The organism is Pseudomonas sp. SDO5532_S415 (genome assembly GCF_054071155.1).
The window spans coordinates 1-46,500 of record NZ_JBSVWS010000026.1; the positions used below are offsets into that span (position 1 = coordinate 1).

Consider the following 46,500-nt stretch of genomic DNA (forward strand, 5'->3'; position numbering starts at 1 on the left):
GGCCAGCGTTCACTGAAGATCAAATGTGGGAGCGAGCCTGCTCGCGAAGGGGCCCTCCCAGACATAAAAAAACCCGCCGATGATCACTCATCGGCGGGTTTCTTTTTACTGGCCAGCGCTTAGATCGCGCCGCGTTTACGCAACAGTTCCAGCACCTGCTTGACGCCCTCTTCCAGCGACACGGACTGGGTGTCGATCACCAGATCGGCATCCAGCGGCACGTCGTACGGGAAGGATTCGCCCGGGATGTTATCCCCGGCTGCCGCGTACAAACCTTGCGGGTCACGCTCGGCACAGACCGTCGGCGAAGCCTGGACGTAGACCGTCAGCAGACGCTCCTTGCCGATCAGCTCCCGAGCCTGCTCACGCCCTTCGGCACTCGGCGCAACGAACGCCGCCAGGGTCAGCAAACCGGCTTCGTTGAACTGACGCGCCACGTGCGCGGCACGACGCCAGTTCTCGGTACGCCCGGCGCGATCCTGTGGCAGACCTTTGTTCAGGTCGTGACGCAGGTTCTGGCCATCGAGCACAAACACTGCACGGCCCAGGTCGAACAACTTGCGCTCAACGGCGTAGGCAAGGGTGCTTTTGCCCGCGCCCGACAAGCCGCTGAACAACACGGTGGCCGGTTGCTGGCCGAAGCGCTGAGCGCGTTCTTCGGTGGCAACGTGAGCCAGTTTGCCGTGGTGCGTGCTGGTGCCATGCGCCACCGGTTGCGCGACGATCATGCCGGCGCCGACGGTGCCGTTGGTCAGGCGATCGATGATGATGAACGCGCCGGTGGTGCGGTTGCTGTCGTAACCGTCGAGGGCAATCGGCGCATCGAGCGCGATCTTGACCTTGCCGATTTCGTTCAGCTGCAACGCGCTGGCCGGGCCTTCTTCCAGGGTGTTCACGTCGACCTTGTTGACGATGCTGGCGATGGAGCCCGGCACGTAACTGGTGGCGCGCTTGATGTCGTATTTCTTGCCCGGCAGCATCGGCTCTTCAGCCATCCACACCAGCATCGCTTCGAAACTGTCGGTGACGGGCGGGACGTTGTCGGCATGGACCAGCAGGTCGCCACGGGAGATGTCGATTTCGTCTTCCATGGTCAGCGTTACTGCCTGACCCGGACCGGCATGTTCCAGTTCACCTTCAAAGGTGACGATGGATTTCACGCGGCTACTCTTGCCCGACGGCAGCACCACGACTTCGTCGCCCTTCTTGACGATGCCGCTGGCCAGGGTGCCGGCGAAACCACGGAAGTTCAGGTTCGGACGGTTGACGTATTGCACCGGGAAACGCAGGTCGGTGAAGTTGCGGTCTCCCGCCACTTCCACGGTCTCCAGAATTTCCATCAGCGACTGGCCGGTGTACCACGGCGAACGCTCGGACTTGTTCACCACGTTGTCACCCTTGAGGGCTGACATCGGCACGAAGTGCATGCTGGTCGGCTTCATCTTCAAGCCTTCGGCGAACTTCAGGTAGTCGGCCTTGATCGACTCGAACACGCCTTGGTCGAAGTCCTTGAGGTCCATCTTGTTGATGGCGACGACGATGTGCTTGATGCCCAGCAAGGAGGCGATGAAGCTGTGGCGACGGGTCTGGGTCTGCACGCCGTAACGGGCGTCGACCAGGATGATCGCCAGGTCACAGGTGGACGCACCGGTGGCCATGTTGCGGGTGTACTGCTCATGGCCGGGAGTGTCGGCGATGATGAATTTGCGCTTGGCGGTGGAGAAATAGCGGTAGGCGACATCGATGGTGATGCCTTGCTCACGCTCGGCCTGCAGGCCGTCGACCAGCAATGCCAGGTCGATGTCTTCGCCGGTGGTGCCGACTTTTTTCGAGTCGCGGGTGATCGCTTCCAGGTGATCTTCGTAGATCATCTTGGAGTCGTGCAGCAGACGCCCGATCAGGGTGCTCTTGCCGTCGTCGACGTTACCGCAGGTCAAAAAGCGCAGCAGCTCTTTACGTTCGTGCTGGCCCAGGTAGGCGAGGATGTCCTCGCTGATCAAATCAGATTGATGCGACATGACAGCCCCTTAGAAATAACCTTGACGTTTTTTGTCTTCCATCGAGCCTGCGCCATCGTGGTCGATGACACGGCCCTGGCGCTCGGAAGTTCGCGTCAGGAGCATTTCCTGAATGATGTCCGTGAGGCTTTCGGCCTCGGACTCCACCGCGCCCGTCAACGGGTAGCAGCCAAGGGTACGGAAACGCACTTTCTTTTTGACGATGCGGGCTTTGTCTTCATCGCTCAGGTGTTCGAGGATGCGCTCGTCGTCGATCATGATCAGCGTGCCGTTCTTCTCGATGACATCGCGTTCGGCGGCAAAATACAGCGGCACGATCGGGATGCCTTCAAGGTAGATGTACTGCCAGATGTCCAGCTCGGTCCAGTTCGACAGCGGGAAGACGCGGATAGACTCGCCCTTGTTGACCTTGCCGTTGTAGACGTTCCACAGCTCGGGACGCTGGTTTTTCGGGTCCCAGCGGTGCTTGCTGTCGCGGAACGAGTACACGCGCTCCTTGGCGCGGGACTTCTCTTCATCGCGACGGGCACCGCCGAAGGCCGCGTCGAAACCATGCTTGTCCAATGCCTGTTTCAGGCCTTCGGTCTTCATGATGTCGGTGTGCTTGGCACTGCCGTGGGTGAACGGGTTGATGCCCTGCGCAACGCCTTCCGGGTTGACGTGGGTGATCAGGTCCAGGCCCAGCTCGGCGACCATCTTGTCGCGGAAGCTGTACATCTCCTGGAATTTCCACTGGGTGTCGACGTGCATCACCGGAAACGGCAGCTTGCCGGGGAAGAATGCCTTGCGTGCCAGGTGCAGCATCACGGCGGAGTCTTTACCGATGGAGTACAGCATCACCGGGTTGTCGAACTCGGCGGCCACCTCGCGGATGATGTGGATGCTTTCCGCCTCCAGCTGTTTCAGATGCGTCAGTTTGTCGACCATGGCTACTCACGAAATCTTTCTTATGAACGGCCAGCGGGCCGTGTTCGAGCGGGGAATCCTAGCACAGCGACCGCTTCTAATCAGGGCACCGACTAGATCGAAAGGGTATATGAATATGCCTGCCCGTTTGGCCGCCCTGCCCCTGTGGGAGCGAGCCTGCTCGCGAAGACGGCGTGTCAGACACATCAATGGTGAATGTGATGCAGCCTTCGCGAGCCGGCTCGCTCCCACAGGGGATAGGGGGTGGATTCAAATCGGATTCGGGCAATCGATGAAGATGTGCTCAAGGGCAAACCGCCGCGCCAGGTAATCGCCCAGCGCCTGCACGCCATAGCGCTCGGTGGCATGGTGGCCGGCGGCGATGAAGCTGATGTCGTTTTCCCGGGCGCTGTGGAAGGTTTGTTCGGAGGCTTCGCCGCTGAGGTACAAATCGACACCCGCCAGGATCGCCTGATCGATGTAGCCCTGGCCGCCACCGGTGCACCAACCGACTCGGCGAATCATCGCGCTGCCTTCGACCAGCAATGGCTCGCGGCCCATGACCTCTTGCACGCGACGGGCGAAGTCCCGGGGCGTCATCGGGTCGTTCAACGAGCCGACCAGGCCGACGATTTTCAGATTGTCAGGATCGAGCGGGCCTTCGACAGTGATGTCGAGCTGACGCGCCAGTTGCACGTTGTTGCCGACATCCGGGTGCAGATCCAGCGGCAAGTGATAGGACAACAGGCTGATGTCGTGCTTGAGCAAGGTCTTCAGGCGACGTTGCTTCATGCCGGTGATGCACGGATTTTCGCCCTTCCAGAAGTAGCCGTGATGCACCAGCACCAGATCGGCGCTGGCTTCAACCGCGGCATCGAGCAAGGCCTGGCTGGCCGTGACGCCACTGACAATGCGCATCACTTGCGGCCGGCCTTCGACCTGCAGGCCGTTGGGGCAATAATCGGCAATCCTGGCGCTGTTCAGGTAACGGTCGGCTTCTTCGACGAGTGTGCTCAGGGCGACGGCCATAAAAGACTCCTAAATATCCCGTTCAGAGGCGCGCGCGGCCTCGTATAATGCGCGACATTATGGGCGGTCTCTAACCGCCTGCAACCTTTCAGGACGTGCTTAATGCTCAAGGCGCTGCGTTTTTCCGGCTGGCCGTTGTTGGCCGGCGTGCTTGTCGCTCTGTTAATCATCCAGCGTTACCCGCAGTGGGTCGGGCTTCCTAGCCTAGACGTCAACCTGCAACAAGCCCCGCAAACCACCAGCATGCAGCAGGGCCCGGTGTCCTATTCCGACGCAGTGACCACCGCCGCGCCGTCGGTGGTGAACCTGTACACCACCAAAGTCATCAACAAACCCAACCATCCACTGTTTGAAGATCCGCAGTTCCGCCGCTTCTTCGGTGACAACTCACCCAAGCAGAAACGCATGGAATCGAGCCTGGGCTCCGGCGTGATCATGAGCCCGGAAGGCTACATTCTGACCAACAACCACGTGACCAGCGGTGCCGACCAGATCGTGGTGGCCCTCAAGGACGGCCGTGAAACCCTGGCCCGGGTGATTGGCAGCGACCCGGAAACCGACCTCGCGGTGTTGAAGATCGACTTGAAGAATCTTCCTGCGATCACTGTCGGCCGCTCCGACAATATCCGCATCGGCGACGTGACGCTGGCCATCGGCAACCCCTTCGGCGTCGGCCAGACCGTGACCATGGGCATCATCAGCGCCACCGGGCGCAATCAGCTGGGCTTGAACAACTACGAAGACTTCATTCAGACCGACGCTGCCATCAACCCCGGCAACTCCGGCGGCGCGCTGGTGGACGCCAACGGCAACCTGACCGGCATCAACACCGCGATTTTCTCCAAGTCCGGCGGCTCCCAGGGCATCGGTTTCGCGATTCCGGTCAAACTGGCGATGGAGGTGATGAAGTCGATCATCGAACACGGACAGGTGATTCGCGGCTGGTTGGGCATTGAAGTGCAGCCATTGTCCCAGGAACTGGCGGAATCCTTTGGTCTGTCGGGACGTCCGGGTATCGTCGTCGCCGGGATTTTCCGCGACGGCCCGGCACAGAAGGCCGGTCTGCAATTGGGCGATGTGATCCTCTCCATCGATGGCGAACCGGCCGGCGATGGTCGCCGTTCGATGAACCAGGTCGCACGGATCAAGCCGACCGATAAGGTCACGGTGCTGGTGATGCGCAACGGCAAGGAACTCAAGCTCACGGCAGAAATCGGCCTGCGCCCACCACCCGCGCCGGTCAAGGAAAAAGAAGAGAACTGAACCTGGCCCGAGAATCTCGGGCTATTGGAAGACATTCTCATTAGACATGTTATATTGTTTCAATTACTGCAATTGGAACAACATAACATGTCGTCTCGAACAAAGGCTTCCCTCGTCGGATTCGCCTTCGGCCTGCTGGGAAATCCGCTCCTGGCCGAAGAGTCCCGAACCCTCGAACTGGACGCCATCAGCGTCACTTCCGATTACGAATCCCCCACCGGGCCGGTCCATGGCTATCGCGCCACCCGCTCTTCCAGCGCGACAAAGACCGACACGGCCATCCGCGACATCCCGCAATCGATCAGCGTGATCCCTGCCAGCGTGCTCAAGGATCTGGGCAGCACCAGCGTCGAACGCGCACTGGATTTTGCGGGTGGCGTTTCGAAGCAGAACAATTTTGGCGGCCTGACGCTTTACGAATACAGCGTGCGCGGCTTCACCACGTCGGAGTTTTACAAGGACGGCTTCAGCGCCAACCGCGGCTATCCGAGCACGCCGGACGTGGCCAACATCGAACGCATCGAGGTCCTCAAAGGGCCGGCGGCCAGCCTCTATGGGCGGGGCGATCCTGGTGGCACGGTGAACATTGTCACCAAGAAGCCACAGGCCGACGCCTTCGCTACGCTGCAAACCAGCGCCGGCAGTTGGGATCGCTACCGAACCGCGCTGGACGTCAACACGCCGTTGGACGAAAACGGCAATGTGTTGTCACGGGTCAATCTGGCCGTCGAGGACAACCACAGCTTCCGCGATCACGTCGACAGCCAGCGAGTGTTCGTGGCGCCCTCTTTCAGTTGGCAACTGAATCCCGATACCAGCCTGTTGGTGGAAAGCGAATTCGTCCGGCACAGCTCCACCTTCGACCGTGGCATCGTCGCGCCGAACAACACGTGGAGCGGCGTTTCCCGTTCGACCTTCCTCGGCGAGCCCAACGACGGTGACATCGACAACCACAACAATCTGCTACAGGCCGCGCTTGAACATCAGCTCAACGACACCTGGAAGCTGCGCCTGGCCAGTCATTACAAGGAGGGGAAACTCTGGGGGTTCGCCTCCGAGTCGCGCCCGCTGAATGCTGACGGCCACACCGTCAACCGTCGCTACCGCGAGCGTGACAACAACTGGCACGACAGCATCACCCAGCTCGAACTGCGCGGCCTGTTCGACCTCGGTGACTGGCAGCACGAACTGCTGATCGGCAGTGAGTATGAGAACTATCGCAAGAACGAGCGGGTCACGACCATCGCTGGCAGCCCCTATGCCATCGACATCTACAACCCGATCTACGGCCAGCCGAAACCCAACGGCACACGTTCCGGCACGGACTTCTTCGAACACGTCGAAAGCCGAGCGCTGAACCTGCAGGATCAGATCATCTTCACCGACAAGCTGCGGGGCATGCTTGGCGCGCGCTTCGAACAGTTCGAGCAGCGCATCGACGACCACTCCCGCAGCGCCACCAGCCGCCAGCGTCACGATGCCCTGACCCAACGGGCCGGCCTGCTCTATCAGCTGACACCTGAAGTGGGCCTGTTCGCCAATGCTTCCACTTCGTTCAAACCCAATAACGGTCTGGACGCCGCCGGCAAATCCTTCGACCCGGAAGAAGGTGTGGGCTATGAAATCGGCATCAAGAGCGAGCTGTTCGACCAGCGCTTGAGCAGCACCCTCGCCGCTTTCCATATCGAGAAGGAAAACGTTCTTGCCCTTGATCCAGGCACTGACACCAGCCGCGCCATGGGCAAGGCGCGCAGCCGCGGTTTCGATTGGCAAGTCGCCGGGCAAGTCACCGATGCGGTACGGGTGATCGGCGCCTTCGCCTACATCGACGCTGAAGTCACCCAGGGCGACAAAGTCATTCCCACGGGCAGCCGAATTCTCGGCGTGGCCAAGCGCAGCGGCAGCCTGTTGGGCGTTTACGAATTTCAGGACGGCCACTTGCGCGGTTCGGACGTCGGCGCAGCCTTCACTTATGTCGGCGACCGCTCGGGCGAAGCCGGTAGCGACTTCGAGCTGCCGGCCTACCACACCGTCGACCTGCTCGCCCATTACAAGGCCAGCGAAAACGTCACGGTGGGGCTGAACCTGAACAATGTTTTCGACGAGAAATACTTCGAGCGCTCGTACAGCAACTACTGGGTCAACCCCGGTGAGCCGCGCAATTTCACCGTCAGCCTGACACTCACTCTGTAAAAGGACGTCCCCATGCACCCTCTCAAACCCCTGGCGCTACTCGGCTTGCTGTTCGCCACTCAGGTCTCGGCCCATGGTCTTTGGACCGAACAACGCCGCGGTAACATCGAAGTGATCTACGGCCATGGCGCCGAGGACAATGCGTTCAAGGCCCAGAAAATCAGCGGCGCCTGGGCCTACGACGGCAATGGAAAAATGATTCCGGTCACGGTGCAGCGCCTGGCCGATCACGCACGCCTGCAACCGCTGAAACCACCCGCCGTCATCGCGGTGGCGCTGAACAACGGCATGTGGTCGCAAACCGCTGACAAAAAATGGATCAACGAGGGACGCAGCAAAGTGCCCGGCGCCATCGAATCCACGGAAACATTCAAGTACAGCCTGGCGATCTATCAGCCGGGGGCAAAGCTGCCGAAACTTGATCAGATCAAGTTGCTGATCCAGCCGGAGGTCGATCCGCTGACCGTTGGACCGGGCAACTCGCTGCCGGTCCGGGTGCTACTGGATGGCAAACCGGCGGCAGGCGTGAAGCTGGTTGGCGACTATCGGAACGCGCCGAACACCCTGACCACCGAAACCGACAAGGACGGTCGGGCGCAGGTGCTGGTACGTAATGAAGGGTTGAATGTGATTTCGGCGCAGGTCGAAGTGCCGGTGAAGGACAGCGCAGATGTGAATAGCCGAGGGTTGTTCAGTTCGCTGACGTTCCTGGGCGAGCCGCATCACGAGTAAAAGCCATTACAAAAAAACTGTGGGAGCGAGCCTGCTCGCGAAAGCGGTTTAACCGTCAACGATGATGTTGAAGGTTATGGCCTCTTCGCGAGCAGGCTCGCTCCCACAGGTCCTGTACTGGATTAAAGCTCGCCCAGGCCGTCGATCAGCGCCTGATTCTGCTCCGGCGTACCAATCGAGATCCGCAGGAACTGGGCAATCCGCTGCTGCTTGAAGTGCCGCACGATCACGCCCTGCTCGCGCAGCTTCGCCGCCAGTCCCGCTGCATCATGCTGCGGGTGCCGGGCAAAAATGAAGTTCGCCGCCGACGGCAGCACTTCAAAGCCCTTGGCCTGTAATTGCGCGACCACCCATTCACGGTGCTCGATCACCAGGCGACAGGTCTTGTCGAAATACTCACGGTCCTCGAAAGCCGCTGCCGCGCCGACATTCGCCATGCGATCCAAAGGATAGGAGTTGAAGCTGTTCTTGATCCGCTCCAGCGCCTCGATCAGGTCCGGATGCCCCACCGCCAGGCCGACACGCAGACCGGCCAGCGAACGGGACTTGGACAAGGTCTGTGTCACCAGCAGGTTTGGATAACGGTCGACCAGACTGATCGCCGTTTCCCCGCCGAAGTCGATGTAAGCCTCGTCCACCACGACCACCGAGTCCGGGCTGGCCTTGAGGATCTGTTCGACAGCGTCCAGCGCCAGGAGGCAACCGGTCGGTGCGTTCGGGTTGGGGAAGATGATCCCGCCGTTCGGTTTGGCGTAGTCCGCCGGGTTGATCTGGAATTGCTCATCCAGCGGCACCGCGTCGAACTGGATACCGTACAAACCGCAGTAAACCGGATAGAAGCTGTAGCTGATGTCCGGGAACAACAGCGGCTGATCGTGCTGCAGCAAGCCGTGGAAGATGTGCGCCAGCACTTCGTCGGAACCGTTGCCGAGGAACACCTGATTGGTCTGCACGCCGTAGTACCTGGCAACTGCGTTTTTCAGCACGTCACTGTTCGGGTCCGGGTACAGACGCAGGTTGTCATTCAGTTCGGTTTGCATCGCCGCCAACGCTTTCGGCGATGGACCGTACGGGTTTTCGTTGGTGTTGAGCTTCACCAGTTTCGCCAGTTTCGGCTGCTCGCCCGGTACGTAAGGCACCAGATTCTTGACGAACGGGCTCCAGAATTTACTCATGCTCAGTTCCCCTGCTTGTCGTCAATGATGCGGTACTCGGCGCTACGCGCATGAGCACTCAGCGATTCGCCACGGGCCAGCACCGAGGCGGTCTTGCCCAGCTCGGAAGCACCGGATTCGGAGCAGAAGATGATCGACGAACGCTTTTGGAAATCGTACACACCCAGCGGCGACGAGAACCGCGCCGTACCGGAAGTCGGCAATACGTGGTTGGGACCTGCGCAGTAGTCGCCCAGGGCTTCGGAGGTGTGGCGGCCCATGAAGATCGCGCCGGCGTGGCGGATCTGCGGCAACCAGGCCTGCGGATCGGCAACCGACAACTCAAGGTGCTCTGGCGCAATGCGGTTGGCCACTTCCATGGCCTGTTCCATGTCACGCACCTGAATCAGCGCACCACGGCCATTGATCGAGGTTTCGATGATCGCGGCGCGCTCCATGGTCGGCAGCAGTTTGGCAATGCTGGCGGCGACCTGGTCGAGGAATGCGGCATCCGGGCTGACCAGAATCGCCTGGGCGTCTTCGTCGTGTTCGGCCTGGGAGAACAGGTCCATGGCGATCCAGTCCGGATCGGTCTTGCCGTCGCATACCACGAGGATCTCCGACGGGCCTGCAATCATGTCGATACCGACCTGGCCAAACACATGACGCTTGGCGGTGGCGACATAGATATTGCCCGGCCCCACCACCTTGTCGACCTTCGGCACGCTTTCGGTACCGTAGGCCAATGCGGCGACCGCTTGCGCGCCACCGATGGTGAACACGCGGTCCACACCGGCGATGCAGGCAGCGGCCAGCACCAGTTCGTTGATTTCACCGCGCGGGGTCGGCACCACCATGACCACTTCGGTCACTCCGGCAACCTTGGCCGGAATCGCGTTCATCAGTACCGACGACGGGTACGACGCCTTGCCGCCCGGAACGTACAAGCCGGCGCGGTCCAGCGGCGTGACCTTCTGGCCCAGCACGGTGCCGTCGGCTTCGGTGTAGCTCCAGGAGTCCTGTTTCTGCTTTTCGTGATAGCTGCGCACGCGGGCCGCGGCTTTCTCCAGGGCCTCGCGCTGCTCCACGGTAATGCGCGTAAGCGCCAGTTCCAGGCGTTCGCGCGGCAGAATCAGGTCGGCCATGGTTTTCACGTCCAGGCCATCGAACTGGCGGGTGAAATCCACCAGCGCCGCATCGCCACGCTCGCGCACGGCTTTGATGATGTCCAGCACGCGCTGATTGACCGAGTCGTCAGACACACTTTCCCAGCTCAGCAGATGATCCAGATGATGTGCGAAATCCGGGTCAGCAGCATTGAGTCGGCGAATTGCAGTCGGTGCGGTCATAGCGAGAGCCTCATAGAATTGGCAAAAACTCAGGCGCCCTAACTTAGCAGTCGTTTCCGCTTGGGCACCTGAGAATTCTGGCTATGTGGCGGATAGACGGGCACGCCTTGCGGGCGCGCAGGTGAATCAGCCGCGGTGTCGAGACTCCACTGCTTTGCGCAGGGTGTCGATCAACGCCTGGATACGGGCGTGCTGCATTTTCATCGAAGCTTTATTGACGATCAGCCGGGAGCTGATGGCGGCAATGAAATCCTGTGGCTCCAGGCCGTTGGCCCGCAGCGTGTTGCCGGTGTCGACGACGTCGATGATCTTGTCGGCCAGACCGATCAGCGGTGCCAGTTCCATCGAGCCGTACAGCTTGATGATGTCGACCTGACGACCCTGTTCGGCGTAGTAGCGCTTGGCAACGTTGACGAACTTGGTGGCGATACGCAGGCGGCCCTTGGGTTCGATTGCGCCGACCTTGCCGGCGGTCATCAGTTTGCACTGGGCAATCTGCAGATCCAGCGGCTCGTACAGACCCTGGCCACCGTATTCCATCAGCACGTCTTTACCGGCGACGCCCAGGTCGGCGGCACCATGCTCGACATACGTCGGCACGTCGGTGGCACGCACGATCAGCAGGCGTACATCTTCCTGGGTCGTGGGGATGATCAGCTTGCGGCTCTTGTCCGGATTCTCGGTCGGCACAATGCCCGCTTCAGCCAGAAGCGGCAGGGTGTCGTCAAGGATGCGGCCCTTGGACAGTGCGATGGTCAACATGGGAAACGTCAGTCCTTATCAGGCTACTGATGCCCGGTCGCAAATGGCGCCGGACACACATCGAGGCTGTTGCCAGCTTCGACTTGAAACAAAACCGGCGGGCACATCCGTATGCCCATGAAACAGAAACTAGCCCGGAACGCGACGGATCTTGGCGCCCAGCATCTGCAGTTTCTCTTCGATGCACTCGTAACCACGGTCGATGTGGTAGATGCGGTCGATCAGGGTGTCGCCTTCGGCGATGAGCGCCGAGATCACCAGGCTGGCCGAGGCACGCAGGTCGGTGGCCATGACTGGCGCGCCCTTGAGCTTTTCGGTGCCGGTGACGATGGCGGTGTTGCCTTCGACCTGGATCTTGGCGCCCATGCGGTGCAGTTCGTAAACGTGCATGAAGCGGTTTTCGAAGATCGTCTCGATCACAGCGCCGGTGCCTTCGGCAATGGCGTTGAGGGAGATGAACTGCGCCTGCATGTCGGTCGGGAACGCCGGGTACGGAGCGGTTCGCACGTTGACGGCTTTAGGCCGCTTGCCGTGCATGTTCAGTTCGATCCAGTCGTCACCGCAGGTGATTTCTGCGCCCGACTCACGAAGTTTTTCCAGAACGGCTTCGAGGATGGTCGGATCGGTGTCCTTGACCTTCACACGACCGCCGGTCACGGCAGCGGCAACCAGGTAGGTGCCGGTTTCGATACGGTCAGGCATCACTTTGTAAGTGGTGGTGTGCAGACGCTCGACGCCATCGATGGTGATGGTGTCGGTGCCCGCGCCGGAAACCTTGGCGCCCATGGCGTTCAGGAAGTTCGCCAGGTCGACCACTTCAGGTTCGCGCGCGGCGTTTGCCAGTACGCTGCGACCCTTGGCCAGCGCAGCAGCCATCATGATGTTTTCGGTACCGGTCACACTGACGGTGTCGAAGAAGAAGTGCGCACCGCGCAGGCCGCCTTCAGGGGCCTTGGCCTTGATGTAGCCGCCTTCGACGTCGATGATCGCGCCCATGGCTTCCAGGCCGCGGATGTGCAGGTCAACCGGACGCGAACCGATGGCGCAACCGCCAGGCAACGCCACTTCGGCTTCACCGAAACGGGCAACCATCGGGCCCAGTACCAGGATCGACGCACGCATGGTTTTAACCAGTTCGTACGGAGCGATCAGGGTCTTGATGGTGCGTGGGTCGATTTCGACGGCCAGTTTCTCGTCGATCACCGGCTCGATCCCCATGCGACCGAACAGTTCGATCATGGTGGTGATGTCGTGCAGGTGCGGCAGGTTGGCAACGGTCACCGGACCATCGCACAGCAGCGTGGCAGCCAGGATCGGCAGGGCAGAGTTCTTTGCCCCGGAGATGCGGATTTCGCCGTCAAGACGAGCACCGCCAGTAATAATCAATTTATCCATAAGAATCTCGACGCCCTTGGGCTCAGGTGCGCTCGGCCCAGGCCGCGCTGCTGAAAAATTTCATAGTGACCGCATGGATGCTGCCATCGGTGATCCATGGGTTCAAATGGGCATAGATCTGCTGCTGACGCTTGACCGGGCTCAACGCCGCCAGTTCATCGCTAATCACGTTCAGCTGGAAATTGCAGCCTTCGCCTTCAACTTCCACCTTTGTATTAGGCAGCTTTCCTTCAAGGAAGCTCTTCACTTCTACGGCCTGCATGCTCAACCTCAATCGGCGCCCTGTGCGCGCGGGTCGGACATCATACAAAAAAGCCCCTCGCCTGCGAACCCCGCGAAGCAGGACTCTGACGGGGGGCTTCTTTATCGATGCGGGTTAGGAATGCGCCAACAGCTCGGTCAGTTCACTGACCTGAGCGATTTCGCGCATGTCTTCTGGCATCGCGCGGATGCTCAGCGACTTGCCGGTCGCCTGAGCATCGCGCATGAAACACAGCAACAAGGATAGACCGACGCTGCTGGACTTGGTCACCGCTGAACAATCGACCACCAGTGCCGCGGCCTTGCTCGCCTTGATCAACGCCTGCCCCTGCTCTCGCAAGCCTGGACCGGTGCGGTAATCCAGCACGCCGCTGAGCCGAAGCTCGCCGGCTTCGTCCATCAGGACTGCCGACTCACTCATTGGGTTTGTTTCTCGGTGGATTGTTCAGCGGTTTCCTTGGCCTTGGCGACTTCCCCGGCCCATCCGTTGATGGTCTTGTCCAAGTCATTGCCATTGCGCTGCATCGCATCGGCGAACTGATCGCGGAACAGCTTGCCGATGTTGATGCCGTTGATGATGACGTTACGCAGCTTCCACTCGCCACCGACCTTTTCAAGGGTGTAGGACACCGGATAGACCGCGCCATTGCTGCCTTTGACGGTCATGCCGACGCTGGTGCGCTCGCCCGACTCGTCCTTGGCAGGATCAACGGTGATGCCCTGGTTGTTGTATTCGAGCAAGGCATTGCCATAGAACTGAAACAGACCCTTTTTGAAGTTTTCTTCAAAGGTCTTCATTTGCTCAGGCGTGGCCTTGCGCGAGTATTTGACGGTCATGATGCTCTTGGAAATACCCTCGGCATCCACGACAGGCCCGACAATGCTGTTGAGCGCCGCATAAAAATCCTGCGGATCCTGCTTGTACTTTTCCCTGTTGGCTGCCAGATCGGCCAGCAAACGGTTGGTGGTGTCCTGTACCAGTTCGTGCGCGGAAGGCGCCGCCACGGCGTTAGCCATCAACGGCAAGGCCGCGAGTAATACCAACAGGCCACGTCGCAAGGTAGAGATCATTTAAACATTCCTCATTTGGCGTCTTTGCTAACGGTATTGAGAAGGAACTTGCCGATCAGGTCCTCGAGTACCAGCGACGACTGGGTATCGTGGATGGTCCCGCCATCCTTGAGCAGGGCTTCTTCCCCGCCCACGCTGATACCAATGTACTTCTCGCCCAGCAGGCCAGCGGTCAGGATAGATGCAGTGGAGTCGGCAGGCAGGTTATCTACGCGCTTTTCCAGTTGCATGGTCACTCGACCGGTGAAGCTGTCGCGGTCCAGATCGATTGCCGTGACCTTGCCGATGGTCACACCGGCCATGGTCACTTTAGCTCTGACAGTCAAACCGGCGATATTGTCGAAATACGCATAAAGTTTATAGGTTTCGGTGCTCGGGCTCGGGGACAGGCCGCTGACCCGCAGCGCCAGCAACAGCAAAGCCAGGATGCCAGCCAGCAAGAAAAGGCCGACACCGATTTCCAGGGTGCGGTTTTGCATCAGAAATCTCCAAACATCAAGGCGGTCAAAATAAAGTCCAGGCCGAGGATTGCCAGAGAGGCATACACCACGGTCTTGGTAGTGGCACGACTGATCCCCTCGGAAGTGGGTTCGCAGTCATAGCCTTGGAATACGGCAATCCAGGTCACGACGAAGGCAAACACCATGCTTTTGATGATGCCGTTGAGCACATCGTCAGCAAAGGTCACGCTGTTTTGCATGTTCGACCAGTAGGAGCCTTCATAAACGCCCAGCCAGTCGACGGCCACCCATGAACCGCCCCAGATGCCCACCACGCTGAAAATCATCGCCAGCACCGGCAGGGAAATGAAGCCGGCCCACAGGCGTGGGGCAATGATGTACTTGAGCGGGTCGACCCCGATCATTTCCAGGCTGGATAATTGTTCGGTGGACTTCATGTTGCCGATCTCGGCGGTCAGCGCCGAACCGGCACGCCCGGCAAACAGCAAGGCCGTCACCACCGGACCCAATTCGCGCAACAGGGTCAGCGCAACCATCTGCCCTACCGCCTGCTCCGAACCGTAGCTGGACAGGATATTGAAGCCCTGCAGCGCCAGCACCATACCGATGAAAATCCCGGAGACCACGATGATCACCAGCGACATCACGCCGACGGAATGAAGCTGCTTGACCAGCAGGCCGAAACCACCGCCGATGCCGCCACGGCCGAGCAATGCGTGAAACAGGAACAGGGTCGAGCGACCGAACACCGCAACGGTGTCGATTCCGGCCAGACCGAACCGACGTACGCGTTCTATTAATGAAATTCTGCGCATCAGCGGCGCTTCCCCAGGAGATCTGCGCGGTAATCCGGCGCTGGAAAGTGGTACGGAACCGGGCCATCGGGTTCGCCAGTCATGAACTGACGGATGCGCGGGTCGTCCGATTTCATCAGTTCATCAGGCGTGCCCTGCCCCAACACCTGCCCATCGCCCACCACATAGATGTAATCGGCAATGCTCGCGGTCTCGGCCAGGTCGTGGGAAACCACGATACTGGTGATCCCCAGCGCATCGTTGAGCAGGCGGATCAGGCGCACCAGCACCCCCATGGCGATAGGGTCCTGGCCGACGAAGGGCTCGTCATACATGAGAATCTGCGGATCAAGCGCAATCGCCCGCGCCAGCGCGACACGACGCTTCATGCCGCCGGACAGTTCGTCGGGCATCAGCTCGATGGCGCCACGCAAGCCAACGGCCTGCAATTTGAGCAGGACGATATCGCGGATCATCTCTTCCGGCAGCTGGGTATGAACGCGCAGCGGAAAGGCCACGTTCTCGAACACATCGAGATCGGTAAACAGCGCACCACTCTGAAACAGCACGCCCATGTGCTTGCGGGCATCGAACAGATCGCTGCGCGAGAGCTTCGGCAGGTTCTGACCGTTGACCCAGACTTCGCCCTTGGTAGGTCGCAACTGCGCGCCCATCAACCGCAACAGCGTAGTCTTGCCACACCCGGAAGGCCCCATGATGCCGGTGACCTTGCCGCGGGGAATACGGATATCGACGTTATTGAAAATGCTGCGCGCACCGCGCTTGAAGGTCAGTCCCTTCAGCTCGACCGCGTAGGCGTTATCGGCACTCATCTAAACTCCTTGCGATGCAGCCTCTCACTCGGACGCCTGGCTTCCTGACGAAAGCACATACTCCCGGGCGGGCCGAACTGGCGGCGAACTATATCACTGCAAGCGCCATGCGCCCAAGGTCATTGCCGGACCAAGTTCAGCAATATGACCAGCCAAAAGCTTCATTTAGAGGGATTAAGTAACAAGGAATGACAATGCGCGACGAACTTGCGTGAGGGTTTTGATCATAACCGCTATAATCGCCGCCTTTTCATCAGGCTAAACGATTTCCGACATGAGCCAATCCAGCGACCTGATTCAATCCGCCCAACGTACCATCCGCCTCGAAGTGGAAGCCGTACAAGGCTTGCTGCCGCACATCGACGCAGATTTCGTACGCGCTTGCGAAATGATTCTGGCCAGCAAAGGCCGCGTAGTCGTGGTCGGCATGGGCAAGTCCGGGCATATCGGCAGCAAGATCGCTGCAACCCTGGCCAGCACCGGCACCACGGCATTTTTCGTCCACCCGGCGGAAGCCAGCCACGGTGACATGGGCATGATCACCCGCGACGACATCATCCTCGCGCTGTCGAACTCCGGCTCCACCAATGAAATCATCACCCTGCTGCCACTGATAAAGCGCTTGGGCATCCAGCTGATCAGCGTGACAGGCAATCCCGATTCGCCGTTGGCCAAGGCCGCCGAGGTCAACCTCAATGTGCATGTCGAACATGAGGCCTGCCCGCTGAACCTGGCGCCCACCTCTTCGACCACCGCCGCGCTGGTCATGGGCGATGCCCTGGCCGTGGCCCTGCTGGAAGCCCGTGGGTTTACTGCCGAAGACTTCGCCTTTTCCCATCCCGGCGGTGCATTGGGCCGACGCCTGCTGCTGAAAGTGGAAAATGTCATGCACGCCGGGCAAGAGCTGCCACAGGTCCAGCGCGGCACCCTGCTCAAGGATGCGCTGATGGAAATGACCCGCAAGGGACTGGGCATGACCGTAATCCTTGAAGCCGACGGCAAATTGGCCGGGATCTTCACTGACGGTGATTTGCGCCGCACCCTGGATCGCACAATCGATATCCACAGCGTCACCATCGATCAGGTCATGACCGCCCACGGCAAGACCGCCCGCGCCGAAATGCTCGCCGCCGAGGCCCTGAAAATCATGGAAGACCATAAAATCAACGCGCTGGTGGTGGTCGATGGCGAAGACCGCCCGGTCGGTGCCTTGAACATGCACGACTTGCTGCGTGCGGGAGTAATGTAATGAGCACGGACCTGCTGAAGCGCGGCCAACAGATCAAACTGGCGGTATTCGATGTCGACGGCGTTCTCACCGACGGACGCCTGTACTTCCTCGAAGACGGCAGCGAATTCAAGACGTTCAACACCCTCGACGGCCAGGGCATCAAGATGCTGATGGCCGCCGGCGTGCAGACTGCCATCATCAGCGGCCGCAAGACCCCGGTGGTCGAGCGGCGAGCGAAGAACCTCGGCATTCCACACCTGTACCAGGGACGCGAAGACAAACTGGTGGTGCTTGACGAGCTTCTTGGCCAACTCAACCTAAGCTATGAACAGGTTGCCTACCTTGGTGACGACCTGCCTGATCTGCCGGTGATTCGTCGCGTAGGCTTGGGAATGGCAGTCGCCAATGCCGCCAGTTTCGTGCGCGAACACGCCCACGGCATCACCCAGGCCCGCGGCGGCGAAGGTGCCGCCCGCGAATTCTGCGAATTGATCCTGCGCGCCCAGGGCCGCCTCGATGCGGCCAATGCCGCGTACCTGTGAGCCAGACATGCTGAGCAAAAAGATTCGCAACATCCTGGTATTCGGTTGCATCGCGGCGATTTTCGCCGCGGTCGGCTACTGGAACATCAGCCCGGAACGTTTCCTCGACAAGCCTGTTGTGCAAGTCGACAACAGCGCAATCGACTATTACGCCATCAACGCCCACAGCGTGCAGTTCCTGCCGGACGGCAAACTGCAATACGAAATGACGTCGGACAAGGTCGAACACCTCAAAGCCACCGAAGTGACCTTGCTGACCAATCCCGACCTGAACATGTTCCGCGGCACCGAGTTCCCGTGGCACGTCCAGAGCGAAAAGGGTGAAGTCAATCCCGACGGCACACAGGTCGAGCTGATCGATTCGGTACGTATCACGCGTTTCGACGAGAAAAACCGCAGGACCCTGATCACCACCACTCGCATGACAGTGTTCCCGCAGAAGCAATATGCGCAGACCGAGCAACCCGTTAGAATCGACGGCGCTGGCGGCGTATCGACAGGCAACGGAATGAAAGCGTACTTGAAAGAAAGCAGGATACACCTGCTCTCGAACGTAAGAGGACAGTATGAGGCTCGTTAAAACCCTCCCTATTTTGCTCAGTCTGAGCGCAGCACTGGGAAGCGTGAGCGCCTGGGCCCTGCCGGATGATCAACAGCAGCCTATCCGCATTCAGGCCGACGACGCCCAGCTGGACGACAAGAACGGTATCGCCACCTACACGGGCGATGTGATCATCACCCAAGGCTCGATGAAGGTCACCGGCAACAAAGTGACCATGACCCGTGCACCTAACGGTGATATCGATGTGGTGACGTCCGTGGGCAACCTCGCCTACTTCGAACAAGTGCAAACCGCGGGCGATGCCAAGCCGGTTCAAGGCTGGGGCGTGACCATCCAGTATCACGCAACGCAAAACCGCGTCGTGCTGATCGATCGCGCCAAAGTCGTCGACAAGGACAACAACGTCACCCAGGGCGAAAAAATCGTCTACGACACCGTTAAAAAGCTGGCCAGCGCCGGTCGCGCCACAGGCAGCAAAGTCACCGAAGCGCGCCCACGCATCGACATGGTGATCCAGCCGAAAAAGAAAACCGACGAGCAAAAGGCCCAGTAATGGCAACTCTGAAAGCTCAGCACCTGGCCAAGAGCTACAAGAGCCGCCAGGTCGTGCGTGACGTCAGCCTGTCCATCGACAGCGGTCAGATCGTCGGCCTGCTTGGCCCCAACGGCGCCGGCAAGACCACCTGCTTCTACATGATCGTTGGCCTGGTACGGGCCGATCAGGGCCGCGTCCTGATCGACGACCTGGACGTCAGCCACCAGCCAATGCACGGTCGTGCGAAGGCCGGTATCGGTTATCTGCCGCAAGAAGCGTCGATCTTCCGCAAACTGTCGGTGGCCGACAACATCATGGCCATCCTCGAGACCCGCAAGGAACTCGACAAGGCCGATCGTCGCCAGGAGCTGGAAAGCCTGCTGCAGGAGTTCCACATCAGCCACATCCGCGACAACCTCGGCATGAGCCTGTCCGGTGGCGAACGCCGCCGCGTGGAAATCGCCCGCGCACTGGCCACCAACCCGAAATTCATCCTGCTCGACGAACCCTTCGCCGGCGTGGACCCGATTTCGGTGGGCGACATCAAACAGATCATCCACCACCTCAAGGCCAAGGGCATTGGCGTACTGATCACTGACCACAACGTCCGTGAAACCCTGGATATCTGCGAAACAGCCTACATCGTCAACGATGGCCAACTGATCGCCGAAGGCGACTCCGACACCATCCTGGCCAACGACCTGGTCAAGGAAGTGTACCTGGGCCATGAGTTCCGCCTGTAAGCACTGAAGTGCTGGCTAGTCGACCGAGCGCTTGTCTCGATAAAAATCAATACTTTTTTATTGTTACAGCGCTCTAGGCAAACACCGCAACTTCGGGCATATAATTTGCTTATGTTTGGCGCTCCGGCGCCCCTGTAGTGGATGGCGCATGTGCGCCGGCGAATAAGGTGTTAAGCCCCTGCCATGAAACCATCGCTAGTCTTGAGAATGGGCCAGCAGCTGACGATGACACCGCAGCTGCAACAGGCCATCCGCCTGCTCCAATTGTCGACCCTGGACCTGCAGCAGGAAATCCAGGAGGCCCTGGAGTCCAATCCGATGCTCGAGCGCCAGGAAGAAGGCGACGACTTCGACAACACCGACCCCTTGGCCGACAACGCCGAACAGAAGCCCAACACCGACATCCAGGAACCGTCCTACCAGGAAAGCGCGCCGACGGTTGATAACCTCGACGAAGGTGACTGGAACGAACGCATTCCCAACGAGCTTCCCGTCGATACGGCATGGGAAGACGTCTACCAGACCAGCGCCAGCAGCCTTCCCAGCAACGATGACGACGAGTGGGACTTCACCACCCGCACATCAGCCGGCGAAAGCCTGCAAAGCCACCTGCTCTGGCAATTGAACCTGGCCCCGATGTCCGACACCGACCGGCTGATTGCCGTGACCCTGATCGACTGCATCAACAATCAGGGCTATCTGGACGAAACGCTCGAGGAAATCCTCGAAGCCTTCGATCCGGAACTGGACATCGAACTGGACGAAATCGAAGCCGTCCTGCACCGCATCCAGCAATTCGAACCCGCCGGCATCGGCGCCCGTAACCTGGGTGAATGCCTGCTGCTGCAATTGCGCCAGCTGCCTGCCAAAACACCCTGGCTGGCCGAGGCCAAACGCCTGGTCACCGATTACATCGACTTGCTCGGCAGCCGTGACTACAGCCAGCTGATGCGCCGCATGAAACTCAAGGAAGACGAACTGCGCCAGGTCATCGAACTGGTCCAGAGCCTCAATCCGCGCCCTGGCTCGCAGATCGAGTCCACCGAAGCCGAATATGTGGTCCCGGACGTGATCGTGCGCAAGGACAACGAGCGCTGGCTGGTAGAGCTCAACCAGGAGTCGGTGCCACGGCTGCGGGTCAATGCCCAGTACGCCGGCTTCGTGCGCCGCGCCGATACCAGTGCCGACAACACCTTCATGCGCAATCAGCTGCAGGAAGCCCGCTGGTTCATCAAGAGCCTGCAAAGCCGCAACGAAACCCTGATGAAAGTAGCCACCCAGATCGTCGAGCATCAGCGCGGCTTCCTGGAGTATGGCGACGAGGCGATGAAGCCGTTGGTCCTGCATGACATCGCTGAAGCGGTCGGCATGCACGAGTCGACGATCTCACGGGTGACCACGCAGAAATTCATGCATACCCCCCGGGGCATCTATGAATTGAAATACTTTTTCTCCAGTCACGTCAGCACCTCCGAAGGCGGCGAATGCTCGTCCACGGCGATCCGCGCGATCATCAAAAAACTGGTTGCCGCGGAAAATCAGAAAAAGCCGTTGAGTGACAGCAAGATCGCTGGTTTACTGGAGGCACAAGGCATTCAGGTGGCTCGCCGCACCGTCGCCAAGTACCGCGAATCCCTCGGGATCGCGCCTTCGAGCGAACGCAAGCGGTTGATGTAGAGCCACGCCACAGCGTTCCAGTGGCAGATCATCTGATCTGCCGCTTTATGCACTGGCAACGAAGGAGAAGCTGTATGCAAGTCAACATCAGTGGACACCAACTGGAAGTGACCGAACCTCTTCGCACCTACATCGGCGAAAAACTCGAACGATTGGAGCGACATTTCGACAAGATCACCAACGTGCAGGTCACGATGACGGTCGAAAAGCTGAAGCAGAAAATCGAAGCCACGCTGCATATTCCCGGCAATGAAGTGGTCGCCAACGCGGAACATACCGATATGTACGCGGCGATCGACGCCTTGACCGACAAGCTGGATAAACAACTCAAAAAGCATAAGGAAAAGACCCAGAGCCTCCTCCAGGGCGCTACCGGTCGTTAACACTCCCAACCCATGATCCGACTTGAAAGCATCCTGACCCCCGGCCGTTCCCTGGTGAACGTGCCGGGCGGCAGCAAAAAGAAAGCCCTCGAGCAAATTGCCAACCTTATCCATCGCGAAGTGCCGGATCTGGAGATGCAAGATGTCTTCGAGGCTTTGATCGCCCGCGAAAAACTCGGCTCGACCGGTTTTGGCAACGGCATCGCCATTCCTCATTGCCGCCTCAAGGGTTGCAACGCGCCCATCAGTGCCTTGATGCACCTTGACGCCCCTATAGATTTCGACGCCATCGACGGCGCCCCGGTTGACCTGCTGTTTGTGCTACTGGTCCCGGAAGCCGCCACCGATGCGCACCTTGAGTTGTTGCGCCAGATTGCCAGCATGCTCGACCGCAAGGACGTGCGCGACAAACTGCGCAGCGCCCCGAGCAATCAAGCCTTGTATCAGGTTGTCCTGGACGAGCAAAACGGGCAGTAATCATGCGCTTGATCATCGTCAGCGGCCGCTCCGGCTCAGGTAAAAGTACCGCCCTCGATGTGCTCGAGGACAACGGCTACTACTGCATCGACAACCTGCCTGCCGGGTTGCTGCCGGAACTGGCCGAACGTGCGTTGATTCACACCGAGCTGTCACAGCCGCTGGTTGCCGTATCCATCGATGCGCGCAACCTGCCAAGCCATCTATCGCGGTTTCCCGAGTTGCTGGAAGAAGTACGCAGCCGTCACATCCAGTGCGATGTGCTGTATCTGGATGCCGACGAAGAAACCCTGCTCAAACGCTTTTCGGAAACCCGTCGTCGCCACCCGCTGAGCAGTGCCAATCGCTCGCTGGCCGAAGCGATCACCGACGAAACGAGCCTGCTCGGCCCCATTGCCGACCTGGCCGATCTCAAGGTCAATACCACCAACCTGAACCTGTATCAGCTGCGCGATACCATCAAGCTGCGCCTGCTGAACCAGCCGGAGCCCGGTACAGCGTTTCTGGTGGAGTCTTTCGGCTTCAAGCGCGGCATGCCGGTCGACGCCGACCTGGTGTTCGATGTGCGCTGCTTGCCCAATCCTTACTGGAAACCGGAGTTACGCGCGCAGTCCGGACTCGATCAGCCGGTTGCCGAGTACCTGGCGGCGCAGCCGGATGTCGAAGAGATGTTCCAGGACATCTCCACCTATCTGCTCAAATGGTTACCCCGCTTTGCTGCCAGCAACCGCGCGTACGTCACCATCGCCATCGGTTGCACCGGCGGGCATCACCGCTCTGTCTACCTGACCGAACGTCTGGGCAAGACCCTGCAGCAATCCCTGAAGAACGTCCAGGTCCGCCACCGCGACCTCAGCTAAAGGATTTACATCGCGATGCCTGCTCTGGAAATCGAAATCATCAATAAACTGGGTTTGCATGCCCGGGCGTCTGCAAAATTCGTTGGGGTTGCCGGTCAATTCAAGGAATGCACGATCAGGGTTGGACGCACACCAGAATCCACCGTCGACGGCAAAAGCATCATGGCCATGATGATGCTCGCCGCCGGCAAGGGCACCAAAATCCATCTGAGCACGGAAGGCGAACAGGAACAGGAAGCGATGGAAGCGCTGGTGGCCTTGATCAATAACTACTTCGACGAAGGCGAATAAACGCCCTTTATATCGAGCGGACCTTTGTGACGAGGGAGCTTGCTCCCGTGCGGCTGCGCAGCAGTCGTGAAATCACTGGATGCGGTGTATCTGAAAATTTGCGATGGCAGGCTTTAGGGCCGCTTCGCAGCCCAGCGCGAGCAAGCTCCCTCGCCACAATTCAGGCCAACGCGGTATCCATCACCATCATTAAACAGAACCCGACCAGCAACCCGAGACTGGCCAGCTTGTCGTGACCGTGTCGACGCGACTCGGGAATGACTTCATGGGTGACCACCAGCAACATGGCCCCGGCGGCCAATGCCAGGCCCAACGGCAACAGCAGCTCGGCCAGGCTCACCAGCCATGCGCACAACAGGGCAAACACCGGCTCGACCAGACCTGACGCGGCACCGATCAGGAATGCCTTGAACCGCGACATCCCTGCCCCGGCCAGAACCAGGGCAATCACCAATCCCTCCGGCACGTCCTGCAAGGCAATGCCCATCGCCAGACTGTCGGCATCAGGCATGCCGCCGCCTGCCGAGACACCGACAGCCATGCCTTCGGGAATGTTATGGGCAATGATCGCGAACACGAACAGCCAGATCCGAGGAGGAATCACTGGATGTTCCACGGTTCCGACGAGCATTTGCGGTGAGGCACCGGACACTTTGCGATCCACCAGAAACAGACCGAATGCGCCGAGCATGATGCCGAAACAGATCAGGCCGCTGGACGCCCACGGGGTCATGCCAAGATTCTCCGCCGCCGCAATGCCCGGTACGATCAGCGAAAACGCCGTCGCCGCCAGCATCACTCCGGCGCCAAACCCCAGTAATGTATCGCTGAGCGCCTGGGGCATGCGCCGGATCACCAACACCGGCACGGCCCCAAGCGCGGTGCCGAGGGCGCAGATCGCACCACCCTGCAACGCCCGCGACAACCGGGGCTCCAGGTCCAGCCATTCCAGCCCGTGCGCCACCAGCAAGCTCATGCCCGCCAGCAGTAACAGCGATCCAAACGCGTAACGAAACATTCGTCCACTTCCGATCGCCAGTGTTTCAGTGCCCATAGTCAGCCTTGGATGGTTTTTTAGAAGACTTGGACCAGCGCAGCCTGATAGCGAGCAGCGACTTCAGGCCAGTTGATCACGTTGTAGAACGCGCTGATGTATTCCGGACGACGGTTCTGATATTGCAGGTAATAGGCGTGCTCCCAGACATCCAGGCCGAGGATGGGTGTATTGCCGCCCATCAACGGACTGTCCTGGTTGCCACTGCTTTCCACCACCAACGTCTTTTGCGGCGTCACGCTTAGCCAGGCCCAACCACTGCCGAAGCGGGTCAACGCGGCTTTGGTGAAGGCGTCCTTGAAACTGTCGAGACCACCCAGTTGCTCATCGATGGCCTCGGCCAGTGCACCTTCAGGCTTGCCGCCACCATGGGGTGCCATGACTTCCCAGAATAGCGAGTGATTGGCATGACCACCGCCCTGATTGATCACTGCGGCGCGAAGTTTTTCCGGAAGTTGCTGCACGGCGGCCACCAGTTTTTCAACTGGCCACTCGGCAAACTCGGTGCCTTCGACAGCGGCATTCAGGTTGTTGATGTAGGTCTGGTGGTGCTTGGTGTAGTGAATCTCCATGGTCTGCGCATCGATATGCGGCTCCAGGGCATCGTAGGCATACGGCAAGGCGGGCAAGGTAAAAGCCATTTCAATGGACTCCATGATGATGAGACGCGGGCGAGGCGGTAACGATGTGCAGCAAACGATGGGTGCGCGGGTATTCGCCGTGTTCGCTGATGAAATTCAGCAGCTCGACATAGGTTTTGCTGCTCTGACGCAGCGCAGCCTCACGCAAGGCCGGTGACAGTCGCGGGTCCTGCATGGTCTGCAACAGCCGCTGGTGGATGGCGCACAGGTATTCGGCGCTCTCCTCCGGCTGATTCAGGCGCAAATGCAGGTCTGCCAGGTTGTGATGGGAAATCACGCAAGCCGCCACCGCTTCGTCGGCATCCGCCCAGCGCTCGAACAACACCTGGGCCAGGGCCAATGCCTGCAAGTATGCCTCGCGAGCATCGACCAGCTCGCCCTGCATGAAAAAGCGATTGGCTCTTTCGATCGTGCGTTTCCAGTGCTCCATGGTGAACCTCCAAAGCGGTGGTGGGGTTTACACGCCGCCTGCGGTGAGTTTTTCCGGGTTGAGCAACTCTTCCAGCTGACTGCGTGACAGCTCGGTGTGCTCCAGTGCGACATCGATCACCGGCCGGCCTTGTTGATAGGCCTTCTTGGCGATTTCGGCGGCTTTCTGGTAGCCGATGATCGGGTTGAGGGCAGTCACCAGAATCGGGTTGCGAGACAGCGCTTCCTTGAGTCGGGACTCGTTCACCTTGAAGCTGGCGATGGCTTTTTCACCGAGCAAACGGCTGGCGTTGGCGAGCAGCTCGATGCTGCTCAGCAGGTTCTGGGCAACAATCGGCAACATCACGTTCAGTTCGAAGTTGCCCGACTGACCGGCGATGGTGATGACCGCGTCGTTGCCGATCACTTGAGCTGCAACCATGGCGGTGGCTTCCGGAATCACCGGGTTGACCTTGCCAGGCATGATCGAAGAACCCGGCTGCAAGGCTTCGAGTTCGATTTCGCCCAGACCGGCCAAGGGCCCGGAGTTCATCCAGCGCAGATCGTTGGCGATTTTCATCAGCGATACGGCGGTTGCCTTGAGCTGCCCGGAGACGGCAACGGCAGTGTCCTGGGAGCCGATCAACGCAAACAGATCGATACCCGGGGTGAATGTCACCTTGGTCAATTGGCTCAGTTGCCGGCTGAATCGCGCGGCGAATTCGGGATGCGCATTGATGCCGGTACCCACGGCCGTACCACCCTGGGCCAGGGATTGCAGGCTTGGCTGTAAATCCTGCAAATGACCGATGTTGGCCTTGAGCTGTTGCGCCCAGCCATTGAGCACCTGGCTCATGCGCACCGGCATCGCGTCCATCAGGTGGGTGCGACCGGTTTTGACATGGTGATGAACCTGCTCGGCCTTGTGCTCGATCACCTGCACCAGCCCGGTCAGGGCTGGCAGCAACTGTTCGTGCAAGGCCAGCGCCGCACTGACGTGAATGGTGGTGGGGATGATGTCGTTGCTGCTTTGCCCGCAGTTGACGTGATCGTTAGGGTTTACCGGCTCGCCGAGCAGGCGGCTGGCCAAGGTGGCGATCACTTCGTTGGCGTTCATGTTGGAGCTGGTGCCGGAACCGGTCTGGAAGATATCCACCGGGAAGTGCTGCATGAAATCGCCTTCCAGCAGACCCTGCGCCGCATCGACAATGGCTTTGCCTTGGGATTCGCTGATCTGCTTGAGCTCGATGTTGGCCCGGGCGGCCGCCGCCTTGGCCAGGATCAGCGCGCGAATGAACTGTACCGGCATCGGCTTGCCGCTGATCGGGAAGTTATCCACCGCACGTTGGGTCTGTGCGCCGTAGAGGGCGTCTTCCGGGACCTGCAGCTCGCCCATGCTGTCGCGCTCAATACGTGTCTTGGTCATCTGTAGATCCTTGCACCAGTTCAATTAAGGGAATCGAGGGTTGCAACTCGCAGGTCGCCAGTTGCCAGGTGTAGCTCTGCCAGCGCTTGAGGCGGCATTTGCATAGAGACAGGCGTTCCAGCTCACGCAGCGGACGCCAGGCCTGGTCCAGGCAGTAAGTGCGCCAGTGCCAGGGCAGCGCGACATCGGCGGCGGTGTCGAGCAACAGACGCAAAGAGGTTTCAGCGACGGTCCAGGGTGAGGTCGCCGTGCAACAGGCCAGATACCGGCCCTCGGCCAGGTAATGATCGATCAGGCGAGGTTCGTCAGGATCCATCGCGCAACGGATCTGGCGGCTCATCCAGCGCCAGCTTTCGAGGTAAGGCTGCTCGTGCAAGGCAGAACTCATGATCTGGGCTCATTCGGTAATGAGATTTATTATTAGATGATAATGAGAACCAAAACAACCCCGACTGTGTACGCAAGATACCTTGTGGGAGCGAGCCTGCTCGCGACTGCGGAGTGTCAGCCAACATAAATCGTTGAATGATCGGCCGCCTTCGCGAGCAGGCTCGCTCCCACAAGGGAATTGTGCGAAGCCCAACAAAAAGGCGCGCCACCCGATGGGTGGCGCGCCTTTTTTTATGCAGCGAGGAAGGTCAGCTACCGGCGACCGTCATCCGCTCGATCAGCACCGACCCCGTACGAATGTTGCTGCGCAGTTCCAGGTCGTTACCCACGGCAAGGATCTGCTTGAACATATCGCGCATATTGCCGGCGATGGTCACTTCCTGGACCGCGAACTGGATTTCACCGTTCTCGACCCAGTAACCCGCCGCGCCACGGGAATAATCGCCGGTGACCATGTTCAGGCCCTGGCCCATCAGCTCGGTCACCAACAGCCCGCGGCCCATGCGTCGCAGCAGGGCAGCCTGGTCTTCATCACCATGGGTGACGAACAGGTTATGCACGCCGCCGGCATTTGCGGTACTCGGCATGCCGAGTTTGCGACCGGAGTAGGTGCCCAAGACGTAAGACACCAACTCGCCTTTTTCGACGAACGGCTTGGCGTAGGTTGCCAGGCCATCACCATCGAACGCCGCACTCCCCAGGGCACGCATCAGGTGCGGGCGTTCATCAATGGTCAGCCACTCCGGAAACAGCTTTTGCCCAAGGGTGCCTTCAAGGAACGAGGATTTTCGGTACAGGCTGCCACCGGAAATCGCCGACAGGAAACTGCCGAACAGACCACCGGCCAGCTCGGCGGAAAACAGCACCGGTACTTCGCAGGTGGGTACCGGACGCGCGCCCAGGCGACTTGCCGCCCGTTGCGCGGCACGCTGGCCGATGCTCACCGGATCGGCCAGCAAATTGCCCTGACGGTTCACGTCGTACCAGTAATCACGCTGCATCTGGCCATCGGCCTCGGCGATCATCACGCAGCTCAGGCTGTGCCGGGTCGATGCATAACCGCCGATAAACCCGTGGCTGTTGCCGTACACACGGCAGCCCTGATGCGTGCTCAGGGTGGTGCCGTCAGCGTTCTTGATCCGCGCGTCGGCATCGAATGCCGCGGCTTCGCAGAGCAAGGCTTTTTCGATGGCCTGCTCCGGGGTGATGTCCCATTCGTGGAAAAGATCGAAATCCTGCAGGTCCCTGGCCATCAATGCGGCATCCGCCAGGCCCGAGGCTTCGTCTTCAGAGGTGTGTTTGGCGATGGCCAGTGCCGCCGCGACGGTTTCACGAATCGCCTCGGGACCACTGGCCGAAGTGCTGGCCGAGCCCTTGCGCTGGCCGACGTACAAGGTGATGCCGAAGCCCTGATCGCGGTTGAATTCGACGGTTTCGACTTCACGCTGGCGTACCGAGGTCGACAGGCCCTGCTCCAGGGATACCGCCACCTCACAGGCACTGGCGCCTTGGCGCTTGGCTTCAGCGATGATCTGCTCGACTTGTTCTTGCAGTGCCGGCAATGCTTGTGGGCCGACGCTTTCAACTGCACTCATGCTGTTCTCCACTCAAATTCTGCTTTCGGTGACGGTCATCGAGCGACCGGGCCGGACAAGCGGCCCCCGACTGGTTATCATGGCGGCGTTTCTTTGCGGACGGCCACCATGGTTGATTCTTACGACGACTCCCTCGATACGGGAGAAAAAAGCAAATCCCAGGTCAAACGCGAGCTGCATGCTCTGGTTGACCTCGGCGAGCGCCTCACAACACTCAAGCCTGACTTGCTGGCAAAACTGCCCTTGACCGACGCCTTGCGCCGGGCCCTGGCCGATGCGCCCAAGCACACCGCGAACATCGCGCGTAAACGGCACCTTCAGTTCATCGGCAAACTGATGCGCGATCAGGACACTGACGCCATTCTGGTTTTGCTCGATCAACTCGATGCCTCCACTCGCCAGTACAACGAGCGCTTCCATAACCTGGAGCGCTGGCGTGATCGCCTGATAGCCGGTGACGATGCCGTTCTGGAAAAATTCGTCGTCGACTACCCTGACGCCGATCGCCAGCAACTGCGTTCCCTGATCCGTCAGGCACAGCACGAGGTTGCACAAAACAAGCCTCCTGCTTCCAGCCGTAAAATCTTCAAGTACATCCGTGAGCTGGACGAGACTCAACGCGGCCTGCGTTGAATCCCGGACCGGGTGAGTCGCCGCGCGACTCACCCGCAGCTCCATCCTTACGAGCCCGTGCCCCCCACGGTAATCGCATCAATCTTCAGCGTTGGCTGGCCGACACCCACCGGCACCGACTGACCATCCTTGCCGCACGTCCCCACGCCGCTGTCCAGCGCCAGATCGTTGCCGACCATCGACACTTTGCTCATGGCTTCCGGGCCGTTGCCGATCAAGGTCGCACCTTTGACCGGGGCGGTGATCTTGCCATCCTCGATCAGGTACGCCTCGCTGGTGGAGAACACGAACTTGCCGCTGGTGATATCGACCTGACCACCGCCGAGGTTCGCGCAGTAGATGCCCCTCTTCACCGAAGCGATGATTTCCGCTGGGTCGCTTTCGCCGGCCAGCATGTAGGTGTTGGTCATGCGTGGCATCGGCAGATGCGCATAGGATTCGCGACGTCCGTTACCGGTGCGGGCCACACCCATCAGCCGTGCGTTGAGCTTGTCCTGCATATACCCCTTGAGCACGCCGTTTTCGATCAGCGTGGTGCACTCGGTCGGGGTGCCTTCATCGTCAACGCTCAATGAGCCACGACGCCCGGACAAGGTGCCGTCGTCGACGATGGTGCAAAGTTTGGAGGCAACCCTCTCGCCCATGCGCCCGCTATAAGCCGAGCTGCCCTTTCGGTTGAAATCGCCTTCCAGGCCGTGGCCGACCGCTTCGTGCAACAGCACGCCCGACCAACCGGAACCGAGCACCACCGGCAAGGTACCGGCCGGCGCAGGAATGGCTTCCAGATTGACCAGCGCCTGACGCAACGCTTCACGGGCATAGCTCATGGCGCGGTCTTCGGCGAGGAAGTAACGGTAATCGGTACGACCGCCACCGCCATGGCCACCGCGCTCGCGACGGCCATTTTGCTCGACGATCACGCTGACGTTGAAGCGCACCAGTGGCCGCACATCCGCCGCCAGACCACCATCGGTAGACGCCACCAGAATCCGTTCCCAGACACCGGCCATGCTCACGGTGACTTGCTGGATACGCGGATCGAGCGCGCGAGTGGCGGCATCAATGCGCTTGAGCAGATCGACTTTCTCCGCGCGGCTCAGCACTTCCAGGGGATTGTCCGGCGCGTACAACTGCGCGACATCCTGGGTGGTGAATGCTTGCACCGTGCCGTTCTGCCCGGCCCGGGAAATCGAACGGGCGGCACGGGCCGCCGCGCCCAGAGCTTCGAGGGTGATCGCGTTGCTGTAGGCGAAACCGGTTTTTTCACCCGATTGAGCCCGCACGCCCACGCCCTGGTCAAGATTGAAGCTGCCTTCCTTGACGATGCCGTCTTCCAGCGCCCAGGACTCGGAAATCTGCCCCTGGAAATACAGGTCGGCGGCATCGATACCCGGCCCGGCCAGATCCCCGAGCACACCTTGCAGGCTTTCGATCGTTACGCCACCGGGCGCCAGGAGGTGTTCACTGACTGAGGACAACAACTCGCTCATATGCTTTACGCCTTAAATTCGTCGTTCTGATGCAGGTCGCTGGGCGCCCTGCGAGAAAAAGCGCCGGTGACTGGACACCGGCATCCGCGCCCGGATGGACGCCTGTTCGCTGCTGTCGCGTTCGGCCAGCAGTACGGCCTCGCCTTGATCCTGTTGCGCCAGCACTCGACCCCATGGATCGACAATGGCCGCATGCCCCCAGGTTTCCCGCGGCCCCGGATGCGTCCCACCCTGGGCAGCCGCGAGCACGTAACACTGGGTTTCGATGGCCCTTGCGCGAATCAGCACGTCCCAGTGCGCGGCGCCAGTCACGGCGGTAAAGGCCGACGGCGCGGTAATCAATTCCGCGCCGGCAGCACGCAATTCGCTGTAGAGCTCCGGGAAGCGCAAGTCATAACAAACCGTCAGGCCGACTCGCCCCACCGGCGTGTCCGCGACCACGACCCCACTGCCATAAGCATAGTCATCGGATTCGCGATAACGGCCGCGATTGTCGGCCACATCCACGTCGAACAGGTGCAGTTTGTCGTAGCGCGCCACCGTTTCGCCTTGATCATTCACCAGCAACGAACAGGCGTGCACTTTGGCCGTCGGTTGATCCACCGGCGGTAACGGCAAAGTGCCAGCCACTATCCATAACTTGAGGTCACGTGCGGTCTGCTTCAACCAGGGCAGGATCGGGCCTTCGCCCAATGCCTCGGCGCGACCGATGTCGGCGATATCACGGCGGCCCATGGCGGCGAAGTTTTCCGGCAGCACGGCCAGCACGGCACCCGCCGCCGCTGCCTGTTCAAGCAGGCGACGCGCCTGAACCAGGTTGCCCGGCACATCGCTCTGGCTGACCATTTGAATCACCGCTACAGACATGGGCTTTTCCTTACTGATATCAACACAGACTCTGTAGGAGCGAGCTCGCTCGCGATGAATCTGAACGTGACGTGTTTTTTCAGACAGCCTGCGTCATCGTTCACGTCCATCGCGAGCAAGCTCGCTCCTACAAGGGGGGCGAGCCATTCTCGCCATGCTACTCCATAGGTCCGAAGGATGGCGTTTCAAAAAGGCTTGTCGTAGGTGATTTTCGGATCTTTCCACGGCCCTTTGACGGTGTATTTCACACTGGCGAAACGGGCGACGCGATCGCCGATCAACTTGTCGATCAGAAATAGCGCCCCGCCAATGGCAGGTGCACCGACAATCAAGGCGGCAATCGGCAAGTTGTTGGTCACCGGCAAGGTCACCAGCAATTTGGCATCGATCTGATCACCGACCAGATTCAGGGTACCGTTGAGTTCAACATTGCTCGACGGCCCCGTCATCTGGATCGGCTCACGGGTCACGTACACGCCGTTGGTCGCCACCAGCAGCCCCTTGACCCGGTCATAGCTCAGGCCTTTGCCGAACAGGTCGGAGAAGTCCAGGCGCAAACGCCGGCCAATGGAGTTGAAGTTGAGCAAGCCAAACACCCGCAACGCCTGGGCACCGCCCTCGACTTCAACAAACTGACCCTCCTTCATCGAAGCATCGAGGGTGCCGGAAAAACGCTTGGACGCCAGCCAGGCCGGTGAGCCGGGCCAACGGCCATCCACATCCATATGGAACTCCTGACTGGTGACACTTGGCGCAAAGCCCCAGCCCTTGAGCACGTCCGCGAGGTTCTTGCCGCTGATCCGTCCCTTGTACCAGCTTGTGCTGGCGCCGGGCACACCTTCCCAGCCGCCGCTGCCCTGCAACAGAATGCCTTTGAGGCCCATGTCCAGTGAGTTCAGAGCAATGCCCTTGGCCGTCGGGCGCACTTTCAGCGACCAGGCACCCACCAGGTCATTGCCCTGGTACAGCTGATTGATGGTGATATCCATCGCCGGGATCTTGGTCGGGTCCACCGAGGCCAGCGGGTCCGGCGAGTTCTCATCGGCCAGCACCGTCGGGTCCGGTGCCGGCAGACGCACGGTTTGCAGATTGATCACCATCGGTGCGGCTTTCGCATCAGGGAAGCTGGCGTTGCCCTTGACCTGCTGACTGTCGAGCTGCAGGGCCCAGGCGGTCGGTTTACGCGCCAACTGCACTGACGCCTGATCCAATGTCGTGCCGAAGGCGCTAAGCTTGCCGACCTTGATATCCGCGCCACTGAGCAACTGCTTGGCGCTGCCACCGGGGTCACTCCCGGCATACTTGCTCACCAGATCCTGCCACGGCCCGACGTCCAGTTCCGACAGCACGCCGCGCACACGCAGGCCCTTGGCACCGGGCAACACCGCATCGCCGTTGCCCAGGAACAACTCACCACGACCGTTGGCAATGTTGCCGGTCGGTGCGGCAAAGGTGAAGTTCGCCAGTTCGCCGTAGTTCACCCAATAGCGTCGCTCCGCGCCTTGCAGCGTCATGCGGAACGTCGTGTCACGCCCCGCATCCGCCGCCAGGCCGAACGGCGCTGGCAAGTCCAGGGTTACGCCCTTGAGACTGGAATTGACCATCAACTGGCTATCAGCGCCATCGAGGGTCAGTTGCAATTGGTAGGGGATCACGCCGCTGACCGGCAATGGCTGGGTAACGCTCAGCCAGTCCGTGAGCTTTTTGACTTCGACCTGCCCCGAAGCGGTGACCCGGGTGTTGAGCTTGCCTTCGCGACCATCGGCGAAAATCTGCGCGCTTACCGGTTTGTCGAACGCTCGGGCGGTGATGTTTTGCCCGCTCAGTCCTTTGGCGCTGTCGAAGCGGAAATCGCCCTTGAGCTGCGTCAGCTCCAGTGACGGTTCGGCCAGTTTCAGGCGGGCCTTGGCCGTCTTGAAGTCGACCAGGATTTTCGGTTGCTCGCCCTTGGCCAAAGGAATATCAAGCTTGAGCTTGCCTTGCAGGTCACCCTCGCCTTCCCAACCGGCAAAGGTCTCGGCAGCGCCGATCGGCGCTGTTTGAAGAATTTTCAGACCGTCGCCCAAACCTCCGGCAAACGCCCCGTCGAGAAGCAGGTGGGAGCTTTGCCCGTCCGGCACATGGGGGATATTGACGTAAATGTCGCGGACCTGGGTATCGAGCAATTGCCCCTTGCTGGCCAGGATCCGCACGCCGCTGTCTTCAACGAACACATCGCCCGTCACCTTGCTGACATGGGGCCAGCCCGGCTGGAAGGCCAATTCGGCATCGTGCACCTTGAAAAACAGACTGATACTGCGCGCTGTCTCGGCTGCGCCGTGGTTCAACGACCCCTGGTACTGGAAGAAGCCCTGATCCACCGCACCTTTGAGAATCGCCGTACGCAACCATTCGTCCAGCGCCGGGCTGAGCACCGCCGGCAGGTATTTGGCGGTGTAACGACCGTCACCCTCCACCAGACCGACCCGCAGGTCCATGTAGTCTTCCTGGGTGTGGTCGAAATGCAGGCGGATCAGGAAATCGCCGGCAATCTTGCCCTCTTCGCCCAGCACCTTCAGGTACGGCGCGATCAGGGTGAAGCCTTCTTTGTCGAGCTTCCAGGTCAGGCGGGCATTGGCCTGAATGTACTGCCATGGCTTGGCGAAAATCGGGTCCAGGTGCAGCATGAAATCCTTGCTGTCCATGCGCAACTCGCCCTGCCCAAGGTCACCGCTGATGCTGCCCGTGACGTTTCGCGCCGCTGGCGCGCCGTGATAGGCGTCGAAACCGACCCGGTCGAGGTTGGCGGCAAAGCTGAATTTGCTGGCATCAGTGGCATTGGGCCGCACATCGATCAGGACATTGCGCAGCCCGCCGGTGACCTTGAGTCGCTCAATCACCGTGGCAAGGCCTTCTGGCAGTGGCGCCAGGGCATTGAGCAGCGGCGTGAGCGGGGTCAGTTCGAGGCGGTCGGCCTGCAAATGCCAGAGCGCCTCCGAATTGTCAGTGGCTTTGGTTTGCTTGAACTGCAGACGCGATTCCCAGCGGGTTTCGCCGAGGTTCATCGCCAGGGAATCCACCGTCACCAGCATGCCTTCGGCGTTGCGCTGGAAATAGCCATTGAGCGCCAGATTGTTGATCTGCACCGGTTTGCGTTCGGCATAGGCACCCTTGAGTTGCGGTGCATTCAAACGCACCGCAGCGCTTTGCAGCTCGCCCTTGCCCCAGGTCGCCCACAGCTCGCCGCCGGCCTTGATCTCGGAAAAATTCCATTGCTGGCTGATGCTCTCGGGCAGCCATTTCGACCAGTCGCTTTGCGGCAGGCTCAGGTAAACCTGGGCTTCAGCCTCCTTCCACTGGCTGGCGCGTATGCGCGTGCGCAGGCTCATGGCCAGCGGTTGCCCGTCAGGCAGCGTCAGGCGCGCATCGAGTCGCTGACGCGTGACACCGGTTTTCAGATTCAGGCCGACGTAGGTCAGCGTCAGTGGCGACGCTCCCCACGGCTGCAAGGTGATCTGGCTGTCGAGAACCGACAACTGCTGGAGCATCTGCATGCGATTGAGCAACTGCTGCGGGTCAAGGGGCTGATCGTCCTTGACCGGCAAGCCTTCCAGCGCCCACTGGCCATCATCGCCTTGCTTGAGGCTGATCTTCAGGCCGTTGAGTTCCAGATGGGCGATGCGCACTTCGCGCGCCATTACACTGCCCCAAAGATCCGGCACTACCCGCACATGCTCCAGGTGCAGGGCGTTGGCGCCCTCGCCCACTGTGACATCGTGAACCGACAAAATAGGCGCGAAGCCGCTCCAGCTGCCTTTCAACTCGCCGATTTGCAGTGGCATGCCCAAGGCCTCACTGGCCCTGGTTTCGATTTCGACACGGTATTCGGCCACCAGCGGCGCCAATTCCCGGCCAAGGCTGACGTACAACGCCATCAATACCAAAACCAACGCGCACAGGCCCAGACCCCAGCGGGTCAGTGCGGCCAAAATGCGTGTCAGACGCTCCATGTCAGTTGGCTCCCATGGCAAAAGTTCTGCGAAAAGCTGAGGCCAGCCGTTGAGAAAAAATCAGGACGTAGCGATTCAGAGCAGCACCACGTCGTATTGTTCCTGGGAATACATGGTTTCCACCTGGAACCGAATGGTGCGTCCGATGAACCCTTCAAGCTCGGCGACGTTGCCCGACTCTTCATCGAGCAGGCGATCGACAACTTTCTGGTTCGCCAATACACGATAGCCTTCCGCCTGATAGGCGCGAGCCTCGCGGAGGATTTCGCGGAAGATTTCGTAGCAAACGGTTTCCGGGGTCTTCAACTTGCCGCGGCCCTGGCAACTGGTGCACGGTTCGCACAACACTTGCTCAAGGCTTTCGCGGGTGCGCTTGCGCGTCATCTGTACCAGGCCCAACTCGGTGATACCGATAATGTTGGTCTTGGCGTGATCGCGCTCCAACTGCTTCTCCAGCGTGCGCAGCACCTGGCGCTGGTGTTCTTCATCTTCCATGTCGATGAAGTCGATGATGATGATCCCGCCCAGGTTGCGCAGTCGCAGTTGGCGAGCGATGGCGGTCGCGGCTTCGAGGTTGGTCTTGAAGATGGTTTCTTCGAGGTTGCGATGACCGACGAACGCCCCGGTGTTGACGTCGATGGTGCTCATGGCTTCCGCCGGATCCACCACCAGGTAACCACCGGACTTGAGCGGGACTTTACGTTCCAGGGCTTTCTGGATTTCGTCCTCGACGCCGTACAGGTCGAAAATCGGCCGCTCGCCGGGGTAGTGCTCCAGACGATCGGCGATCTCCGGCATCAGTTCGGCGACGAATTGCGTGGTTTTCTGGAAGGTTTCCCGTGAGTCGATGCGAATCTTCTCGATTTTCGGGCTCACCAGATCACGCAGGGTGCGCAGGGCCAGGCCGAGATCCTCATAGATCACGCTTGGCGCGCTGATGGTCAAGATCTGGGCATTGATCTGATCCCAGAGCCTGCGCAGGTAGCGGATGTCCATGAGGATTTCGTCGGCGCCGGCGCCTTCGGCCGCCGTACGCAGGATAAAACCACCGGCTTCCTTGATGCCTTCCTTGGCGACGCAATCGCTGACCACTTGCTTGAGGCGTTCGCGCTCGGCTTCGTCTTCGATCTTCAGCGAAATGCCGACATGTGCGGTGCGCGGCATGTACACCAGATAGCGCGACGGGATCGACAACTGGGTAGTCAACCGCGCCCCTTTGGAGCCGATCGGGTCCTTGGTGACTTGCACCACCAGGCTCTGGCCTTCATGTACCAGGGCGCTGATGCTCTCCACCGCCGGACCTTCGCGCAGGGAAATTTCCGAGGCATGAATGAACGCGGCACGATCCAGGCCGATATCGACAAATGCCGCCTGCATGCCCGGCAATACCCGCACGACTTTGCCTTTATAGATGTTGCCGACGATCCCGCGCTTTTGCGTGCGCTCGACATGGACCTCTTGCAGGACACCGTTTTCGACCACCGCCACGCGTGATTCCATCGGCGTGATGTTGATCAGAATCTCTTCACTCATGGCAGGATCTCGTTCAGGCATGTTCACGATAATGGCCGCATCTGGTCAGTACGACGCTTAACGCGCGTTATGGGTTTGCCAACAGGGTATGCCGAAATGGCCGAGCAGTTCCGCGGTTTCGCACAGCGGCAGTCCAACCACCGCCGAATAACTTCCATCAAGCCCGGCGACAAACACCGCACCCAATCCTTGAATTCCATAACCACCTGCCTTGTCCCGCGGCTCGCCGCTGGCCCAGTAGGCCACCGCCTCGTCGCTGTCGATGGGGCGAAAACGCACCACACTGCGCACCACCCGCGACTCGCAACGCTCACCGTCGAGCAGTGCAATCGCCGTCAGGACTTCATGTTCTTTGCCGGACAACATATTCAGCATGGCGCAAGCGTCAGCTTCATCAACCGGTTTGCCGAGAATTTTGCCGTCGAGCACCACAGCGGTATCGGCGCCCAGCACGCAGAACGGCGCATCGGACACCACCGAATCGCGCCCGGCCGCAGCCTTGCCGCGCGCAAGACGCTCGACATAGGCCGAAGGCGATTCATGAGTCAGAGGGGTTTCATCGATGTCCGCACTGATGGCGGTGAAAGGCACGCCGATCTGCGTGAGCAGTTCACGCCGACGCGGCGAGCCAGAGGCGAGGTACAGCCGTTTCATCAAGACATCTCCCTGTCAAATTGGAGGCAAATGCCTGACCGAATTAATTGATTTTGTAGCGTCGACGCAAACCGCGCAAAGCGAAGCTGATCCATGGCCAGAGCAATGCGCTGACCAGCGCCGGCAATACCAGCGCCAGCGTTGGCTGACGGTTGCCGGTCAGCGCGCTGAGCCATAGCTGAACAAGCTGCGCGAGGCCGAAGATCACCAGGATCACCAGGCTCTGCTGCCACATCGGGAACATCCGCAGACGTTGTTGCAGTGCCAGCACCAGGTAGGTGATGAGGGTCAGGATCAAAGCGTTCTGGCCCAGCAGCGTGCCATACAGCACGTCTTCAGCCAGGCCCAGGCACCACGCGGTGACCATCCCGATTTTCTGCGGCAGGGCCAACGCCCAGAACGCCAGCAGCAGGGCCAGCCATAGCGGGCGAAGGATTTCCATGAATTGCGGCAGCGGCGAAACGCTGAGCAGCATGCCGATGGCGAACGTCAGCCAGACCATCCAGCCGTTTCGTGAAGCTTTGACACCGACCATTATTCTCGTCCCCCAGTGTTAGCCGGCGCGGAGACAGGCGGTTTGGCAGCAGGCTTCACGGCAGCGGGTTGAGCCGCCGGAGGCTTGGCAGCGGCGGGATGGGTGGCGACAGGCTTGGCCGGAGTGGCGGCAGCAGGAGCCGTTGTCGGGGCTACCGGTGCTGCTGGCGCCGCGACGGCGGCCGGAACAATGGCGGGTTTCGGCACGGTCGCCGGAATGATCGGTCCACCGCCCTGAGCATCCAGAGACTCCTGAGCCTGCGCCGCATCATTGGCACGCTCTTCAGCGGTGCGGTTGTCGCTGAACACCAACAGCAGGTAACGGCTGCGATTCAAGGCTGCGGTCGGCACCGCGCGGACAATGGCGAACGGCTGGCCGGAGTCGTGGATCACTTCCTTGACCGTGGCCACCGGGTAACCTGCCGGGAAACGCTGCCCCAGGCCGGAGCTGACCAGCAAATCGCCTTCCTTGATGTCAGCGGTATCCGCCACGTGACGCAGCTCGAGGCGTTCCGGGTTGCCAGTGCCGCTGGCGATCGCCCGCAGGCCGTTGCGGTTGACCTGCACTGGAATGCTGTGGGTGGAATCGGTCAGTAGCAGGACGCGGGAGGTATAGGGCATCAACTCGACCACCTGGCCCATCAGGCCACGGGCATCGAGTACCGGTTGACCGAGGACCACACCGTCACGCTCACCCTTGTTGATGATGATGCGGTGGGTGAACGGGTTGGGGTCCATGCCGATCAATTCGGCCACTTCGACCTTTTCGTTGACCAGTGCCGAGGAGTTGAGCAACTCGCGCAGCCGAACGTTCTGCTCGGTCAGGGAGGCAAGCTTTTGCATGCGCCCCTGCAACAGCAGGTTTTCGCTCTTGAGCTTTTCGTTTTCGGCGACGAGTTCGGTCCGGCTGCCAAACTGGCTGGCCACACCCTGCCATAGCCGCTGCGGCAGGTCGGTGATCCAGTAAGACTGCATCAGCACCAGCGACATCTGGCTACGCACTGGCTTGAGCAGTGTGAAGCGGGCATCGAACACCATCAGCGCGACCGAAAGCACGACCAGCACCAACAAGCGCACGCCCAGTGAGGGACCCTTGGTGAAAAGCGGTTTAATAAGCCGCTCCTCCCAGGCAAATATTCTCTTTATTCATACGGCATCAAACCGGCCTGGATGCAGACTGACAGAAGATAAACGCGAACAGGCAGCACTGCAAAGTGCCGCCTGCGCGCTCAACAGCATGAAGGCCATCCGGCGACTTATTCGCTGGAGAGCAGATCCATGGTGTGTTTATCCATCATTTCCAATGCACGGCCACCGCCGCGAGCTACGCAGGTCAACGGGTCTTCGGCGACGATCACCGGCAGGCCGGTTTCCTGGGCCAGCAACTTGTCGAGGTCACGCAGCAAGGCGCCACCACCGGTCAGCACCAGGCCACGCTCGGCGATATCGGAAGCCAGTTCCGGCGGCGATTGCTCCAGGGCGCTTTTGACGGCCTGAACGATGGTCGCCAGGGACTCTTGCAGAGCTTCCAGCACTTCGTTGGAGTTCAGGGTGAATGCGCGTGGAACGCCTTCAGCCAGGTTACGGCCACGCACGTCGACTTCACGCACTTCACCGCCCGGGTAGGCCGTGCCGATTTCCTGCTTGATGCGCTCGGCGGTGGACTCGCCGATCAGGCTGCCGTAGTTGCGACGCACGTAGGTGATGATCGCTTCGTCGAAGCGGTCGCCGCCAACCCGCACGGATTCAGCGTAAACCACACCGTTCAGGGAGATCAGCGCGATTTCGGTGGTACCGCCACCGATATCGACCACCATCGAACCGCGCGCTTCTTCAACCGGCAGGCCGGCACCGATCGCAGCGGCCATTGGCTCTTCGATCAGGAATACTTCACGGGCACCGGCACCGAGGGCCGATTCACGGATGGCGCGACGCTCAACCTGGGTGGATTTGCAAGGAACGCAGATCAGCACACGCGGGCTAGGCTGCAGGAAGCTGTTTTCATGAACCTTGTTGATGAAGTACTGCAGCATCTTTTCGCAGACGCTGAAGTCGGCGATCACGCCGTCCTTCATCGGACGAATGGCAGCAATGTTGCCCGGCGTACGGCCCAGCATGCGCTTGGCTTCGGTGCCGACAGCAACGACACTTTTCTGGTTACCGTGTGTCCGAATGGCCACAACCGATGGCTCATTCAGGACGATACCGCGCTCGCGCACGTAAATAAGGGTGTTGGCAGTGCCCAGGTCAATGGAAAGATCGCTGGAAAACATGCCACGCAGTTTCTTGAACATGGGAAAGGGACCCTAGGCAACGCGTGGGTAAAAAAGTGCGGCAAACTCTAACAACGACAGGGATTTTGGGCAAGGCGCCAATATGTTAAATTGGCCGCTTTTCTGTGCACCAAGCCCCACAATCGCGGCCTTATGACCGTAGAAGTGCGGTAGTGTTCCGACAATCTAACACACGGACGCCGTCCGTTTTGTTTTCCACTGGAGAATCCCAATGGCGCTTGAACGCTCCGACGTGGAAAAAATCGCTCATCTGGCCTGCCTTGGCCTCAATGATGCCGATCTTCCACACATCACTTCGGCCCTCAACAGCATTCTGGGGCTGGTCGACGAAATGCAGGCGGTCAATACCGACGGTATCGAGCCGCTGGCCCACCCACTGGAAGCCAGCCAGCGCCTGCGTGCAGACGTCGTGACCGAGACCAATAACCGCGAGGCCTACCAGTCCATCGCACCAGCGGTCGAAAACGGCCTGTACCTGGTTCCGAAAGTCATCGACTAATAGGGAAAGAGCCTGCAATGCATCAATTGACTCTGGCCGAGATCGCCCGCGGACTCGCCGATAAAAAGTTTTCTTCCGAAGAGCTGACCAAAGTCCTGCTGGCGCGCATCGCCCAGCTCGATCCGCAGCTCAACAGTTTCATCAGCCTCACCGAAGACCTGGCGCTGCAGCAGGCGAAAGCCGCCGACGCACGCCGCGCCAACGGTGAGAGCGGCGCCCTGCTCGGCGCGCCGATCGCCCACAAGGACCTGTTCTGCACCCAGGGCATCCGCACCAGCTGCGGCTCGAAGATGCTCGACAACTTCAAGGCTCCGTACGACGCCACCGTCGTCGCCAAGCTGGCCGCTGCCGGGGCCGTGACCCTGGGCAAGACCAACATGGACGAGTTCGCCATGGGTTCGGCCAACGAGTCGAGCTATTACGGCGCGGTGAAAAACCCGTGGAACCTCGAACACGTGCCGGGCGGTTCGTCCGGTGGTTCGGCCGCCGCGGTGGCCGCTCGCCTGTTGCCTGCGGCCACCGGCACCGATACCGGTGGTTCGATCCGTCAGCCAGCGGCGCTGACCAACCTCACCGGCCTGAAACCGACGTACGGTCGCGTCTCGCGCTGGGGCATGATCGCTTACGCCTCCAGCCTCGATCAGGGCGGCCCGTTGGCACGCACCGCTGAAGACTGCGCAATATTGTTGCAAGGTATGGCCGGCTTCGATCCGAACGACTCCACCAGCATCGATGAACCCGTGCCGGACTACAGCGCCAGCCTGAACGGTTCGCTGCAAGGCCTGCGTATCGGTGTCCCGAAGGAGTACTTCAGCGCCGGTCTCGACCCGCGCATTGCCGATCTGGTCATGGCCAGCGTCGAAGCGTTGAAAAAGCTCGGCGCCGTGGTCAAGGAAATCAGCCTGCCGAACATGCAGCACGCCATTCCTGCGTACTACGTGATCGCTCCGGCCGAAGCCTCTTCCAACCTGTCGCGCTTCGACGGCGTGCGTTTCGGCTACCGTTGCGCAGACCCGAAAAACCTCGAGGACCTGTACAAGCGTTCCCGTGGCGAAGGTTTCGGGACTGAAGTGCAGCGCCGCATCATGGTCGGTGCCTACGCGCTATCAGCCGGCTACTACGACGCCTACTACCTGAAGGCACAGAAGATCCGTCGCCTGATCAAGAACGACTTCATGGCGGCCTTCAATGAAGTCGACATCATCCTCGGCCCAACCACGCCGAACCCGGCCTGGAAGCTCGGCGCCAAGAACAGCGACCCGGTCGCTGCGTACCTGGAAGACGTCTACACCATCACCGCCAACCTCGCTGGCCTGCCGGGCTTGTCCATGCCTGCAGGTTTCGTCGATGGCCTGCCGGTCGGCGTGCAACTGCTCGCCCCGTATTTCCAGGAAGGCCGCCTGTTGAACGTTGCCCACCAGTATCAGTTGAACACTGACTGGCATACCCGCACCCCAACCGGCTTCTGAGGAGACACACATGCAATGGGAAGTCGTGATCGGGCTGGAGATTCACACCCAGCTCACCACCCGGTCGAAAATCTTTTCCGGTAGTTCCACCACCTTCGGTTCCGAGCCGAACACCCAGGCCAGCCTGATCGACCTCGGCATGCCTGGCGTATTGCCAGTGCTGAACCAGGAAGCGGTGCGCATGGCGGTGATGTTCGGTCTGGCGATTGACGCCGAGATCGGCCAGCACAACGTGTTCGCCCGTAAAAACTACTTCTATCCGGACCTGCCCAAGGGCTACCAGATCAGCCAGATGGAGTTGCCGATCGTCGGCAAGGGCCACCTGGACATCGCCCTGGAAGACGGCACGGTCAAACGTGTCGGCATCACCCGCGCACACCTTGAAGAAGACGCCGGCAAGAGCCTGCACGAAGAATTCAGCGGCGCCAGTGGCATCGACCTGAACCGTGCCGGCACGCCGCTGCTGGAAATCGTCTCCGAGCCGGACATGCGCAGCGCCAAGGAAGCCGTGGCCTACGTCAAGGCGATCCACGCCCTGGTGCGTTACCTGGGCATCTGCGACGGCAACATGGCCGAAGGCTCGCTGCGTTGCGACTGCAACGTGTCGATCCGTCCGAAAGGCCAGGCCGAATTCGGCACCCGCTGCGAGATCAAGAACGTCAACTCGTTCCGCTTCATCGAGAAGGCGATCAACAGCGAAGTCCAGCGTCAGATCGAATTGATCGAAGACGGCGGCAAGGTGATCCAGCAGACTCGCCTCTACGATCCGAACAAGGACGAGACCCGTCCGATGCGCAGCAAGGAGGAAGCCAACGACTACCGTTACTTCCCCGATCCGGACCTGTTGCCGGTGGTCATCGAAAACACGTTCCTCGATGACGTGCGCGCCACCCTGCCGGAGTTGCCGCCGCAGAAACGCGAACGCTTCCAGGCAGAGTTCGGCCTGTCGGTCTACGACGCCAGCGTGCTGGCCACCAGCCGCGAGCAAGCCGACTACTTCGAGAAAGTCGCGAGCATCGGCGGCGACGCCAAGCTGGCGGCGAACTGGGTGATGGTTGAACTGGGCAGCCTGCTCAACAAGCAAGGCCTGGATATCGAACAGTCGCCGGTTTCGGCCGAGCAACTGGGTGGCATGCTGCTGCGCATCAAGGACAACACCATCTCCGGCAAGATCGCCAAGGTTGTGTTCGAAGCCATGGCCAACGGCGAAGGCAGCGCGGACGAGATCATCGACAAGCGCGGCCTCAAGCAAGTGACCGACACCGGCGCAATCTCGGCGGTGCTGGACGAAATGCTCGCGGCCAACGCCGAACAGGTTGAACAGTACCGCGCGGCAGACGAAGCCAAACGCGGCAAGATGTTCGGCTTCTTCGTCGGCCAGGCCATGAAAGCCTCCAAAGGCAAGGCCAACCCGCAACAGGTCAACGAACTGCTCAAAAGCAAGCTCGAAGGCTGACCGGAATGGAGCCAGCATTCAAACCTGGCTCCATTTTACTGTGGGAGCGAGTTGCTCGCGAATGGGGTTTGGCACTCAATACAAAGTTGACTGTCAGATTGGCATTCGCGAGCAGGCTCGCTCCCACTTTTGTTTCGGGAACACTTCTATGAAGCGTCTATTTGGACTTTGCGCCCTGCTCTCTCTGCTCGCCGGTTGCGCCAGCACCGACACCGTCGATCCACACGGCTACGACAAAACCGGTGTGGCCTCGTACTACGGTGCCAAACACCAGGGCAAACGCACCGCCAGCGGCGAGCGTTTCGACAAGAATTCAATGACCGCCGCCCACCGCCAGCTACCCTTCGGTACGCGGGTGAAAGTCACCAATCTGAAAAACGACAGATCCTGCATCGTGCGCATCAACGATCGCGGGCCACATACCCGCGGGCGCCTGATCGACCTGTCCCATGAAGCCGCCGAACGCCTGGGCATGCTCAAGAGCGGCACCGCACGGGTTCGCGTGCAAGCCCTCGACTGAACCACGGAGCCCCGACCATTTTCGGACTAGTCGATTTACCCCTGATCAGCGTGATCGAATTGCTCAGCGGGCTGGTGCTATTGATCGCCGGCGCCGAACTGATGGTGCGTGGGGCGGTGCGCCTGGCCGCGCGCCTGTATGTGCGACCGCTGATCATCGGCCTGACCATTGTGGCCCTCGGCAGCAGTGCACCGCAGATGGCCGTGAGCCTGCAAGCGACCCTGGCGCATAACGCCGACATCGCCGTCGGCAGTGTGATCGGCAGCAGCATTTTCAACATCCTCGTCACCCTCGGGTTGTCGGCGCTGATCATCCCGTTGCGGGTATCACGGCAACTGGTGCGCCTGGATATTCCGCTGATGATCGGCGCCAGCCTGCTGGTGTTCCTGCTGGCTTGGAACGAAGAACTGACCCGCGCCGACGGTGTGATGCTGCTGGCGGCACTGGTGCTGTACCTGGGTTTGCTGCTGCGCCAGTCGCGGCACTCGGCGCGCCCGCATTCGATCAGTTCCGAAGGCACCCAGGCGCCGTGGGTCAGCAGCCTGCTGATGATCGTCAGCGGCCTGGCGATGCTGGTGTACGCCGGACATTTGCTGCTGGGCGCGGCAGTATCGGTGGCCACCGACCTCGGACTGTCGGAGCGGATCATCGGCCTGACCATCGTCGCTGTCAGCACGTCGCTGCCGGAACTCGCCACCTCGTTGATCGCCGCGTTGCGCGGTGAACGGGAGATCGCCGTGGGCAACGTGATCGGCAGCAACCTGTTCAACCTCCTGGGCGTGCTGGGCCTGACCGCAATGATTGCGCCTGCGCCACTGTCGGTGTCGCCCAACGCTCTGGATTTCGACCTGCCGGTGATGCTCGGCGTCGCCGTGCTGTGCCTGCCGATGTTCTATTCCGGCTACCGCGTGACCCGCGTCGAGGGCCTGCTGTTTTTGGGCTTGTACCTGGCTTACGGGCTGCACGTGGTGTCGTTCACCACAGGCATGCCGCTGGCGGGCAAGCTTGAACACCTGATGCTGTTTTTCGTCCTGCCGGCGCTGGTGGCGTTCTTGCTGTTCACGTCGCTGCGCGCCTGGCGCCGCCAACATCACAAGAGGGAGTTGCCATGACCGAAAATAAAAAAACCGGCGTTGAAGTACGTCGCCAAGTGATGGGCGACGCCTTCGTCGACCGCGCGCTGGGCAGCGCCACGGAATTCACCCAGCCGCTGCAGGACTTCGTCAACGAACACGCCTGGGGCGGCGTGTGGAACCGTGAAGGCTTGCCATTGAAAACCCGCAGCCTGATCACCCTCGCCGCGCTGACCGCACTGAAGTGCCCGCAAGAGTTGAAAGGTCATGTGCGTGGTGCGTTGAACAACGGTTGCACGGTGGATGAGATCCGTGAAGCGCTGCTGCATTGCGCGGTGTATGCCGGCGTACCGGCGGCGATCGATGCGTTTCGGGCGGCGCAGGAAGTGATCGATAGCTACCAGAAGCAGTAAGCAGGTCCATAGTTTTCGCGAGCAGGCTCGCTCCCACAGT

General features: G+C 60.3%; 47 protein-coding genes. 20 read left to right on the forward strand and 27 right to left on the reverse strand.

Annotated features, from left to right (window positions below):
* Window positions 1-119: 119 nt before the first annotated feature.
* From cysN to ACW9HW_RS09530, 3 genes are all read right to left on the reverse strand, one after another.
* The gene (cysN, locus tag ACW9HW_RS09520; protein ID WP_095193888.1) at window positions 120-2,018 is read right to left on the reverse strand and encodes a sulfate adenylyltransferase subunit CysN; all 1,899 of its coding nucleotides are present in this window, start codon (window positions 2,016-2,018) and stop codon (window positions 120-122) included.
* A 9-nt stretch (window positions 2,019-2,027) separates the two neighbouring features.
* Complete coding sequence (gene cysD / locus ACW9HW_RS09525) at window positions 2,028-2,945, reverse strand: sulfate adenylyltransferase subunit CysD (RefSeq protein WP_095193889.1); 918 nt, start codon at window positions 2,943-2,945, stop codon at window positions 2,028-2,030.
* 249 nt (window positions 2,946-3,194) lie between these two features.
* Window positions 3,195-3,953 (reverse strand): Nif3-like dinuclear metal center hexameric protein, encoded by a 759-nt coding sequence (locus ACW9HW_RS09530; RefSeq protein ID WP_095193891.1) that lies wholly within the window; start codon window positions 3,951-3,953, stop codon window positions 3,195-3,197.
* 102 nt (window positions 3,954-4,055) lie between these two features.
* Here ACW9HW_RS09530 and algW point away from each other — a divergent pair, with 102 nt between their 5' ends.
* The 3 genes from algW to ACW9HW_RS09545 all read left to right on the forward strand — a co-directional run bounded on the left by algW (window position 4,056) and on the right by ACW9HW_RS09545 (window position 8,141).
* The gene (gene algW, locus ACW9HW_RS09535; protein WP_095193892.1) at window positions 4,056-5,216 is read left to right on the forward strand and encodes a Do family serine endopeptidase AlgW; all 1,161 of its coding nucleotides are present in this window, start codon (window positions 4,056-4,058) and stop codon (window positions 5,214-5,216) included.
* Window positions 5,217-5,303: 87 nt separating this feature from the next.
* Window positions 5,304-7,409, forward strand: coding sequence for a TonB-dependent siderophore receptor (locus ACW9HW_RS09540; RefSeq protein ID WP_457399620.1), 2,106 nt, complete (start codon window positions 5,304-5,306; stop codon window positions 7,407-7,409).
* Between the two features lie 12 nt (window positions 7,410-7,421).
* On the forward strand, window positions 7,422-8,141 hold the full coding sequence (locus ACW9HW_RS09545) for a DUF4198 domain-containing protein (RefSeq protein ID WP_457399622.1): 720 nt from the start codon (window positions 7,422-7,424) through the stop codon (window positions 8,139-8,141).
* 122 nt (window positions 8,142-8,263) lie between these two features.
* Here the strand turns inward: ACW9HW_RS09545 and hisC are convergent, their stop codons facing one another.
* The 10 genes from hisC to ACW9HW_RS09595 form a co-directional block, all read right to left on the reverse strand.
* Window positions 8,264-9,316, reverse strand: a complete 1,053-nt coding sequence (gene hisC, locus ACW9HW_RS09550) for a histidinol-phosphate transaminase (RefSeq protein ID WP_095193895.1) — start codon at window positions 9,314-9,316, stop codon at window positions 8,264-8,266.
* 2 nt (window positions 9,317-9,318) lie between these two features.
* A complete protein-coding gene (hisD, locus tag ACW9HW_RS09555) occupies window positions 9,319-10,644 on the reverse strand; it encodes a histidinol dehydrogenase (protein WP_095193896.1) in 1,326 nt (441 codons plus the stop codon).
* A gap of 126 nt (window positions 10,645-10,770) precedes the next feature.
* On the reverse strand, window positions 10,771-11,406 hold the full coding sequence (gene hisG, locus ACW9HW_RS09560) for an ATP phosphoribosyltransferase (protein ID WP_095193897.1): 636 nt from the start codon (window positions 11,404-11,406) through the stop codon (window positions 10,771-10,773).
* Window positions 11,407-11,535: 129 nt separating this feature from the next.
* The gene (murA, locus tag ACW9HW_RS09565) at window positions 11,536-12,801 is read right to left on the reverse strand and encodes a UDP-N-acetylglucosamine 1-carboxyvinyltransferase (protein ID WP_095193898.1); all 1,266 of its coding nucleotides are present in this window, start codon (window positions 12,799-12,801) and stop codon (window positions 11,536-11,538) included.
* A gap of 22 nt (window positions 12,802-12,823) precedes the next feature.
* Window positions 12,824-13,063 carry a BolA family protein gene (locus tag ACW9HW_RS09570; RefSeq protein WP_095193899.1) on the reverse strand — a complete coding sequence of 80 codons (240 nt, stop codon included), beginning with the start codon at window positions 13,061-13,063 and terminating at the stop codon, window positions 12,824-12,826.
* A gap of 114 nt (window positions 13,064-13,177) precedes the next feature.
* On the reverse strand, window positions 13,178-13,483 hold the full coding sequence (locus ACW9HW_RS09575; protein ID WP_457399625.1) for an STAS domain-containing protein: 306 nt from the start codon (window positions 13,481-13,483) through the stop codon (window positions 13,178-13,180).
* A complete protein-coding gene (locus tag ACW9HW_RS09580) occupies window positions 13,480-14,133 on the reverse strand; it encodes an MlaC/ttg2D family ABC transporter substrate-binding protein (RefSeq protein ID WP_095193901.1) in 654 nt (217 codons plus the stop codon). The genes ACW9HW_RS09575 and ACW9HW_RS09580 overlap by 4 nt, the downstream gene beginning before the upstream one ends.
* 11 nt (window positions 14,134-14,144) lie before the next feature.
* On the reverse strand, window positions 14,145-14,612 hold the full coding sequence (gene mlaD / locus ACW9HW_RS09585; protein WP_008054374.1) for an outer membrane lipid asymmetry maintenance protein MlaD: 468 nt from the start codon (window positions 14,610-14,612) through the stop codon (window positions 14,145-14,147).
* Complete coding sequence (gene mlaE, locus ACW9HW_RS09590) at window positions 14,612-15,409, reverse strand: lipid asymmetry maintenance ABC transporter permease subunit MlaE (RefSeq protein WP_095193902.1); 798 nt, start codon at window positions 15,407-15,409, stop codon at window positions 14,612-14,614. Before mlaE ends, mlaD begins: the two co-directional genes overlap by 1 nt.
* A complete protein-coding gene (locus tag ACW9HW_RS09595) occupies window positions 15,409-16,221 on the reverse strand; it encodes an ATP-binding cassette domain-containing protein (protein WP_095193903.1) in 813 nt (270 codons plus the stop codon). The genes mlaE and ACW9HW_RS09595 overlap by 1 nt, the downstream gene beginning before the upstream one ends.
* 274 nt (window positions 16,222-16,495) lie before the next feature.
* On the opposite strand from ACW9HW_RS09595, the gene ACW9HW_RS09600 reads away from it, so the two are divergent.
* From ACW9HW_RS09600 to ACW9HW_RS09645, 10 genes are all read left to right on the forward strand, one after another.
* Window positions 16,496-17,470 (forward strand): KpsF/GutQ family sugar-phosphate isomerase, encoded by a 975-nt coding sequence (locus ACW9HW_RS09600; RefSeq protein ID WP_095193904.1) that lies wholly within the window; start codon window positions 16,496-16,498, stop codon window positions 17,468-17,470.
* The gene (locus tag ACW9HW_RS09605) at window positions 17,470-17,994 is read left to right on the forward strand and encodes a KdsC family phosphatase (RefSeq protein WP_095193905.1); all 525 of its coding nucleotides are present in this window, start codon (window positions 17,470-17,472) and stop codon (window positions 17,992-17,994) included. Before ACW9HW_RS09600 ends, ACW9HW_RS09605 begins: the two co-directional genes overlap by 1 nt.
* 7 nt (window positions 17,995-18,001) lie before the next feature.
* On the forward strand, window positions 18,002-18,574 hold the full coding sequence (gene lptC, locus ACW9HW_RS09610) for an LPS export ABC transporter periplasmic protein LptC (RefSeq protein ID WP_095193906.1): 573 nt from the start codon (window positions 18,002-18,004) through the stop codon (window positions 18,572-18,574).
* The gene (lptA, locus tag ACW9HW_RS09615) at window positions 18,561-19,109 is read left to right on the forward strand and encodes a lipopolysaccharide transport periplasmic protein LptA (protein ID WP_095193907.1); all 549 of its coding nucleotides are present in this window, start codon (window positions 18,561-18,563) and stop codon (window positions 19,107-19,109) included. Before lptC ends, lptA begins: the two co-directional genes overlap by 14 nt.
* Window positions 19,109-19,834 carry an LPS export ABC transporter ATP-binding protein gene (gene lptB, locus ACW9HW_RS09620; RefSeq protein ID WP_095193908.1) on the forward strand — a complete coding sequence of 242 codons (726 nt, stop codon included), beginning with the start codon at window positions 19,109-19,111 and terminating at the stop codon, window positions 19,832-19,834. The genes lptA and lptB overlap by 1 nt, the downstream gene beginning before the upstream one ends.
* Window positions 19,835-20,017: 183 nt before the next feature.
* Window positions 20,018-21,511: an RNA polymerase factor sigma-54 gene (locus ACW9HW_RS09625; RefSeq protein ID WP_032829337.1), complete on the forward strand. Its 1,494-nt coding sequence runs from the start codon at window positions 20,018-20,020 to the stop codon at window positions 21,509-21,511.
* Between the two features lie 74 nt (window positions 21,512-21,585).
* The gene (hpf, locus tag ACW9HW_RS09630) at window positions 21,586-21,894 is read left to right on the forward strand and encodes a ribosome hibernation-promoting factor, HPF/YfiA family (RefSeq protein ID WP_007941242.1); all 309 of its coding nucleotides are present in this window, start codon (window positions 21,586-21,588) and stop codon (window positions 21,892-21,894) included.
* Between the two features lie 12 nt (window positions 21,895-21,906).
* Window positions 21,907-22,371 carry a PTS IIA-like nitrogen regulatory protein PtsN gene (gene ptsN, locus ACW9HW_RS09635; RefSeq protein ID WP_095193909.1) on the forward strand — a complete coding sequence of 155 codons (465 nt, stop codon included), beginning with the start codon at window positions 21,907-21,909 and terminating at the stop codon, window positions 22,369-22,371.
* 2 nt (window positions 22,372-22,373) lie between these two features.
* The gene (rapZ, locus tag ACW9HW_RS09640; protein ID WP_095193910.1) at window positions 22,374-23,231 is read left to right on the forward strand and encodes an RNase adapter RapZ; all 858 of its coding nucleotides are present in this window, start codon (window positions 22,374-22,376) and stop codon (window positions 23,229-23,231) included.
* A gap of 15 nt (window positions 23,232-23,246) precedes the next feature.
* Window positions 23,247-23,522 (forward strand): HPr family phosphocarrier protein, encoded by a 276-nt coding sequence (locus tag ACW9HW_RS09645; RefSeq protein ID WP_095193911.1) that lies wholly within the window; start codon window positions 23,247-23,249, stop codon window positions 23,520-23,522.
* 160 nt (window positions 23,523-23,682) lie between these two features.
* On the opposite strand, the gene ACW9HW_RS09650 is transcribed toward ACW9HW_RS09645, so the two are convergent.
* From ACW9HW_RS09650 to pmbA, 6 genes are all read right to left on the reverse strand, one after another.
* Window positions 23,683-24,576, reverse strand: a complete 894-nt coding sequence (locus ACW9HW_RS09650) for a ZIP family metal transporter (RefSeq protein ID WP_095193912.1) — start codon at window positions 24,574-24,576, stop codon at window positions 23,683-23,685.
* A gap of 20 nt (window positions 24,577-24,596) precedes the next feature.
* On the reverse strand, window positions 24,597-25,217 hold the full coding sequence (locus ACW9HW_RS09655) for a superoxide dismutase (RefSeq protein ID WP_095193913.1): 621 nt from the start codon (window positions 25,215-25,217) through the stop codon (window positions 24,597-24,599).
* A gap of 1 nt (window position 25,218) precedes the next feature.
* Entirely contained in the window at window positions 25,219-25,647 is a 429-nt protein-coding gene (locus tag ACW9HW_RS09660) for a hypothetical protein (protein WP_457399633.1), read from the reverse strand.
* A 27-nt stretch (window positions 25,648-25,674) separates the two neighbouring features.
* The gene (locus ACW9HW_RS09665) at window positions 25,675-27,051 is read right to left on the reverse strand and encodes a class II fumarate hydratase (RefSeq protein WP_457399635.1); all 1,377 of its coding nucleotides are present in this window, start codon (window positions 27,049-27,051) and stop codon (window positions 25,675-25,677) included.
* A complete protein-coding gene (locus tag ACW9HW_RS09670) occupies window positions 27,032-27,439 on the reverse strand; it encodes a FagA protein (RefSeq protein WP_095193916.1) in 408 nt (135 codons plus the stop codon). The genes ACW9HW_RS09665 and ACW9HW_RS09670 overlap by 20 nt, the downstream gene beginning before the upstream one ends.
* 250 nt (window positions 27,440-27,689) lie before the next feature.
* A complete protein-coding gene (gene pmbA, locus ACW9HW_RS09675; RefSeq protein ID WP_095193917.1) occupies window positions 27,690-29,036 on the reverse strand; it encodes a metalloprotease PmbA in 1,347 nt (448 codons plus the stop codon).
* 108 nt (window positions 29,037-29,144) lie between these two features.
* Here pmbA and yjgA point away from each other — a divergent pair, with 108 nt between their 5' ends.
* Entirely contained in the window at window positions 29,145-29,669 is a 525-nt protein-coding gene (yjgA, locus tag ACW9HW_RS09680; RefSeq protein WP_008054354.1) for a ribosome biogenesis factor YjgA, read from the forward strand.
* A gap of 47 nt (window positions 29,670-29,716) precedes the next feature.
* Here yjgA and tldD read toward each other — a convergent pair whose 3' ends face one another.
* From tldD to mreB, 8 genes are all read right to left on the reverse strand, one after another.
* Window positions 29,717-31,159 carry a metalloprotease TldD gene (tldD, locus tag ACW9HW_RS09685; RefSeq protein WP_095193918.1) on the reverse strand — a complete coding sequence of 481 codons (1,443 nt, stop codon included), beginning with the start codon at window positions 31,157-31,159 and terminating at the stop codon, window positions 29,717-29,719.
* Between the two features lie 12 nt (window positions 31,160-31,171).
* Window positions 31,172-32,026, reverse strand: a complete 855-nt coding sequence (locus tag ACW9HW_RS09690; protein ID WP_095193919.1) for a carbon-nitrogen hydrolase family protein — start codon at window positions 32,024-32,026, stop codon at window positions 31,172-31,174.
* A gap of 185 nt (window positions 32,027-32,211) precedes the next feature.
* Window positions 32,212-36,015: a YhdP family protein gene (locus ACW9HW_RS09695; protein ID WP_457399638.1), complete on the reverse strand. Its 3,804-nt coding sequence runs from the start codon at window positions 36,013-36,015 to the stop codon at window positions 32,212-32,214.
* A 75-nt stretch (window positions 36,016-36,090) separates the two neighbouring features.
* The gene (gene rng, locus ACW9HW_RS09700; protein WP_095193921.1) at window positions 36,091-37,548 is read right to left on the reverse strand and encodes a ribonuclease G; all 1,458 of its coding nucleotides are present in this window, start codon (window positions 37,546-37,548) and stop codon (window positions 36,091-36,093) included.
* Window positions 37,549-37,605: 57 nt separating this feature from the next.
* Window positions 37,606-38,202 (reverse strand): Maf family protein, encoded by a 597-nt coding sequence (locus ACW9HW_RS09705; RefSeq protein WP_457399640.1) that lies wholly within the window; start codon window positions 38,200-38,202, stop codon window positions 37,606-37,608.
* Between the two features lie 43 nt (window positions 38,203-38,245).
* A complete protein-coding gene (gene mreD / locus ACW9HW_RS09710) occupies window positions 38,246-38,737 on the reverse strand; it encodes a rod shape-determining protein MreD (RefSeq protein ID WP_095193923.1) in 492 nt (163 codons plus the stop codon).
* On the reverse strand, window positions 38,737-39,849 hold the full coding sequence (mreC, locus tag ACW9HW_RS09715) for a rod shape-determining protein MreC (RefSeq protein WP_457399646.1): 1,113 nt from the start codon (window positions 39,847-39,849) through the stop codon (window positions 38,737-38,739). Before mreC ends, mreD begins: the two co-directional genes overlap by 1 nt.
* Window positions 39,850-39,992: 143 nt before the next feature.
* Window positions 39,993-41,030, reverse strand: coding sequence for a rod shape-determining protein MreB (mreB, locus tag ACW9HW_RS09720; RefSeq protein ID WP_002555108.1), 1,038 nt, complete (start codon window positions 41,028-41,030; stop codon window positions 39,993-39,995).
* Window positions 41,031-41,241: 211 nt separating this feature from the next.
* Between mreB and gatC the strand changes: the two genes are divergently transcribed.
* From gatC to ACW9HW_RS09750, 6 genes are all read left to right on the forward strand, one after another.
* On the forward strand, window positions 41,242-41,529 hold the full coding sequence (gene gatC, locus ACW9HW_RS09725; RefSeq protein ID WP_007976465.1) for an Asp-tRNA(Asn)/Glu-tRNA(Gln) amidotransferase subunit GatC: 288 nt from the start codon (window positions 41,242-41,244) through the stop codon (window positions 41,527-41,529).
* A gap of 17 nt (window positions 41,530-41,546) precedes the next feature.
* Complete coding sequence (gene gatA, locus ACW9HW_RS09730) at window positions 41,547-42,998, forward strand: Asp-tRNA(Asn)/Glu-tRNA(Gln) amidotransferase subunit GatA (RefSeq protein WP_095193925.1); 1,452 nt, start codon at window positions 41,547-41,549, stop codon at window positions 42,996-42,998.
* Between the two features lie 10 nt (window positions 42,999-43,008).
* Window positions 43,009-44,454 carry an Asp-tRNA(Asn)/Glu-tRNA(Gln) amidotransferase subunit GatB gene (gatB, locus tag ACW9HW_RS09735; protein ID WP_457399643.1) on the forward strand — a complete coding sequence of 482 codons (1,446 nt, stop codon included), beginning with the start codon at window positions 43,009-43,011 and terminating at the stop codon, window positions 44,452-44,454.
* A gap of 148 nt (window positions 44,455-44,602) precedes the next feature.
* Window positions 44,603-44,974: a septal ring lytic transglycosylase RlpA family protein gene (locus ACW9HW_RS09740; protein ID WP_095193927.1), complete on the forward strand. Its 372-nt coding sequence runs from the start codon at window positions 44,603-44,605 to the stop codon at window positions 44,972-44,974.
* 50 nt (window positions 44,975-45,024) lie between these two features.
* A complete protein-coding gene (locus ACW9HW_RS09745; protein WP_095193928.1) occupies window positions 45,025-46,086 on the forward strand; it encodes a calcium/sodium antiporter in 1,062 nt (353 codons plus the stop codon).
* Window positions 46,083-46,460: a carboxymuconolactone decarboxylase family protein gene (locus tag ACW9HW_RS09750; protein ID WP_095193929.1), complete on the forward strand. Its 378-nt coding sequence runs from the start codon at window positions 46,083-46,085 to the stop codon at window positions 46,458-46,460. Before ACW9HW_RS09745 ends, ACW9HW_RS09750 begins: the two co-directional genes overlap by 4 nt.
* The last annotated feature ends 40 nt before the right edge of the window (window positions 46,461-46,500 follow it).

Coding starts and splice junctions, on each gene's coding strand:
- cysN (WP_095193888.1), bottom strand. CDS start 2,018: ATGTCGCATCAATCTGATTTGATCAGCGAGGACATCCTCGCCTACCTG.
- cysD (WP_095193889.1), bottom strand. CDS start 2,945: ATGGTCGACAAACTGACGCATCTGAAACAGCTGGAGGCGGAAAGCATC.
- ACW9HW_RS09530 (WP_095193891.1), bottom strand. CDS start 3,953: ATGGCCGTCGCCCTGAGCACACTCGTCGAAGAAGCCGACCGTTACCTG.
- algW (WP_095193892.1), top strand. CDS start 4,056: ATGCTCAAGGCGCTGCGTTTTTCCGGCTGGCCGTTGTTGGCCGGCGTG.
- ACW9HW_RS09540 (WP_457399620.1), top strand. CDS start 5,304: ATGTCGTCTCGAACAAAGGCTTCCCTCGTCGGATTCGCCTTCGGCCTG.
- ACW9HW_RS09545 (WP_457399622.1), top strand. CDS start 7,422: ATGCACCCTCTCAAACCCCTGGCGCTACTCGGCTTGCTGTTCGCCACT.
- hisC (WP_095193895.1), bottom strand. CDS start 9,316: ATGAGTAAATTCTGGAGCCCGTTCGTCAAGAATCTGGTGCCTTACGTA.
- hisD (WP_095193896.1), bottom strand. CDS start 10,644: ATGACCGCACCGACTGCAATTCGCCGACTCAATGCTGCTGACCCGGAT.
- hisG (WP_095193897.1), bottom strand. CDS start 11,406: ATGTTGACCATCGCACTGTCCAAGGGCCGCATCCTTGACGACACCCTG.
- murA (WP_095193898.1), bottom strand. CDS start 12,801: ATGGATAAATTGATTATTACTGGCGGTGCTCGTCTTGACGGCGAAATC.
- ACW9HW_RS09570 (WP_095193899.1), bottom strand. CDS start 13,063: ATGCAGGCCGTAGAAGTGAAGAGCTTCCTTGAAGGAAAGCTGCCTAAT.
- ACW9HW_RS09575 (WP_457399625.1), bottom strand. CDS start 13,483: ATGAGTGAGTCGGCAGTCCTGATGGACGAAGCCGGCGAGCTTCGGCTC.
- ACW9HW_RS09580 (WP_095193901.1), bottom strand. CDS start 14,133: ATGATCTCTACCTTGCGACGTGGCCTGTTGGTATTACTCGCGGCCTTG.
- mlaD (WP_008054374.1), bottom strand. CDS start 14,612: ATGCAAAACCGCACCCTGGAAATCGGTGTCGGCCTTTTCTTGCTGGCT.
- mlaE (WP_095193902.1), bottom strand. CDS start 15,409: ATGCGCAGAATTTCATTAATAGAACGCGTACGTCGGTTCGGTCTGGCC.
- ACW9HW_RS09595 (WP_095193903.1), bottom strand. CDS start 16,221: ATGAGTGCCGATAACGCCTACGCGGTCGAGCTGAAGGGACTGACCTTC.
- ACW9HW_RS09600 (WP_095193904.1), top strand. CDS start 16,496: ATGAGCCAATCCAGCGACCTGATTCAATCCGCCCAACGTACCATCCGC.
- ACW9HW_RS09605 (WP_095193905.1), top strand. CDS start 17,470: ATGAGCACGGACCTGCTGAAGCGCGGCCAACAGATCAAACTGGCGGTA.
- lptC (WP_095193906.1), top strand. CDS start 18,002: ATGCTGAGCAAAAAGATTCGCAACATCCTGGTATTCGGTTGCATCGCG.
- lptA (WP_095193907.1), top strand. CDS start 18,561: ATGAGGCTCGTTAAAACCCTCCCTATTTTGCTCAGTCTGAGCGCAGCA.
- lptB (WP_095193908.1), top strand. CDS start 19,109: ATGGCAACTCTGAAAGCTCAGCACCTGGCCAAGAGCTACAAGAGCCGC.
- ACW9HW_RS09625 (WP_032829337.1), top strand. CDS start 20,018: ATGAAACCATCGCTAGTCTTGAGAATGGGCCAGCAGCTGACGATGACA.
- hpf (WP_007941242.1), top strand. CDS start 21,586: ATGCAAGTCAACATCAGTGGACACCAACTGGAAGTGACCGAACCTCTT.
- ptsN (WP_095193909.1), top strand. CDS start 21,907: ATGATCCGACTTGAAAGCATCCTGACCCCCGGCCGTTCCCTGGTGAAC.
- rapZ (WP_095193910.1), top strand. CDS start 22,374: ATGCGCTTGATCATCGTCAGCGGCCGCTCCGGCTCAGGTAAAAGTACC.
- ACW9HW_RS09645 (WP_095193911.1), top strand. CDS start 23,247: ATGCCTGCTCTGGAAATCGAAATCATCAATAAACTGGGTTTGCATGCC.
- ACW9HW_RS09650 (WP_095193912.1), bottom strand. CDS start 24,576: ATGGGCACTGAAACACTGGCGATCGGAAGTGGACGAATGTTTCGTTAC.
- ACW9HW_RS09655 (WP_095193913.1), bottom strand. CDS start 25,217: ATGGCTTTTACCTTGCCCGCCTTGCCGTATGCCTACGATGCCCTGGAG.
- ACW9HW_RS09660 (WP_457399633.1), bottom strand. CDS start 25,647: ATGGAGCACTGGAAACGCACGATCGAAAGAGCCAATCGCTTTTTCATG.
- ACW9HW_RS09665 (WP_457399635.1), bottom strand. CDS start 27,051: ATGACCAAGACACGTATTGAGCGCGACAGCATGGGCGAGCTGCAGGTC.
- ACW9HW_RS09670 (WP_095193916.1), bottom strand. CDS start 27,439: ATGAGTTCTGCCTTGCACGAGCAGCCTTACCTCGAAAGCTGGCGCTGG.
- pmbA (WP_095193917.1), bottom strand. CDS start 29,036: ATGAGTGCAGTTGAAAGCGTCGGCCCACAAGCATTGCCGGCACTGCAA.
- yjgA (WP_008054354.1), top strand. CDS start 29,145: ATGGTTGATTCTTACGACGACTCCCTCGATACGGGAGAAAAAAGCAAA.
- tldD (WP_095193918.1), bottom strand. CDS start 31,159: ATGAGCGAGTTGTTGTCCTCAGTCAGTGAACACCTCCTGGCGCCCGGT.
- ACW9HW_RS09690 (WP_095193919.1), bottom strand. CDS start 32,026: ATGTCTGTAGCGGTGATTCAAATGGTCAGCCAGAGCGATGTGCCGGGC.
- ACW9HW_RS09695 (WP_457399638.1), bottom strand. CDS start 36,015: ATGGAGCGTCTGACACGCATTTTGGCCGCACTGACCCGCTGGGGTCTG.
- rng (WP_095193921.1), bottom strand. CDS start 37,548: ATGAGTGAAGAGATTCTGATCAACATCACGCCGATGGAATCACGCGTG.
- ACW9HW_RS09705 (WP_457399640.1), bottom strand. CDS start 38,202: ATGAAACGGCTGTACCTCGCCTCTGGCTCGCCGCGTCGGCGTGAACTG.
- mreD (WP_095193923.1), bottom strand. CDS start 38,737: ATGGTCGGTGTCAAAGCTTCACGAAACGGCTGGATGGTCTGGCTGACG.
- mreB (WP_002555108.1), bottom strand. CDS start 41,030: ATGTTCAAGAAACTGCGTGGCATGTTTTCCAGCGATCTTTCCATTGAC.
- gatC (WP_007976465.1), top strand. CDS start 41,242: ATGGCGCTTGAACGCTCCGACGTGGAAAAAATCGCTCATCTGGCCTGC.
- gatA (WP_095193925.1), top strand. CDS start 41,547: ATGCATCAATTGACTCTGGCCGAGATCGCCCGCGGACTCGCCGATAAA.
- gatB (WP_457399643.1), top strand. CDS start 43,009: ATGCAATGGGAAGTCGTGATCGGGCTGGAGATTCACACCCAGCTCACC.
- ACW9HW_RS09740 (WP_095193927.1), top strand. CDS start 44,603: ATGAAGCGTCTATTTGGACTTTGCGCCCTGCTCTCTCTGCTCGCCGGT.
- ACW9HW_RS09750 (WP_095193929.1), top strand. CDS start 46,083: ATGACCGAAAATAAAAAAACCGGCGTTGAAGTACGTCGCCAAGTGATG.